53 protein-coding genes and 1 tRNA gene (1 of these 54 running past the window's edge) are annotated in these 57,671 nt (G+C 39.6%); 38 read left to right on the top strand and 16 right to left on the bottom strand.

Annotation, left to right across the window (positions count from 1 at the left end; genetic code table 11):
- On the bottom strand, nucleotides 1–611 hold the 5' end (the start) of the coding sequence (locus tag ABMY35_RS17115) for a TonB-dependent receptor (protein ID WP_349287311.1). It extends 1,906 nt beyond the left edge of the window; 611 of the gene's 2,517 nt are visible here — the first part of the coding sequence; it begins with the start codon at nucleotides 609–611; its stop codon lies beyond the left edge, outside the window.
- 139 nt (nucleotides 612–750) lie between these two features.
- Here ABMY35_RS17115 and ABMY35_RS17110 point away from each other — a divergent pair, with 139 nt between their 5' ends.
- Nucleotides 751–1,275: a YaeQ family protein gene (locus ABMY35_RS17110; protein WP_349287310.1), complete on the top strand. Its 525-nt coding sequence runs from the start codon at nucleotides 751–753 to the stop codon at nucleotides 1,273–1,275.
- A gap of 2 nt (nucleotides 1,276–1,277) precedes the next feature.
- Here ABMY35_RS17110 and yfaE read toward each other — a convergent pair whose 3' ends face one another.
- From yfaE to ubiG, 5 genes are all read right to left on the bottom strand, one after another.
- Nucleotides 1,278–1,550: a class I ribonucleotide reductase maintenance protein YfaE gene (gene yfaE / locus ABMY35_RS17105; RefSeq protein WP_349287309.1), complete on the bottom strand. Its 273-nt coding sequence runs from the start codon at nucleotides 1,548–1,550 to the stop codon at nucleotides 1,278–1,280.
- The gene (gene nrdB, locus ABMY35_RS17100) at nucleotides 1,550–2,680 is read right to left on the bottom strand and encodes a class Ia ribonucleoside-diphosphate reductase subunit beta (RefSeq protein ID WP_349287308.1); all 1,131 of its coding nucleotides are present in this window, start codon (nucleotides 2,678–2,680) and stop codon (nucleotides 1,550–1,552) included. Before nrdB ends, yfaE begins: the two co-directional genes overlap by 1 nt.
- A gap of 60 nt (nucleotides 2,681–2,740) precedes the next feature.
- The gene (nrdA, locus tag ABMY35_RS17095; RefSeq protein ID WP_349287307.1) at nucleotides 2,741–5,026 is read right to left on the bottom strand and encodes a class 1a ribonucleoside-diphosphate reductase subunit alpha; all 2,286 of its coding nucleotides are present in this window, start codon (nucleotides 5,024–5,026) and stop codon (nucleotides 2,741–2,743) included.
- Nucleotides 5,027–5,383: 357 nt separating this feature from the next.
- Entirely contained in the window at nucleotides 5,384–6,028 is a 645-nt protein-coding gene (locus ABMY35_RS17090; RefSeq protein ID WP_349287306.1) for an HAD-IA family hydrolase, read from the bottom strand.
- On the bottom strand, nucleotides 6,028–6,738 hold the full coding sequence (ubiG, locus tag ABMY35_RS17085; RefSeq protein WP_349287305.1) for a bifunctional 2-polyprenyl-6-hydroxyphenol methylase/3-demethylubiquinol 3-O-methyltransferase UbiG: 711 nt from the start codon (nucleotides 6,736–6,738) through the stop codon (nucleotides 6,028–6,030). The genes ABMY35_RS17090 and ubiG overlap by 1 nt, the downstream gene beginning before the upstream one ends.
- Before the next feature lie 178 nt (nucleotides 6,739–6,916).
- Between ubiG and gyrA the strand changes: the two genes are divergently transcribed.
- The 9 genes from gyrA to pyrF all read left to right on the top strand — a co-directional run bounded on the left by gyrA (nucleotide 6,917) and on the right by pyrF (nucleotide 17,197).
- Nucleotides 6,917–9,601, top strand: coding sequence for a DNA gyrase subunit A (gyrA, locus tag ABMY35_RS17080; RefSeq protein WP_349287304.1), 2,685 nt, complete (start codon nucleotides 6,917–6,919; stop codon nucleotides 9,599–9,601).
- A 105-nt stretch (nucleotides 9,602–9,706) separates the two neighbouring features.
- The gene (gene serC / locus ABMY35_RS17075) at nucleotides 9,707–10,786 is read left to right on the top strand and encodes a 3-phosphoserine/phosphohydroxythreonine transaminase (protein ID WP_349287303.1); all 1,080 of its coding nucleotides are present in this window, start codon (nucleotides 9,707–9,709) and stop codon (nucleotides 10,784–10,786) included.
- Complete coding sequence (gene aroA, locus ABMY35_RS17070) at nucleotides 10,786–12,066, top strand: 3-phosphoshikimate 1-carboxyvinyltransferase (RefSeq protein WP_349287302.1); 1,281 nt, start codon at nucleotides 10,786–10,788, stop codon at nucleotides 12,064–12,066. The genes serC and aroA overlap by 1 nt, the downstream gene beginning before the upstream one ends.
- 154 nt (nucleotides 12,067–12,220) lie before the next feature.
- Nucleotides 12,221–12,934, top strand: a complete 714-nt coding sequence (cmk, locus tag ABMY35_RS17065; protein ID WP_349287301.1) for a (d)CMP kinase — start codon at nucleotides 12,221–12,223, stop codon at nucleotides 12,932–12,934.
- 92 nt (nucleotides 12,935–13,026) lie between these two features.
- Complete coding sequence (gene rpsA / locus ABMY35_RS17060; protein WP_349287300.1) at nucleotides 13,027–14,694, top strand: 30S ribosomal protein S1; 1,668 nt, start codon at nucleotides 13,027–13,029, stop codon at nucleotides 14,692–14,694.
- A 58-nt stretch (nucleotides 14,695–14,752) separates the two neighbouring features.
- A complete protein-coding gene (gene ihfB, locus ABMY35_RS17055) occupies nucleotides 14,753–15,043 on the top strand; it encodes an integration host factor subunit beta (protein WP_138482285.1) in 291 nt (96 codons plus the stop codon).
- A gap of 14 nt (nucleotides 15,044–15,057) precedes the next feature.
- Nucleotides 15,058–15,324: a LapA family protein gene (locus ABMY35_RS17050; RefSeq protein WP_349287299.1), complete on the top strand. Its 267-nt coding sequence runs from the start codon at nucleotides 15,058–15,060 to the stop codon at nucleotides 15,322–15,324.
- Nucleotides 15,324–16,460 carry a lipopolysaccharide assembly protein LapB gene (locus ABMY35_RS17045; RefSeq protein WP_349287298.1) on the top strand — a complete coding sequence of 379 codons (1,137 nt, stop codon included), beginning with the start codon at nucleotides 15,324–15,326 and terminating at the stop codon, nucleotides 16,458–16,460. Before ABMY35_RS17050 ends, ABMY35_RS17045 begins: the two co-directional genes overlap by 1 nt.
- Nucleotides 16,461–16,492: 32 nt before the next feature.
- Nucleotides 16,493–17,197 carry an orotidine-5'-phosphate decarboxylase gene (gene pyrF, locus ABMY35_RS17040; protein ID WP_349287297.1) on the top strand — a complete coding sequence of 235 codons (705 nt, stop codon included), beginning with the start codon at nucleotides 16,493–16,495 and terminating at the stop codon, nucleotides 17,195–17,197.
- 106 nt (nucleotides 17,198–17,303) lie between these two features.
- On the opposite strand, the gene ABMY35_RS17035 is transcribed toward pyrF, so the two are convergent.
- Both ABMY35_RS17035 and ABMY35_RS17030 read right to left on the bottom strand, forming a co-directional pair.
- Nucleotides 17,304–18,140 (bottom strand): S1-like domain-containing RNA-binding protein, encoded by an 837-nt coding sequence (locus ABMY35_RS17035; protein ID WP_349287404.1) that lies wholly within the window; start codon nucleotides 18,138–18,140, stop codon nucleotides 17,304–17,306.
- Nucleotides 18,137–19,462 (bottom strand): DEAD/DEAH box helicase, encoded by a 1,326-nt coding sequence (locus ABMY35_RS17030; protein WP_349287296.1) that lies wholly within the window; start codon nucleotides 19,460–19,462, stop codon nucleotides 18,137–18,139. The genes ABMY35_RS17035 and ABMY35_RS17030 overlap by 4 nt, the downstream gene beginning before the upstream one ends.
- A gap of 198 nt (nucleotides 19,463–19,660) precedes the next feature.
- Between ABMY35_RS17030 and ABMY35_RS17025 the strand changes: the two genes are divergently transcribed.
- The 5 genes from ABMY35_RS17025 (at nucleotide 19,661) to ABMY35_RS17005 (ending at nucleotide 22,414) form a co-directional block, all read left to right on the top strand.
- Nucleotides 19,661–20,650, top strand: coding sequence for a rhodanese-related sulfurtransferase (locus tag ABMY35_RS17025; RefSeq protein ID WP_138568562.1), 990 nt, complete (start codon nucleotides 19,661–19,663; stop codon nucleotides 20,648–20,650).
- Nucleotides 20,651–20,763: 113 nt separating this feature from the next.
- Complete coding sequence (locus tag ABMY35_RS17020) at nucleotides 20,764–21,135, top strand: hypothetical protein (protein WP_349287295.1); 372 nt, start codon at nucleotides 20,764–20,766, stop codon at nucleotides 21,133–21,135.
- A gap of 84 nt (nucleotides 21,136–21,219) precedes the next feature.
- Nucleotides 21,220–21,310, top strand: a tRNA-Ser gene (locus tag ABMY35_RS17015).
- 49 nt (nucleotides 21,311–21,359) lie between these two features.
- Complete coding sequence (locus ABMY35_RS17010; protein ID WP_349287294.1) at nucleotides 21,360–21,731, top strand: hypothetical protein; 372 nt, start codon at nucleotides 21,360–21,362, stop codon at nucleotides 21,729–21,731.
- A gap of 65 nt (nucleotides 21,732–21,796) precedes the next feature.
- Nucleotides 21,797–22,414 (top strand): FKBP-type peptidyl-prolyl cis-trans isomerase, encoded by a 618-nt coding sequence (locus ABMY35_RS17005; RefSeq protein ID WP_058029735.1) that lies wholly within the window; start codon nucleotides 21,797–21,799, stop codon nucleotides 22,412–22,414.
- A 160-nt stretch (nucleotides 22,415–22,574) separates the two neighbouring features.
- Here the strand turns inward: ABMY35_RS17005 and asnS are convergent, their stop codons facing one another.
- Nucleotides 22,575–23,972 carry an asparagine--tRNA ligase gene (asnS, locus tag ABMY35_RS17000; protein ID WP_349287293.1) on the bottom strand — a complete coding sequence of 466 codons (1,398 nt, stop codon included), beginning with the start codon at nucleotides 23,970–23,972 and terminating at the stop codon, nucleotides 22,575–22,577.
- Nucleotides 23,973–24,202: 230 nt separating this feature from the next.
- On the opposite strand from asnS, the gene ABMY35_RS16995 reads away from it, so the two are divergent.
- Complete coding sequence (locus ABMY35_RS16995) at nucleotides 24,203–24,637, top strand: ATP-binding protein (RefSeq protein WP_349287292.1); 435 nt, start codon at nucleotides 24,203–24,205, stop codon at nucleotides 24,635–24,637.
- An 89-nt stretch (nucleotides 24,638–24,726) separates the two neighbouring features.
- On the opposite strand, the gene ald is transcribed toward ABMY35_RS16995, so the two are convergent.
- Nucleotides 24,727–25,848, bottom strand: a complete 1,122-nt coding sequence (gene ald, locus ABMY35_RS16990; protein WP_349287291.1) for an alanine dehydrogenase — start codon at nucleotides 25,846–25,848, stop codon at nucleotides 24,727–24,729.
- Nucleotides 25,849–25,992: 144 nt separating this feature from the next.
- On the opposite strand from ald, the gene lrp reads away from it, so the two are divergent.
- The 7 genes from lrp (at nucleotide 25,993) to rmf (ending at nucleotide 33,553) form a co-directional block, all read left to right on the top strand.
- Entirely contained in the window at nucleotides 25,993–26,472 is a 480-nt protein-coding gene (gene lrp / locus ABMY35_RS16985) for a leucine-responsive transcriptional regulator Lrp (RefSeq protein ID WP_130254308.1), read from the top strand.
- Nucleotides 26,473–26,632: 160 nt separating this feature from the next.
- Nucleotides 26,633–29,236 (top strand): DNA translocase FtsK 4TM domain-containing protein, encoded by a 2,604-nt coding sequence (locus tag ABMY35_RS16980; RefSeq protein WP_349287290.1) that lies wholly within the window; start codon nucleotides 26,633–26,635, stop codon nucleotides 29,234–29,236.
- A complete protein-coding gene (lolA, locus tag ABMY35_RS16975; protein WP_349287289.1) occupies nucleotides 29,237–29,869 on the top strand; it encodes an outer membrane lipoprotein chaperone LolA in 633 nt (210 codons plus the stop codon).
- Between the two features lie 5 nt (nucleotides 29,870–29,874).
- Nucleotides 29,875–31,212, top strand: coding sequence for a replication-associated recombination protein A (locus ABMY35_RS16970; protein WP_349287288.1), 1,338 nt, complete (start codon nucleotides 29,875–29,877; stop codon nucleotides 31,210–31,212).
- Nucleotides 31,205–31,585 (top strand): fluoride efflux transporter CrcB, encoded by a 381-nt coding sequence (gene crcB / locus ABMY35_RS16965; RefSeq protein WP_058029743.1) that lies wholly within the window; start codon nucleotides 31,205–31,207, stop codon nucleotides 31,583–31,585. Before ABMY35_RS16970 ends, crcB begins: the two co-directional genes overlap by 8 nt.
- Nucleotides 31,586–31,592: 7 nt before the next feature.
- Nucleotides 31,593–32,894: a serine--tRNA ligase gene (gene serS / locus ABMY35_RS16960; RefSeq protein WP_349287287.1), complete on the top strand. Its 1,302-nt coding sequence runs from the start codon at nucleotides 31,593–31,595 to the stop codon at nucleotides 32,892–32,894.
- A gap of 488 nt (nucleotides 32,895–33,382) precedes the next feature.
- Entirely contained in the window at nucleotides 33,383–33,553 is a 171-nt protein-coding gene (gene rmf, locus ABMY35_RS16955) for a ribosome modulation factor (RefSeq protein ID WP_130254303.1), read from the top strand.
- Between the two features lie 74 nt (nucleotides 33,554–33,627).
- On the opposite strand, the gene fabA is transcribed toward rmf, so the two are convergent.
- Nucleotides 33,628–34,143, bottom strand: coding sequence for a 3-hydroxyacyl-[acyl-carrier-protein] dehydratase FabA (fabA, locus tag ABMY35_RS16950; RefSeq protein WP_349287286.1), 516 nt, complete (start codon nucleotides 34,141–34,143; stop codon nucleotides 33,628–33,630).
- 201 nt (nucleotides 34,144–34,344) lie between these two features.
- Between fabA and ABMY35_RS16945 the strand changes: the two genes are divergently transcribed.
- From ABMY35_RS16945 to ABMY35_RS16935, 3 genes are read left to right on the top strand one after another with little or no spacing between them, the layout of a single operon-like run.
- A complete protein-coding gene (locus ABMY35_RS16945) occupies nucleotides 34,345–35,202 on the top strand; it encodes a 6-carboxytetrahydropterin synthase (protein ID WP_349287285.1) in 858 nt (285 codons plus the stop codon).
- A complete protein-coding gene (locus ABMY35_RS16940) occupies nucleotides 35,195–36,013 on the top strand; it encodes a M23 family metallopeptidase (RefSeq protein ID WP_349287284.1) in 819 nt (272 codons plus the stop codon). Before ABMY35_RS16945 ends, ABMY35_RS16940 begins: the two co-directional genes overlap by 8 nt.
- A gap of 8 nt (nucleotides 36,014–36,021) precedes the next feature.
- On the top strand, nucleotides 36,022–36,453 hold the full coding sequence (locus ABMY35_RS16935) for an acyl-CoA thioesterase (protein ID WP_349287283.1): 432 nt from the start codon (nucleotides 36,022–36,024) through the stop codon (nucleotides 36,451–36,453).
- A 28-nt stretch (nucleotides 36,454–36,481) separates the two neighbouring features.
- On the opposite strand, the gene ABMY35_RS16930 is transcribed toward ABMY35_RS16935, so the two are convergent.
- The 3 genes from ABMY35_RS16930 to bioA form a co-directional block, all read right to left on the bottom strand.
- Nucleotides 36,482–37,321 carry an HDOD domain-containing protein gene (locus tag ABMY35_RS16930; RefSeq protein WP_349287282.1) on the bottom strand — a complete coding sequence of 280 codons (840 nt, stop codon included), beginning with the start codon at nucleotides 37,319–37,321 and terminating at the stop codon, nucleotides 36,482–36,484.
- A gap of 125 nt (nucleotides 37,322–37,446) precedes the next feature.
- The gene (locus ABMY35_RS16925; RefSeq protein WP_138634427.1) at nucleotides 37,447–38,784 is read right to left on the bottom strand and encodes a lysine 2,3-aminomutase; all 1,338 of its coding nucleotides are present in this window, start codon (nucleotides 38,782–38,784) and stop codon (nucleotides 37,447–37,449) included.
- A gap of 119 nt (nucleotides 38,785–38,903) precedes the next feature.
- A complete protein-coding gene (gene bioA, locus ABMY35_RS16920) occupies nucleotides 38,904–40,199 on the bottom strand; it encodes an adenosylmethionine--8-amino-7-oxononanoate transaminase (RefSeq protein WP_349287281.1) in 1,296 nt (431 codons plus the stop codon).
- A 121-nt stretch (nucleotides 40,200–40,320) separates the two neighbouring features.
- Here bioA and bioB point away from each other — a divergent pair, with 121 nt between their 5' ends.
- Genes bioB through bioD form a run of 4 tightly spaced genes read left to right on the top strand, consistent with a single transcriptional unit; the run spans nucleotide 40,321 to nucleotide 43,948 of the window.
- Complete coding sequence (gene bioB / locus ABMY35_RS16915; RefSeq protein WP_349287280.1) at nucleotides 40,321–41,355, top strand: biotin synthase BioB; 1,035 nt, start codon at nucleotides 40,321–40,323, stop codon at nucleotides 41,353–41,355.
- A gap of 3 nt (nucleotides 41,356–41,358) precedes the next feature.
- Nucleotides 41,359–42,507, top strand: coding sequence for an 8-amino-7-oxononanoate synthase (locus tag ABMY35_RS16910; RefSeq protein ID WP_349287279.1), 1,149 nt, complete (start codon nucleotides 41,359–41,361; stop codon nucleotides 42,505–42,507).
- On the top strand, nucleotides 42,504–43,265 hold the full coding sequence (locus ABMY35_RS16905) for a methyltransferase domain-containing protein (RefSeq protein WP_349287278.1): 762 nt from the start codon (nucleotides 42,504–42,506) through the stop codon (nucleotides 43,263–43,265). The genes ABMY35_RS16910 and ABMY35_RS16905 overlap by 4 nt, the downstream gene beginning before the upstream one ends.
- Nucleotides 43,265–43,948, top strand: coding sequence for a dethiobiotin synthase (gene bioD, locus ABMY35_RS16900; protein WP_349287277.1), 684 nt, complete (start codon nucleotides 43,265–43,267; stop codon nucleotides 43,946–43,948). The genes ABMY35_RS16905 and bioD overlap by 1 nt, the downstream gene beginning before the upstream one ends.
- Before the next feature lie 107 nt (nucleotides 43,949–44,055).
- Here bioD and ABMY35_RS16895 read toward each other — a convergent pair whose 3' ends face one another.
- Together ABMY35_RS16895 and ABMY35_RS16890 are read right to left on the bottom strand one after the other, a co-directional pair.
- Complete coding sequence (locus ABMY35_RS16895) at nucleotides 44,056–45,558, bottom strand: ATP-binding protein (protein ID WP_349287276.1); 1,503 nt, start codon at nucleotides 45,556–45,558, stop codon at nucleotides 44,056–44,058.
- Nucleotides 45,555–46,097, bottom strand: a complete 543-nt coding sequence (locus ABMY35_RS16890) for a heme NO-binding domain-containing protein (protein ID WP_349287275.1) — start codon at nucleotides 46,095–46,097, stop codon at nucleotides 45,555–45,557. Before ABMY35_RS16890 ends, ABMY35_RS16895 begins: the two co-directional genes overlap by 4 nt.
- A 109-nt stretch (nucleotides 46,098–46,206) precedes the next feature.
- Between ABMY35_RS16890 and ABMY35_RS16885 the strand changes: the two genes are divergently transcribed.
- From ABMY35_RS16885 to ABMY35_RS16850, 8 genes are all read left to right on the top strand, one after another.
- The gene (locus ABMY35_RS16885; protein WP_349287274.1) at nucleotides 46,207–47,493 is read left to right on the top strand and encodes an HD domain-containing phosphohydrolase; all 1,287 of its coding nucleotides are present in this window, start codon (nucleotides 46,207–46,209) and stop codon (nucleotides 47,491–47,493) included.
- 91 nt (nucleotides 47,494–47,584) lie between these two features.
- Nucleotides 47,585–49,177 carry an ABC-F family ATPase gene (locus ABMY35_RS16880; protein WP_349287403.1) on the top strand — a complete coding sequence of 531 codons (1,593 nt, stop codon included), beginning with the start codon at nucleotides 47,585–47,587 and terminating at the stop codon, nucleotides 49,175–49,177.
- A 136-nt stretch (nucleotides 49,178–49,313) separates the two neighbouring features.
- Nucleotides 49,314–49,796 carry a 5-(carboxyamino)imidazole ribonucleotide mutase gene (purE, locus tag ABMY35_RS16875; RefSeq protein WP_130254288.1) on the top strand — a complete coding sequence of 161 codons (483 nt, stop codon included), beginning with the start codon at nucleotides 49,314–49,316 and terminating at the stop codon, nucleotides 49,794–49,796.
- Between the two features lies 1 nt (nucleotide 49,797).
- Nucleotides 49,798–50,937 (top strand): 5-(carboxyamino)imidazole ribonucleotide synthase, encoded by a 1,140-nt coding sequence (locus ABMY35_RS16870; protein WP_349287273.1) that lies wholly within the window; start codon nucleotides 49,798–49,800, stop codon nucleotides 50,935–50,937.
- Between the two features lie 76 nt (nucleotides 50,938–51,013).
- Nucleotides 51,014–51,946: a putative sulfate exporter family transporter gene (locus tag ABMY35_RS16865; protein ID WP_349287272.1), complete on the top strand. Its 933-nt coding sequence runs from the start codon at nucleotides 51,014–51,016 to the stop codon at nucleotides 51,944–51,946.
- Nucleotides 51,947–52,219: 273 nt separating this feature from the next.
- A complete protein-coding gene (locus ABMY35_RS16860) occupies nucleotides 52,220–54,700 on the top strand; it encodes a prolyl oligopeptidase family serine peptidase (protein ID WP_349287271.1) in 2,481 nt (826 codons plus the stop codon).
- A 273-nt stretch (nucleotides 54,701–54,973) separates the two neighbouring features.
- Nucleotides 54,974–55,939, top strand: coding sequence for an acyl-CoA desaturase (locus ABMY35_RS16855; RefSeq protein WP_349287270.1), 966 nt, complete (start codon nucleotides 54,974–54,976; stop codon nucleotides 55,937–55,939).
- Between the two features lie 1,008 nt (nucleotides 55,940–56,947).
- The gene (locus ABMY35_RS16850) at nucleotides 56,948–57,445 is read left to right on the top strand and encodes a hypothetical protein (protein WP_349287269.1); all 498 of its coding nucleotides are present in this window, start codon (nucleotides 56,948–56,950) and stop codon (nucleotides 57,443–57,445) included.
- The last annotated feature ends 226 nt before the right edge of the window (nucleotides 57,446–57,671 follow it).

Here is a 57,671-nt window from a genome sequence, read left to right as displayed (position 1 = left end):
CCGCGTAATACTTCTATTTGTTCGGCAGATAAGCTCTCATTAGTTGTTGTGTGATCAGGGCCAATACGAGAAGCGTCACTGCTATCTAAACCATTTTGCGTAATTTTTACTCTTGGACCATCTAAGCCACGAATAATTGGGCTAGAAGATACAGGCCCAAAGTAGCTAGCATTAATACCTGGTTGACCTTTAAGTGTCTCGCCTAGAGTTGGCTTAGCTTGCTTTTTCAATTCATCGCCAGATAAAACTGAAACAGGTGATGCCATCTCTAAATTATTTTTATGAAGGGCAGAGGCATAAACAATGATACTCTCAACTGAACTCGGTTCTAAAGACACTACCACGTTGCCTTGATCAGCTTTGATATCAATTCGCTGGTCGATGTAGTTGTTTTTAGTGATGTGTAGTTGACTATCAGCATCAGTATTAATGCTAAATTTTCCAAACCTGTCAGTGATAACAGATTGTTTTTTACCATGCAGGTGAACTTTAGCACCTGATATAGGTTTTTTGTTTGAGTCAATCACTTTCCCCGTGATTTGTGCGGCATATGCATTGCCTGCAGACAAAGCTGTCAGAATTGCAGTCGCAATTATAGAGTGTTTTTTCATCTTAGTAATTCATATTTAGTCTCAGTTATGGTTATGGTATAACAACACTGTGTCTTCAATCAACGAATGTTATACTGTAGCTTTGTTGAATTATCGCATTTTTGGCCTAAAGTTTGTTTATAAGGGATAGGAGTATCTGATGAGCAAGCCTTTTGTCTTTAAAGCAAGGTTAAAAGTGGCGGATCTTTTTCACCATGCAAATCATATAGAAGTGTTTACAGCTGCTGTTGCAAAAAGAGAAACTTTAGAGCACTTCTTACTTAGGATACTAGGGTTTTCTGCACTTTCTTATAATCAACGTACTTTTTTGAATCAAAAGTCAGATAAATCTTACCCGGATGTTTGGTGTGAAAACGATGAACAAAAGATTGTCTTAGCTTTATATGTGTCAGAGTTAGACATAAGCGAAATTAACCGACTGTGTAAACTTTACGATAGACTTTTGATTTTAACTATCGAAGGTGAGCGCTGGTATGATGAAATATCACCACAATTAATACAACATCACAATATTAGTATTTTCACCCTTAAAGCAAGCTTTTTAGAAGATCTAAAAACAAACTTAACCAATAGTATGCACTGGGATATTTTAATTGAACAGAATTCGATGAGTGTGAGTGATAAGTCAGGTTACTACCAAACAGAAGTAAAACAACTTTGTTAATACTAGAGTAATGTGATTGAAATATCAGTTAAAGGTTTAGAGCAACACATTAATACTTCACCATCTCTTACAAATGCTAACGGCTCTTGGTTGTAAATCACTTCACCTGAATTAAGTTTGGCTCTGCACGCACCACAAAAGCCTTCTCTACATTGATAAGTAACTTCAATGTTTGCTTTTTCAAGTGCATCTAATATGGAAGAGCACTGAGCCGCAAATGTAAGCGGCTCAGAATGTTCTTCAATAGATATTTTAGAACTGGGTTTCGAATTCATTATAAATCGAAATCACCGAAGTCAGATGCATCGACTTGAGAGTCGATTTGGCCAACTAGGTAAGAGCTGATCTCAGCTTCTTGTGGTGCAACTTGTACGTTGTCTGATACTAACCAGGCGTTGATCCAAGGGATTGGGTTGCTCTTAGTTTCAAAGATAGGCTTTAAACCAACAGCTGACATACGAGTGTTCGTAATGTATTCAACATATTGGCAAAGAATGTCTTTGTTTAAACCAATCATAGAACCGTCTTTAAACAGATATTCAGCCCATTCTTTTTCTTGCTGTGCAGCTTCTTCAAACATACGGTTTGCTTCGGCTTCACATTGCGCAGCTACAATAGACATCTCAGGATCGTCTTTACCTTCTTGCATAATATTTAGAATATGCTGAGTACCAGAAAGGTGAAGGGCTTCGTCACGGGCGATAAGCTTGATGATCTTTGCGTTACCTTCCATCAGTTCACGCTCTGCAAAAGCAAATGAGCAGGCGAAGCTGACATAGAAGCGAATAGCTTCTAAAATGTTTACAGACATGATGCAAAGATAAAGTAGCTTCTTAAGCTCAAATAAGTTAATACGAACTTCTTCACCATTAATTACATGCTTACCTTCACCATAAAGGTTATAAATTGATACCTTTTCGATTAGTTCGTCGTAATATTTTGTAACCGCATCAGCACGCTCATTAATTTTGTCGTTGCTTACGATGTCATCAAAGATAAGTTCAGGTGACTGCGTTACGTTACGAATAATATGTGTATATGAACGGCTGTGAATTGTTTCACTAAACGCCCAAGTTTCAATCCAAGTTTCAAGCTCTGGGATTGAAACGATAGGTAATAATGCAACGTTTGGCGAACGGCCTTGAACACTATCTAGCAATGTTTGATATTTCAAGTTGCTTAAGAAAATATGCTTTTCATGTTCAGGCAACGCTTGGAAATCTAAGCGGTCCTTAGACACATCAACTTCTTCTGGACGCCAGAAAAACGAAAGCTGCTTTTCAATTAACTTTTCAAAAATAGGGTATTTCTGCTGGTCATAACGTGACACGTTTACAGTTTGACCAAAAAACATTGGCTCTTTTAACTGGTCGTTATGATTTCTGCTAAATGTAGAATAAGACATATTTAATAATACTCGATAACGCAAAAAAGTGAGTAAGAACACTGCTTACTCACGTCTTAATTAAATTTTACACGCGCCGCCTTCGCAGCCATCATCTTCAATTTCTGGTTTTAATTCGTCTTGAGAGTCTGACGCACCATCACGTGTATTGTGATAATAAAGTGTCTTAACACCTAACTTATATGCAGTAAGCAGGTCTTTAAGAAGCAACTTCATTGGTACTTTACCACCTTCAAAGCGAGTTGGATCATAATTCGTGTTAGCAGAAATAGTTTGGTCAATAAACTTCTGCATGATACCTACAAGACCAAGATAACCGTCATTCGAAGGGATGTCCCAAAGTAGCTCATATTGTTCTTTTAGCTTTTCATATTCAGGCACTACTTGCTTCAATATACCATCTTTACTTGCTTTAACACTGATATGGCCGCGAGGAGGCTCAATACCATTTGTCGCATTTGATATCTGTGATGAAGTCTCTGATGGCATCAGTGCAGATACTGTCGAGTTACGCATACCGTGCTCTTGAATGCTTGCGCGTAGCGAATCCCAATCAAGGTGAAGCGCTTCGTTACAAATGTTATCTAGATCACGCTTGTAAGTATCAATCGGCATAATACCTTTTGAATACGTTGTCTCATTGAACTTAGGACATGTACCACGCTCTTTAGCAAGCTCATTTGAAGCTTTCATTAGATAGTATTGGATCGCTTCGAATGTGCGGTGTGTTAGGTTATTCGCACTGCCATCAGAGTATTTAACGCCATTTTTCGCAAGGTAATAAGCATAGTTAATTACACCAATACCTAGCGTACGACGACCCATGGTTGCTGTGTGTGCAGCAGGAACCGGGTAGTCTTGGAAATCTAATAAATTATCAAGTGCACGAACAGCAAGCTCAGCTAATTCTTCAAGTTCATCTAGAGAGTCGATTGCACCAAGGTTAAATGCTGATAGCGTACACAGCGCGATTTCACCTTCTGGGTCATTAATGTGTGAAAGCGGCTTTGTCGGCAGCGCAATTTCAAGACATAAGTTAGACTGACGGATAGGTGCAACCTTTGAATCAAATGGGCTATGCGTATTACAGTGGTCAACGTTTTGTAAGTAAACGCGGCCTGTACTCGCACGTTCTTGCGCAAACATAGAGAATAGCTCAATCGCTTTAATGCGCTTTTTACGAATAGAATCATCTTGCTCGTACTGTGTATATAATCGCTCGAACTCTTCTTGATCTTCGAAGAATGCATCGTAAAGACCCGGCACATCAGACGGGCTGAACAGCGTAATGTAGTCGTCTTTGATAAGGCGAGCGTACATTGTTTTGTTGAATTGCACACCGTAATCTAGGTGACGAACACGGTTTTCTTCAACACCACGGTTGTTTTTAAGTACCAGTAGGTTTTCTACTTCTAAATGCCAAAGCGGGTAGAATAGGGTAGCTGCACCACCGCGTACACCACCTTGAGAACAGCTTTTAACAGCCGTTTGGAAGTGCTTATAAAACGGAATACAACCTGTGTGATAAGCTTCACCGTTACGAATTGGGCTGCCTAACGCGCGAATACGACCCGCATTAATACCAATACCAGCACGTTGGCTGACATATTTAACGATTGCTGATGAAGTCGCATTGATTGAATCTAAGCTATCACCCGTTTCAATTAATACACAAGAGCTGAATTGTCGTGTTGGTGTACGAACACCTGCCATGATAGGTGTCGGTAATGAAATTTTAAATAAAGAAACCGCATCATAGAAACGTTTGATGTAATCAAGGCGAGTTTCTTTCGGGTAATCAGAGAATAAACTTGCAGCAACAAGAATGTATAAAAACTGAGCACTTTCATAGATTTCGCCAGTTACACGGTTTTGTACAAGGTACTTACCTTCTAACTGCTTCACCGCTGCATAGCTAAAGTTTAAGTCGCGGCTATGGTCTAAGTAGTTATCAAGTTCATCAATTTCTTGCTCGGTATAATCAATCAGAAGGTGTTGATCATAACGCTTTTGTTCTACCAGCTTTGTAATGTGGTCGTATAAACGTGGTGGCTCAAATTGGCCATATGCTTTTTTACGTAAGTGGAAAATAGCTAAACGTGCAGCAAGATACTGGTAATCCGGAGAGTCTTTATCGATCAAATCAGCAGCAGCTTTAATGATAGTTTCATGAATATCTTCAGTACGGATCCCATCATAAAATTGAATGTGTGACTTTAATTCAACCTGAGAAACTGAAACATTATCTAAGCCTTCTGCAGCCCAAGTAATGACGCGGTGAATTTTATCGAGATCGAGCGGCTCTTTGCGGCCGTTTCTTTTACTGACAGATAACTGTTGGTTCATAGCTGTGCCTGTAATCCTTCGGATTGAATATTTTAAAAATAATTGGCGAAAAAAAGCTCAGGTTTTGACCACTATATATGGTGGTTCTTCTGATTGGGATCACAAGATAGTGGGGTTCAATTTAATTTGCAATAGCAAGGTAAATGCACAAATGTGGATAAGTTTGGGATAAATAAAAAGTGTTAGTAACTATTAACCTTTTGAGGTTTGACGCAAGTAACCTCAGAAGGAAATCAATAAAAATGATGCGATTTTTAAAGAAAATAAAAAAATATTTATTGTGTTTTCTTAATGAGCAGCTTGTGGTGATGAAAGAGCCAAAACACTAGATGTAGTGTTTTGGCGTAAATATGAGCACTAGATATGGTCTAACACTAAAAGGGGGCTAGTTAAATTTAGATCTGCTTGCCAACTATACGCATCTTCAAGGCTTGGTATGTATCCCCATAAAGCACAAGCAGAAGTCATACCAGCCGCTTTTGCTGCTTGAATATCTCGTTGTGCATCACCGACATAAAGACAATCGGATGAACTAATGCCTAATTGTTCCGCTGCATATAATAATGGTTTAGGTGAGGGCTTAGCTTCATCTAATGTGTCTCCACAAACAATAACTTCAATTTCTTTAAGTGCTGAAATTTGTCCAACAAGAGGTAAAGTCAGGAATGTGGGCTTATTTGTCATGATTGCGACTTTTATACCAGCATTAATTAAAGATTGGATTAATTTTGGTACACCGTCAAAGCAATCCGTATGCACAGCAATATTGGCTTCATAATGATCAAGTACATCTTGTCTTAAGCGAGCTAAATTAAATTCAGCGAGCCGACTACCAAAGCCAACATCTAAGAGTGCTTTTACGCCATCAGAAATAGCAGGGCTATATACTTCTCGAGAAACAGCAGCAAGCCCATTTATTTCGAGAACATGGTTTAAAGCCGCCCCCAAGTCGTCAGTGGTGTCGAGTAGGGTGCCATCTAAATCGAATATGACAGCCTTCATTAATCAAGTTTCTCGAAATGTAGTAAGTAATTCACACTGACATCATCAGTCAAGGTGAATGTTTTATTGATTGGGTTGTAATTGATCCCCGCACTGGCGCGAACTTTAAGACCAGCTTTTTCAGCCCAGCCGATTAAAACAGAAGGGCGAATAAACTTATCGTGCTCATGTGTACCCTCAGGTACCATTTTTAGAATTTTTTCTGCACCGACGATTGCAAGTAAATACGCTTTAATCGTTTTGTTTAGCGTAGAAAAGAACACACTTGCGCCAGGCCTTGCCATTTGTGCAGCAGCTTGGATAATAGATTCTGGATCTGGGACGTGCTCAAGCATTTCCATACACGTTACTACATCAAATTGCTCAGTATTGTTTGCTGCAAATTCCTCAGCGGGTACTTTTATATAGTCAACTTTTACACCCACTTCTAAAGCATGCAGTTTGGCAACATTGAGTGGCTCTTGGCCTAAGTCTATACCGGTCGCTTTGGCACCCAGTTTCGCCATGCTTTCAGTTAAAATACCGCCACCACAGCCGATATCGACAACTTGTTTATCAAATAAACCATTAGATTTGTCATTAATAAAATCGAGACGTAACGGATTAATATCATGAAGGGGTTTAAATTCTCCTTCTGTATCCCACCACCTTTCTGCGATGCTCTCAAATTTCGCAATTTCTTGTGGATCTACATTCTGATGCTCGGTCATAAAAAACTTCCTCGTGAATCTGAGCGCATTTAAATTGGATTATTTCAAAATCACACGGATTTTGCGCCTGTAATAATTATAAATCTGTGTTAGCATGGGCGTTGATATTAATAATAACTTAATCTCTAGGGCACTTGATAGTGCTAATGGAGATAGACTCTGAAGGAAAGTGCAATCAATGACTGATCTCGCCAATGAAATCCTCCCAGTCAATATCGAAGACGAGTTAAAAAATTCATACCTAGATTACGCGATGAGTGTAATCGTAGGTCGTGCATTACCAGACGTACGTGATGGTCTAAAGCCTGTTCACCGTCGTGTATTATTTGCCATGAATGAGCTTCGTAACGACTGGAATAAGCCTTATAAGAAGTCGGCTCGTGTTGTCGGTGATGTTATCGGTAAATACCACCCGCATGGTGACAGTGCTGTATACGACACGATTGTTCGTATGGCTCAGCCTTTCTCTCTACGTTATATGCTGGTTGACGGTCAAGGTAACTTCGGCTCTGTTGACGGTGACTCAGCTGCTGCGATGCGTTATACCGAAGTACGTATGGCGAAAATGTCGCATGAACTACTTGCTGATCTAGAAAAAGAAACCGTTGACTATGTACCTAACTACGATGGTACAGAGCAAATCCCTGATGTACTACCAACCAAAGTGCCTAACTTATTAGTAAATGGTTCTTCAGGTATTGCTGTAGGTATGGCAACAAACATTCCACCTCATAACTTAACTGAGGTGATCAATGGCTGTTTAGCGCTTATTCAAAACCCTGATTTAACGATTGAAGAGTTAATCGAATATATCCCAGGCCCAGATTTCCCAACTGCCGCGATTATTAACGGCAAGAAGGGCATCGAACAAGCATACAAAACGGGTCGTGGTAAGATTTACATTCGTGCACGTGCTGAAATTGAAGTGGATGAAAAAACTGGTCGTGAAACGATCATCGTTCATGAAATTCCTTATCAAGTTAACAAAGCGCGCTTAATCGAAAAAATCGCTGAGCTTGTAAAAGATAAGAAAATCGAGGGCATTAGTGCGCTTCGTGACGAGTCTGACAAAGACGGTATGCGTATCGTTATTGAGGTTAAGCGTGGTGAAGTGGGTGAAGTGCTATTAAATAACCTTTACGCACAGACACAAATGCAAACTGTATTTGGTATGAATATGGTTGCACTTGATAATAACCAACCTAAGTGTTTCAACTTAAAAGAAATGCTTGATGCGTTTATTATCCACCGACGTGAAGTTGTTACTCGTCGTACGGTATTCGATTTACGCAAAGCGCGTGATCGAGCGCATACACTTGAAGGTCTCGCAATTGCACTTGCGAATATCGACCCAATTATTGAGTTAATTCGAAAGTCTCCAACGCCATCGGAAGCGAAACAAGCGCTTGTTTCTCGTCCTTGGGAGTTAGGCACTGTTAAAGCTATGCTTGAAAAAGCAGGTGAAGACAATGTAGCACGTCCGGATTGGTTAGCAGCTGAACTAGGTATCCGTGACGGCCAGTACTATTTATCTGAGCAACAAGCTCAAGCTATTCTTGACTTACGCTTACACAAGCTAACAGGTCTTGAACATGAGAAGATCCTTGGTGAATATCAAGAGCTACTAGACCTAATTGCTGAACTTCTTTATATCCTTTCTTCACCAGAAAGATTAATGGAAGTTATCCGTGATGAATTAGTTGAAATCAAAGAGCAATATGGTGATGAACGTCGTACTGAGATCAGTGCTGCTGCTCACGATATTAGCCTTGAAGATCTGATCAACGAAGAAGATGTTGTTGTAACACTTTCTCACGAAGGCTATGTAAAGTATCAGCCATTATCTGATTACGAAGCACAGCGCCGTGGTGGTAAAGGTAAAGCTGCAACTAAGATGAAAGATGAAGACTTCATCGAGCGCTTGTTAGTTGCAAATACACACGACACCATTTTGTGTTTCTCAACAGCCGGTAGAATGTACTGGTTGAAAGTGTACCAATTACCACTGGCATCACGTCAGGCACGCGGTAAGCCAATTGTTAACTTGTTGCCACTAGAAGCGGATGAACGTATCACAACCATTTTACCGGTTCGTGAATATGAAGATGATAAGTATGTATTAATGGCAACGGCAAACGGTACTGTTAAAAAGACACCTTTAACAGCGTATAGCCGTCAACGTGCAAGCGGTATTATTGCAATTAACCTTAATGAAGGTGACAGCCTAATCGGTGCTGATATCACAGATGGCAGTAACGACATTATGCTATTCACAGATCACGGTAAGGTAGTGCGATTCAACGAAAAGCTTCGTGATTCAGAAACAGGTGAAGTTAAAATAGATCCTGAGACTGGTGAAGAAATGCTTGCTTTACGTCCTATGGGCCGTACAGCTACTGGTGTGCGTGGTATTAAGATGCCTGAGGGTGTCAAAGTTGTATCGCTGATCGTGCCTAAGAATGACGGTGCAATCTTGACCGTTACTGAGAATGGTTATGGTAAACGTACACCTCTAGAAGACTACCCAGCGAAGAGCCGTGCAACACAAGGTGTTGTATCAATTAAGGTATCGGAGCGTAACGGTAACGTAGTCGGTGCTGTGCAAGTTGAAGATAACCATGAAATCATGATTATCTCAAACCGCGGCACGCTTGTACGTACCCGTGTCAACGAAGTTTCTACTGTTGGCCGTAACACACAAGGTGTTATTTTGATAAGAACTATTGACGAAGAACAAGTAGTTGGTTTACAACGTATCGAGGAAATCGAAGTTGATGAATTACCTGAAGACGGTTCTGAAGCAGTAGTGCAAGATAACCCAGAAGGTACACAAGAGAGTAGTGAAGAAACTCCAAGTGAATAAATCTTAAAAAGCGGCTTCGGCCGCTTTTTTTAACTCTAAAAAGCGTGAAGTTATTTATAACGATAACTCAATGCGTTCACAAATATACAGTTTAGGAATGAGGAAATGACGGTATATAACTTTTGTGCTGGTCCGGCAATGTTGCCACCAGAAGTAATGAAAAAAGCACAACAAGAATTTTTAAATTGGCAGAACCTAGGTGTATCTGTCATGGAAGTGAGCCACAGAGCTCAGCCTTACCTAGAAATGGTAAAAGAGTGCGAAGCAAGCCTTCGTCGTTTAATGAACATTTCACATGAATTTGAAGTTTTATTTATGCATGGCGGTGGCCGTGGCCAATTTGCTGCAGTGCCTTTAAACCTTCACTTAGATGATGCACCTGGTGTGTATGTTGAGAATGGTATTTGGTCTAGTGGCGCGACGACAGAAGGCGCTAAGTTCACCGAAGTAGAAGGCATTAATATTCGTACAGATGTTGATGGTCAATTCGATATTCAGCCTGTTGCACAGTGGAAGTTACCTGAAAAAGCGTCGTTTATTCATTATTGTCCTAACGAAACAATCGATGGTATTGAGATATACGATGTGCCTAAGCACGATGCACCCATCGTGGCAGATATGTCTTCAATGATCTTGTCACGTGAAATCAATGTAGATGATTTTGATTTAATTTATGCGGGTGCTCAGAAAAATATCGGCCCTTCAGGCTTATGTATTGTTATCGTGCGTAAAACCTTGTTAGAGCGAGAAGGTTTACCTCGTCCAGCTATCCTTGATTATGCGATTGAAGCAAAACAAGGCAGTATGTATAACACGCCGCCAACTTTTGCATGGTATTTAGCAAATGAAGTATTTCAATATCTAGAGTCAATCGGTGGTGTTAAAGCAATGGAAGCGCACAATAAGAAGAAAGCAGCGATCCTATATGACTATATTGATAGCTCAGACTTCTATTCTAATAAAGTTGCTAAACATTGTCGCTCACTGATGAATGTCCCATTTTGGCTTAAAGATGACACTTTAAACGATAAGTTTTTATCTGAAGCCGAAGCCGCAGGGTTACTTGCACTTGAAGGTCATAGATTTGTTGGTGGTATGCGTGCAAGTATTTATAACGCTATGCCAGTAGAAGGTATAGAAGCTTTAGTCGCGTTTATGGATAAATTTGCACAGGAAAATAGTTAATGGAACAACTTACCTTAAAGCCAATTAAAAAGGTAAGTGGTTCAGTTACCTTACCTGGCTCAAAAAGCCTATCAAACCGAATCTTGCTGCTTGCAGCACTTGCTGATGGTGTGACGAAAGTCACTAACTTGCTTGATAGCGATGACATCAGGCACATGCTAAAAGCGCTTGGGCAGTTAGGTGTTAAGGTGGAGCTTAACGAAGACAAGACCATCGCTACTGTTCATGGTGTTTCAGGTAAATTCAAAACGCCAAATGAACCACTATTTTTAGGTAATGCTGGTACTGCATATCGCCCTTTGACAGCTGTTTTAGCCGCTATTGAAGGCAATTATGAGCTTATTGGCGAGCCTAGAATGGAAGAGCGCCCGATAGGTCATTTAGTTGATGCATTAGATTCTATTGATGCAGATATTACTTACCTTAAAAATAAAGATTATCCACCATTAAAAATCCTTGGTAAAAAGCTAGTAGGTGGATATGTAGAAATTGATGGCAGTATTTCAAGTCAATTTTTGACAGCGATTTTAATGGCTGCTCCTCTATTCGATGGCGATTTAAATATCAAGATCATTGGTGAATTAGTTTCGAAACCTTATATCGATATTACAATTGGTGTGATGGCAAAATTTGGTGTGCAAGTAGAAAATGACAACTATCAGCATTTTGTTGTTAAAGCTGGTCAAGACTATCAGTCACCAAATAGCATTATGGTAGAAGGAGATGCATCATCTGCGTCTTACTTTATTGCAGCTGCAGCCATCAATGGTGGTGAAATAGAAATCAATGGCGTCGGCAAGGCAAGTGTACAGGGCGATATTGTTTTTGCAAAAGTTATGGAGCAAGTTGGCGCGAAGATCGATTGGTATGATGAAAAGCTTGTTGTACGTAAAGGCGAGTTAAATGGCGTTGATATCAATGCCAATGCAATTCCTGATGCTGCTATGACATTAGCGACAGTGGCACTGTTTGCTAAAGGCAAAACGGCTATTAGAGATATATACAACTGGCGTGTAAAAGAAACAGATCGTCTACATGCGATGGCAACTGAATTAAAAAAATTAGGTGCTGAAGTTGTTGAAGGTAATGACTTTATTGAAGTTACACCACCTGAAACATTGAATTTAGTTGATGTTGATACTTATGATGATCATCGAATTGCCATGTGTTTTTCAATGGTCGCAGTGGGCGGCCAAGAAGTAATCATTAATGATCCAAAATGTACGGCTAAAACCTTCCCAACATACTTTGATGTACTTGCTTCATTGAGCTCTCATTAATCTCCCAAGATCTTGAAAAAGCAGGGTTATAACATTATAACCCTGTACCTCAATTATATTATTTAACAAAAAGTTACAGCTAAAACAGGATCTATTCATAAAACATGATGTATAATGCCGCGGAATTTTTTGGTGAGCATTTCAGGAGGTTTAAATGCAGGCTGCAATGCCAGTTATCACCGTTGACGGTCCAAGTGGTTCAGGTAAAGGAACTGTTTGTCGTTTACTAGCTGAAAAATTGAATTGGGAAGTGCTAGATAGTGGAGCTATTTACCGTGTTTTAGCCCTTGCTGCAATTCATCACCACATAGAATTAGACAACGAAGAAGCATTAGTGCCTCTTGCTGCTAATCTTGATGTGCAATTTCCAATAGACCGTGAAACCAAATCATGTAAAGTGATCTTAGAAGGCGAAGACGTTAGTTTAACGATCCGAAATGAAGAAGTGGGCGCTGCTGCATCAAAAGTTGCTGCGTTACCACGAGTTCGTGAAGCTTTGTTGCGTCGCCAGCGCGCATTTAGAACCGAAGCAGGTTTGATTGCAGATGGTCGTGATATGGGCACAGTTGTATTTCCAAATGCAGAAGTTAAGATTTACCTTACAGCAAGCGCTGAAGAGCGTGCTCAACGTCGTTTTGACGAGTTGAATGGTCGTGGGTTAAATGTTACACTAAGTGGTCTTCTTGCTGATATTCAAGCGAGAGATGACAGAGATATGAATCGAAAAGTAGCGCCGCTAGTGCCTGCTGAAGACGCCATTGTAATTGATACGACAACATTAAACGCTGAACAAGTGTTCAATGAAGTTCAAAACATTCTTGAACAAGCCGTCATTAATGGTAAGTTAAAACAATCTCTTATAGCATAGATTTTTAATGTACTGACAGGAAGTCGGTGCTTGTTAAACTACCCCATGCGGCATGGTTGCCAATTGGATTATTAAATATTTAGAGACGTATAATGTCAGAAAATTTTGCGCAGTTATTTGAAGAAAGCCTAAAGGGTTTTGAAGCAGAACAAGGTTCAATCGTTAAGGGTACTGTTATCTCAATCGAGAACAACATCGTTCTTGTTGACGCTGGCCTTAAATCTGAAAGTGCAATCCCTGCTGAGCAATTCAAAAATGCTGCTGGTGAACTAGAAGTTGCTGTTGGTGATGAAGTAGACGTAGCACTAGATGCTATCGAAGATGGTTTCGGTGAAACTATCCTTTCTCGTGAGAAAGCTAAGCGTCACGAAGCTTGGATCCGTCTTGAAAAAGCATGTGAAGAGCAAGAGACTGTTACTGGTATCATCAACGGTAAAGTTAAAGGCGGTTTCACTGTTGAAGTTGATTCAATCCGTGCATTCCTACCTGGTTCACTTGTTGATGTTCGTCCAGTACGTGACACAACTCACCTTGAAGGTAAAGAGTTAGAGTTCAAAGTAATCAAGCTTGATCAGAAGCGTAACAACGTTGTTGTTTCTCGTCGTGCAGTTATCGAGTCTGAAAACTCACAAGAGCGTGATGAACTACTTGCTAACCTTGTTGAAGGTCAAGAAGTTAAAGGTATCGTTAAGAACCTTACTGACTACGGTGCATTCGTAGACCTTGGTGGTGTTGATGGTCTTCTACACATCACTGACATGGCTTGGAAGCGCGTTAAGCACCCAAGTGAAATCGTTAACGTTGGTGACGAAATCGCAGTTAAAGTACTTAAGTTTGACAAAGAGAAGACTCGTGTTTCTCTAGGTCTTAAGCAGCTTGGCGAAGATCCATGGGCAGCTATCGCTGGCCGTTACCCTGAAGGTGCTAAGCTTTCAGGTCGTGTTACTAACCTAACTGACTACGGTTGTTTCGTTGAAATCGAAGAAGGTGTTGAAGGTCTAGTTCACGTTTCAGAAATGGATTGGACTAACAAAAACATCCACCCTTCAAAAGTTGTTTCACTAGGTGACACTGTTGAAGTTATGGTTCTTGAAATCGACGAAGAGCGTCGTCGTATTTCTCTTGGTCTTAAGCAGTGTATTGCTAACCCATGGCAAGAATTTGCTCGTCTTCAAAACAAAGGCGACCAAGTTACAGGTAAGATCAAATCAATCACTGACTTCGGTATCTTCATCGGTCTTGAAGGTGGTATCGACGGTCTTGTACACCTATCTGACATCTCTTGGAACACTCCAGGTGAAGAAGCGGTACGTGAGTACAAGAAAGGCGACGAAATCACTGCAATCGTACTTCAAGTTGACCCAGAGCGTGAGCGTATCTCACTAGGCGTTAAGCAAATTGAAGCTGATCCTTTCAATAACTACCTAGACGCAAACAAAAAAGGTGCTATTGTTAAAGGTAAAGTGACTGAAGTTGACGCGAAAGGTGCAACTGTTGAGCTTATCGAAGGTGTTGAAGGTTACATCCGTGTAGCTGACATCGCTCAAGAGCGTGTTGAAGATGCAACTACTGTTGTTTCTGCAGGCAACGAAATTGAAGCTAAATTTGTAGGTGTTGATCGTAAGAACCGTACTATCAGCCTTTCAGTTAAAGCTATGTTCGAAGCTGAAGAGAAAGAAGTTCTTGAGAAGCTTAAGAAAGAAGAGCCAGCATTCGAAAATGCAATGGCTGCAGCTTTCAAAAACGCTCAGAAAGACTAATTTCGAGTACAGATAGAAAGGGCACTTTTGCCCTTTCTTTTTATTTTGAGGAAAAATTATGACAAAGTCAGAATTGATAGAACAGTTAGCTGAACAACATATTCATATTCCAGTCAAGGACGTTGAAAATGCCGTTAAAGAGATTCTTGAACAAATGGCAGGGTCATTAGCAGAATCTGAACGAATTGAAATTCGTGGATTTGGTAGTTTTTCACTACATTACCGTGCCCCTCGTACAGGTCGTAACCCTAAAACTGGTGAAACAGTCGAATTAGATGGTAAACACGTCCCACACTTTAAGCCTGGTAAAGAGCTTAGAGACAGAGTAAACGCAAGTATTGCTGGTTAAGGGTAGGGTAGCAGTTGGTAAAGATCGCCAAAAAAGGATTGTTGTTAGTTCTAATAGTTTTAGCTTTTGTAATAGGTTCACAAAACCCTTCAGAAGTACAAGTAAACTATATATTAGCGAGTAGCACTTTACCTCTTGCCACTATTCTAGCAATCACATTTATTATTGGGTTGTTGATTGGTTGTTTAATCGGCACTGCTTCGGTTTCTAAACTAAAATGGCAGAATTACCGTTTAAATAAAAAAGATAAAGTAAACGCTGATCAGATAAATACTCAATAATGATAGAACTGCTGTTTTTACTTCTTCCTGTTGCTGCTGCTTACGGTTATGTAATGGGTAAGAATAGTGCTAAGAATCAAGCTCATGAATACAGCAGAAAAATAACGTCCGAATATAGTAAAGGCCTAAAATTCTTACTAGACCGTGAAGAAGATCAGGGTCTTGAACACCTAATTCAACTTCTTGAAGTTTCTGCCGACTCCGTCGAGCATTACCTAACTTTAGCCAGCTTATTTCGCAAACGAGGCGAAATAGATAGAGCAATCAAAATTCATGAACTCCTTCTTAATCAGCCAAACTTAGATGAACGCATCATGTCTGATTGCAGACTTGAGCTCGCGCAAGATTACATTATGGCTGGCTTATTAGACAGCGCTGAAGAGCACTTAATTATTCTAGTCAAGTCGAATAACACGCAAGCGCTAGAGCCAATTATTAATCTGTATTCACAAATGAGCGAATGGCAAAAAGGCGTGAATATGTTTGAAGCGCATAGTGACTTATTTAGTAAAAGAAGCCATTGTGCAGCAATCGCGAACTTTTATTGTGAAACCGCATTATCTAACCAAACGCCTAAATTAATGGAAAAAACGTTTGCACTTAATCATAAAACTATTCGCCCTATGTATGAACTTGGTTTTGATGCTTATAACAATGAAGATTATGTAAAGAGTATATATTATTGGCGAAAACTCATTTGTAGTTTTACTGATACAGCACCAATCTATATGGAACAGCTCGAGCATAGCTATAATGCACTTAATTTACAGTCCCAGTTTTATGAACTGATCAGCGAATTATTGCCTAAGGGCGGTATGCTGATAAAAATAAAACATTGCCAATCTTTATTGGAATTAAACAAAGCCAATGAAGCGATAGAATTTCTAACTGATAGTTTAAAACGTGAGCCATCAATTAGAGGTTTTAGTTACTTGTTAAAACTGCTGAGTAGTAAAAACCACAAACTACAAGATGTATTAAATGAGATAGATCATTTAGTTACATCCTACATAAATACTAAACCAGAGTATCAATGTCGTCACTGTGGTTTTACAAGCCATAAATTATATTGGCTTTGCCCTTCTTGTAAGCATTGGGAAACTATACGACCAAATAAAGGTGTTGATGGTTTTTAAGGCTTACTTAACTTTATTCGATTAGGATTATTATGTCTCAACACGATTCTAAAAAAGTATTAATTGCGCTTGATTACGATAATGAACAAGCAGCATTAGACTTTGTTAAGCAACTTTCTCCTCAAACGTGTCGCCTTAAAGTCGGTAAAGAAATGTTCACCTATTTCGGCCCTCAGTTTGTTAAACAATTAGTTGACTTAGGTTTTGATGTATTCTTAGACCTAAAATTCCATGATATTCCTAATACAGTTGCTAAAGCTGTAACAGCCGCTGCTGAGCTAGGTGTGTGGATGGTTAACGTCCATGCAAGTGGTGGTCTAGAAATGATGCAAAAGGCAAAAGAAGCCTTAGCTAAATATGAAAATGGTCCATTACTGATTGCGGTGACTGTTCTAACAAGTATGGATCAGGCACAACTTTCACGTCTAGGTGTTGATAAAACGCCACAAGAGCAAGTTTTATACCTTGCCAAGCTTGCTAAAGAAGCTGGTCTTGATGGTGTCGTATGTTCAGCTCAAGAAGCTGAAAGTTTAAAAACTGAATTAGGCGTTGATTTCAAATTAGTGACACCAGGCATTCGTCCTGTTGGCGCAGATGTTGGCGACCAAAAGCGCATTATGACACCAAAGAAAGCGGTCGAAGCAGGAAGTGATTATTTAGTAATTGGTAGACCAATTACTAAAGCCGAAGATCCTGTTAAAGCGTTAGAAGCCATTAATTTGGAAATTAACGCTTAAATTGACTGACGAAACGATAAAAGGCAGCGCAAGCTGCCTTTTTCTTAAAATTTTTGTTTATACCAATCCGTTTAACTAAATGATTAAGTGTTATTACGAATTCGTATTACTGTTTTTTCAAAGAAATAGACTTGGCTTCGATATCAATTAAGCCTTGTTTAAATAAGCCACCGATGGCTTTTTTAAAGTTTGCTTTACTTGATCCAAAACGTTTCTTAATTTCTTCAGGATCTGATTTATCGCCAAGGGGAATAAAACCCTCTGAGTTTTTAAGTTCAGACAAAATCTGCTCACCAAGATCCTTAAACTTTTGAACGCCTTGCTTTTCAAGTACGACATCTATTTTGCCATCTTCTCTAACTTGCTTGATAAACCCTTTCAATTTCTGACCGATAAACAGTCTTTTGAAAATAGTATTAAAAAACACCACACCTGTATGTCTGTCATTAATGATAACTTTAAAGCCAATATCTGTTTTAGAAGCGACGATTAAATCGACTTCTTCGTTTGGTTGATATGACGGTGTTTCTTTGTCTAAAAATTTCTTTAAGTTACTCGATGCACAAATTCGTTTACTCGCATTATCTAAATATAATTTAACAAGATAGCTATAGCCTTCACGCATTTTTGGTTTTTGTTCATTGTAAGGAGACAAAATATCTTTATCGATACCAATATCTAAGAAAGCACCAATCTTATTTATTTCTTTAACTCGTAATAAAGCGAAATCGCCAACTTGAGCAATTACATCTTGAGTCGTAGCAGTAGGGTGACCTAAATTATCTTGGTAGATGAAAACCTGAACGCTATCACCTTCTTCTAAATACTCTGGTACTTCAGACTTTTTCAGAAAAACTTCGCCTAGTTGACCGCCGTCTAAATAAGCCCCTTCAGCGCAAAGCTCAGTGATTTGTAAATGTTGTTTTGTGCCTAACATAATTATTCCTCAGTTGGCTTGGGCTTACGTCTTAATGGTGCTGCACCATCTACGTCAAATGGCGCAGGGATAGGCTTTTTATTTTTCTTAATCGGTTTTTTATAAGGTTTTTTCTTAACCTTTTTAACCGTATCTTTTGATTTAGGGTTAATTTTTTTGGCTGGTTTTGGTGGTCTTAGACCTTTAAATTTACCTTCTAACCCTTCAATGACTTTAAAATCAGGGATTTCGTGTAAATATGACTTAATGGCTAGGTAACTCTTCCAATCTTTAGGACCTACAAATGATACTGCAACACCTTTAAAGCCGGCACGCCCGGTACGACCGATTCGGTGGACATATTCTTCGGCTTGTTTAGGGAGATCGAAGTTAATTACGTGTGTAACGCTTAATAAGTCAAGACCACGTGATGCAACGTCTGTGGTCACTAATACTTTAAATAAGCCACGACTAAAAGAGTCCATGATGTCTAAGCGTTTGGCTTGCGTTAAATCACCCGCCAGACCTACTGCAGAGATATCCATTTCTTTAAGCAGTTCACTAATGCGCTGCGTATCGTTTCTTGTGGCTGTAAAAATGATGCATTGACCAACAGATTCATCAGTCACTAAATGTTTGAGAAGTGCTTCTTTGTGATCAAGATGATCAGCAAAATATAGCGCTTGCTCAATGTCGTCGTGTTTCTGTTGGGCATCACTCAAAATGATGCGTTTTGGTGCTTTTAAGAGCTGACGAGAAGTGACTTCAACCTGTGCATGATCTAAAGTCGCTGAAAATAGCAATGTTTGTCTTAGACGATGATCAGCAGATTGGTTGATTAAGTTTAATTGTTCTTCGAAACCTAAATCTAACATGCGATCAGCTTCATCGAAAATAAGCAGTTCTAAACCATTTAATTGTACTGTGTTTTGAGAAATATGATCAGCTAAGCGACCAGGGGTAGCTACAACAATGTGTGGATACTTACGAAGTGCTTTAACTTGGTCGTTAAAGTTCTCACCGCCAAGGATTTTCACTAAAGAAATATTAGTGCTTGCAATTAACAGTCGGCATTGATTAAAAACTTGTGTTGCGAGTTCACGTGTAGGTGCAATGATAAGCGCTCTTGGATCGCGCTTACTTAGTGCTTTTTGTTTTATTATTCTGTGCACTGCAGGCAGTAAAAAAGCTAATGTCTTACCAGAGCCTGTTTTAGATTGTGCAAATACATCGTGACCTGCGATTGCAGTTGGAACGGCTTGAGCCTGAATTTCAGTGGGTGAAACTATCCCTTGGTGCGAGAGTTGTTGAGCCAAGCGGCTATCAATACCTAATTCGGTAAATTGCAAAGTTACTACTCCAAATAAAGTTTAAGCAGCAATTATATCAAACAGAGTTCTGCAACACAGGGATATTTTAGCTTTATTAGTGCATTTTTTTGTTAAATCCGTACAATACCGCCTCCGGCGCCGGATTTACGATCCGGTAGTTAGCTATTAGTCGTGCTTAATAACTAATAGCCTTATTCAAAGCTAATTAGGAATATTATGTCTGCTCAATATGTTGTATGTGCACTTTATAAATTCGTTTCATTACCAAACTTCAAAGAAATTCGTCAGCCTCTTTTAGAGGTTATGGAAGCAAATGAAGTACGTGGTACTTTGCTTCTTGCTGCTGAAGGTATTAACGGTACTGTTGCTGCAAAACGTGAAGGTATTGATACATTACTTGCTTGGTTAGATGCGCAACCAGGTTTAGATAATATTGTTTCTAAAGAGTCTTACGACGAAACGTGTCCGTTCTATAGAACAAAAGTAAAACTTAAAAAAGAAATCGTGACTATGGGTGTGGAAGGTATCGACCCGTTAAAAGTGGTTGGTTCTTACGTTAAGCCACAAGATTGGAACGCGCTTATTTCGGACCCAGATGTTGTGGTTGTTGATACACGAAATGATTACGAAATTGAAATCGGTACGTTCAAACATGCTATTGACCCAAACACTAAGACTTTCCGTGAATTTCCTGAGTGGGCAGAGAAAAACTTAGACCCTGCTAAAAATAAAAAAGTAGCGATGTTCTGTACAGGCGGCATTCGTTGTGAAAAGTCGACTGCTTATATGAAAGAGCAGGGCTTTGATGAAGTTTATCACTTAGAAGGCGGCATTCTTAAGTACCTTGAAGAAGTACCAAAAGAAGAATCTTTATGGGAAGGTGAGTGTTTTGTATTCGATAACCGTGTAGCCGTCGATCATGACTTACAAAAAGGTCAATACGATCAGTGTCATGCTTGTCGTATGCCAATCACCGAAGAAGAAAAACAAAAGCCTGAATATGAAGAGGGTGTTTCTTGTCATCACTGTATTGATAATGTAACTGAAGAGCAGCGTGCACGCTTCGCTGAGCGTCAAAAACAAATGAAATTGGCGCAAGAGCGTGGCGAAGGCCATATAGGCCATGAAGCTCAAGAAGCTTTATTACAGCGCAAGCAAGCAAAACAGCAGCAAAAAGAAGCGCAACGAAAAGCTTTAAAATCATAATTAAGAAAGCGCTCAATTGAGCGCTTTTTTGTTGCCCGAGACGGTTGTTTTATAGCCAGTATATTTGTTAGTCTTATATAGTTATTAATAATAATAAAAACATGTGACACTTTATGGGCAATCTATTTTTAAAAGAAAAAGAGAATTGGTGGGTTTGGTTAATGTGGTCCGCAATAGGGGCTGCTCTTTCTTACTATTCATCTTATGTCACGGAACAAGTTCAATATTTATTTCTTCCAGCATCATTTTTACTTTTAGTGCTTACTTGGTGGATGAATTATAGTAAACGCTATGAATTTTCAAGAGCTTTTAAAGTGTTACTTTTTGTTGGGAGCATTTCATTTGCTCCCCTTTTATATACACAAAATTATACATTAGATGAGATCACAAAATTATTTGTTGATTCAGCATTTGTACTCATAAGCTTAACTTGCGTGAGTTTAATGGGCGCATTCATAGCAAAACGACCTAAACAGTATTATTAGTAATCAAACAATTCAATATTGGTTCTTTTTTTAAAATAGTACTTTACAAGGTTTATAAAACTCTCTATTATTCGCGCCAACAACGGAGAGATGGCTGAGTGGTTGAAAGCACCGGTCTTGAAAACCGGCATACGTTAATAGCGTATCTAGGGTTCAAATCCCTATCTCTCCGCCACCTCATTCCCAAAACCGCCTTTAGGCGGTTTTTTTCGTTTGGAGGAAGTATGAAACTTGATTTGGTAAAGCGTTTTTCACTTTGGATCATTTTTAGTTTTTTCTATGTCAGTGGCTTGGAAATGGCATTGCAATTATCAATCGATGCACAACAAGACCCTAACCTTCTTAACACCGTTCTCTACACATTTCTGTTTAATCTATTAGTTGGTCACTTAATTGTGAAGTACGAAAAAGTATGGCCAATATTCTGCGCAATAATAGTTGGTGCTTTTGGTATCATTGGCTTTGGCTATTTTTTTACAGAGCAACTCATCGACTACAGCAAAGAGTTAAAACTTGCCTTAGTTTTAAGCTTACCGTTTGCGACATTTGTTGTGATAGAACTAAAAAAGTTAATGGATAAGCAGCAAGCAGAGTAACCTTTATCTCAATCTGCAGTGTGTTACACTGCAACATTCTTTAAATTAAAAAAGCGAAAATTTACATGTCTGATTTATTTAATACAGGTGCAGAAAAAGCAAGCTACGGTATCGGTCTTCAAATGGGCGAGCAGCTTAAAGCTAACCCTTTCGACGGTCTTAACCTTCACTCAGTGTTTGAAGGTATGAAAGATGCGTATGCTGGTGAAGCACTTCGTGTTGAAATCCCTGAAATTCAAGCTGCATTTGAAGCAATCAATGCAGAAATTCAAAAGCGTCGCGAAGAAGAAGCTAAAGTATTAGCTGCTGAAGGTACGGCTTTCCTAGAAGACAACGCTAAGCGTGCAGAAGTAACTGTTACTGAGTCAGGCCTACAGTACGAAGTACTAGCAACAGGTGAAGGTGACAAGCCAGCTGCAGATTCAACTGTACGCGTTCACTACCACGGTACATTAATTAACGGTACAGTTTTCGACAGCTCTGTTGAGCGTGGTCAACCTGCTGAGTTCCCAGTAAATGGTGTTATCAAAGGTTGGACTGAAGCACTTCAACTAATGGCGCCAGGTGCTAAGTTCCGTCTTTATATCCCACATGACCTAGCATACGGTGAGCGTGGTGCTGGTGCATCAATAGCACCTTTCTCAACTCTAATCTTTGATGTTGAGTTATTAGAAGTTCTTTAATTAAGAATTTACTATTTGATTTCAATGCCACAAAAGTGAGTTGAACTAGCAATATAAAGTCCTCGTTCTGAACGGGGATTTTTTTTGCATGAGATTATTCATCATCTTTTCGTAACACAAAAAAAGCGCCAATTTGGCGCTTTTTATGAGCTAATGCAGATTAATAGTTTGCATTGCCTTTAGTACGAGGGAAGGCGATTACATCACGAACATTGCCCATGCCTGTAACATAAGCAACTAGACGCTCAAAACCTAGACCAAAGCCAGAGTGAGGCACTGTGCCGTATTTACGTAAGTCGCGGTACCAGCTGTAGTCTTCTTTGTGAAGATCCATCTCTTCTAAACGTGCATCTAGTACATCTAAACGTTCTTCACGCTGAGAGCCACCGATGATCTCACCAATACCTGGTGCTACTACGTCCATAGCTGCTACTGTTTTGCCATCTTCATTCTGGCGCATGTAGAATGCTTTAATGTCACGAGGGTAGTTTTTAATTACTACAGGTGCTTTAAAGTGCTCTTCTGCAAGATAACGTTCGTGCTCAGATTGTAAATCTACACCCCATTCAACTGGGAACTCAAATTTCTTACCACAGCTCTCAAGAATTGTGATTGCATCAGTATAATCAACTTGTGCGAAATCTTTTTCAACAAACTCTTCTAAACGAGAGATCGCTGTCTTTTCGATACGTTGTGCGAAAAATTCCATATCGTCACGACGCTCATCAAGTACTGCTTTAAATACATACTTAAGCATATCTTCAGCAAGGCTCGCGATGTCTTCTAAGTCAGCAAATGCAACTTCTGGCTCTACCATCCAGAACTCAGCAAGGTGTCGAGACGTATTTGAGTTTTCGGCACGGAAAGTTGGGCCAAATGTGTATATCTTTGACATCGCGCTGGCGTATGTTTCACCATTTAACTGACCAGATACTGTTAAGAAAGCTTCTTTACCGAAGAAATCTTCAGCGTAGTCAATGTCACCCTTATCCGTAAGCGGTAGGTTCTGCATATCTAACGTTGATACACGGAACATTTCACCCGCACCTTCACAGTCACTCGCTGTGATGATTGGTGTACTGATCCACATGTAACCACGTTCGTGGAAAAAACGGTGAATGGCTTGTGATAAACAGTTGCGAACACGTGTCACAGCACCAATTACGTTTGTACGAGGACGTAAGTGCGCATGTTCACGTAAGAATTCGATACTATGGCGCTTTGCAGCCATAGGGTAGGTATCTGGGTTTTCAACTAAACCGATAACTTCAACTGTATCAGCTTGAATTTCGAAAGCTTGACCCTGACCTTGAGACTCAACCAGTTTACCTGTAACACTAACTGAACAACCAGCAGTCAAATTGGTAACTTCATCATAATTATTGAGCGAATTCGGAACAACTGCTTGAATAGGGTTAAAACAAGAACCGTCGTGTACGGCTAAGAAAGAAATACCTGCTTTAGAATCGCGGCGTGTACGGATCCAACCTTTTACTGTTACTTGGCTGTCTACCGCAACGGTGCCTTTAAGTAGCTCCGTTATCGCTATGTGGCTCATCTTCACTCCAATGATTTAGTTACTCTAATAATTATTTAAACTGTCGTACCCTTTGGTACGAGGGCATTATCTTACCTGTGATGAGCAAATAAAAAAACCATTTATGACAACTCTTTTCAGGTCAATTGCACTAAATAACACTCTATATATAAGTATCATGACTAATTTGCATAAATATGGCATCATTGACGTATATTCAGTGATAAAAATAAGTAATTAGTTGAGAGGCAATGAAGCAAGTTTTTATTCTAAGAGGGCTCCCAGGTTCAGGCAAAAGCCATTATGCACAAAACTTAGTCGATGAACTCGTCGCAGGTGATGAAACACAATACACGATTTGTGCAACAGACGATTATTTTTATAACGAACAAGGTGAGTATCATTTCGATAAATTCAAGCTATCAGAATTTCATAATTTGAATCTTGCTCGTTATATCAATGCCCTTGCTGAGGGTATCCCACTTGTGATTGTTGATAACACTAATATTAAAAAATGGGAGTTTGTAGCATATGCACAAGCAGCCCATGCGTTAGGTTATCAAGTTAAAGAAGTGGTGGTGGGTGAGATCAAAGATAAATCTTTGCAACATTTGTATGCTAAACGAAATACCCATGGTGTAGCTTTAAGAACCATCAGTAAAATGGCCTATATGTTTGAGTGGTAATACTTGGTTAAATATTTAGATTTAACTTCTGTAATTAAATAAAATAAAAAAACCCGCTTAAAGCGGGTTTTTTTCATTCTACTTATAGATTAAGCATTCTCTAGTGCAGTACGACCATCTACGAATTCCATGTTGAAGCCTTCAGCAACTTCTTTACATGTAATTTGACCGTTGATCACGTTTAAGCCATTCATGAAGTGATCGTCTTCAAGAAGTGCAGCTTTATAGCCTTTGTTCGCAAGCTTGATGATATACGGTAACGTTGCATTGTTTAGTGCAAACGTTGAAGTGCGTGGAACAGCACCAGGCATGTTAGCAACACAATAGTGAACAACGTCATCAACGATGTATGTTGGTTCAGCGTGTGTAGTTGCTTTAGAAGTTTCAATACAACCACCTTGGTCGATTGCAACGTCAACGATTGCAGAACCAGGTTTCATGTTCTTGATGTGTTCAGCAGTTACTAGTTTTGGCGCTGCAGCGCCAGGGATAAGTACACCACCGATTACAAGATCAGCTTCAAGTACGTGCTTTTCAAGTGCGTCAGCAGTAGAGTAAACAGCTTTAACACGGTTGCCGAATTGTGCGTCTACACGACGAAGAACGTCAACGTTACGGTCAAGAACAACAACATCAGCACCCATGCCAACAGCCATTTGCGCTGCATTGTTACCAACCATACCAGCACCAATAACAACTACTTTAGCAGGCTCAACACCAGGTACACCACCTAAAAGCATACCACGACCTGCATTTGATTTCTCAAGTGCCTGAGCGCCAGCTTGAATTGACATACGGCCAGCAACTTCAGACATTGGCGCTAGAAGTGGTAAGCCACCACGAGCGTCAGTAACAGTTTCGTATGCGATACAGATAGACTTGCTCTTAACAAGGTCTTCAGTTTGTGGAAGATCTGGTGCAAGGTGAAGGTAAGTGAATAGGATTTGACCTTCACGTAACATAGCGCGCTCAACTGCTTGAGGCTCTTTTACTTTAACAATCATGTCTGCTTTTGCAAAAACATCAGCAGCTGTTGGTAAGATTTCTGCACCAACTGCAATGTAATCTTCGTCAGTAAAACCAATGCCAATACCAGCATTTGTTTCAACAACAACTTGGTGGCCGTGGTTAATTAATTCACGAACACTTGCTGGAACCATACCAACACGGTATTCATGGTTTTTTATTTCTTTAGGTACACCGATAAGCATAATAATCGCCTCATATATAAGAACGGGATGAAATTTTCGACTATTATATTGGTCATTAGCTAGTATGTCCTACCTTTTTTGGTGTATCTTGTAGATATAAATTCTAAAAAGCATCGTATGGCAGATTAAAACTCTGAAAAGCACATGTACCAACAGTTAGATCGAATAGACAGAAACATTTTAGTAGAACTTCAGAAAGATGGCAGACTTTCAAATGTAGAGTTAGCAAGGAGAATTGGACTTAGTGCAACGCCCTGTTTAGAGCGAGTAAAAAAGCTAGAGAGAGAAGGCTATATAAAGGGGTATAAAGCAGTTGTTGACCCGGCTAAGTTAGGCCAGGGGCTGTTAGTTTATGTAGAAGTAACGGTAAATAAGAATAGCCCTGATGTATTCGATAAGTTTAATCAAGCAGTAAGGCAGCATGATGAAATAATAGAATGTCACTTAGTGTCTGGTAATTTTGACTTTTTACTCAAAACACGAGTAACAGATATGTCTGAGTATCGAGGTGTTTTGGGCGACATACTGCTGCAATTACCAAATATAAGTGAAAGTCGCACTTATGTTGTTATGGAAGAGGTAAAAGGGGAGCTCGGAGAAGTAATAAAACCCTGTGAAGCTTAGTTATTTCTTGGTATTGTAATAGTTATTACAAAAGCGTGCTTAAGCGCTTATTCAGATAAAAAAGATTTTAATATCCAAAAGTTTAGATTTACCAAAAAAGCATCAACAACTGCACTCAAAAAAAATCTAAACCAAGGCAAATTAGGGGTAAACGCACTTTATGCGTCTTAATGGAATTCAAAGGCTACTTGAAACTGGTCTGATCGTCAGCACTTTCACGGCAATATTTACTTTATGTGCCTTGATAAGCTTTGACCCATCTGATCCTGCTTGGTCTCAAACAGGTGAATATCTTGAAGTAAAAAATATTACAGGTACAGCTGGTGCGTGGGTTGCTGATATTTTATTAGTCAGTTTTGGTTGGATGGCGTTTTTAGTGCCTGCAGCCATTCAACTAGCTGGCTATTTGTTGTTTAAGAAACCACACAAGTTATTTCACCTTGATTATGTCACTTTAGCGTTAAGGCTGATTGGGTTAGTTTTGTTTGTATCTTCAGCAAGTGCCATAAGCAGCATCAACTTTGATGATATCTATCATGTGTCTTCAGGCGGATTTATTGGTGACGTCGTTCGTGATGCGATGATCCCAGCATTTAAATTCACGGGCACTTCAATTATTTTATTATGCTTTTTCTTTGCTGGTTTAACCTTAATGACAGGGGTGTCATGGGTTGAGTTTGTTGACTACATCGGTGAAAAGGTTATTCAAGCTTGTCGTGTATTATTCAAAAAGTTCCAAGACTTCCAATCAAACAAGCGAGCACAGCCTGTCGTTAGACAAGAAACTGAAGTTCAGTTAGATGAAATGACAACTCTTGAAGATATATCAGATAAAACCGAAATCACTCATGCTGAATCTGAAATTACTTCTCAACAATCGCTAGAACAAAAACCAATTGCGAAATTAAAAGATAGACTATTTGCTAAGCAAACTGATTCAGAAACAATTCAAGAGACTGAAAGCAAAGTAATAAAAAGTGAACCTATTGTTGAGAGTTCAAGTTTGGATAACTCTCGAGCTGATGTATTTGATGAATTAGATGATATTCTAGAGCAAGAAATCAACTTTTCAGCGATTGATGATGACGACTTTGATGCCTCTAGCGCGTTACAAGGCTTAGACGATGCACCTGTTCTAGCTCAAGAGCCAGAAACCCGAGTTCAGTCTCCAGCAAGACCACTAAAACCAAAACCTGAAAAACCAGTTTTTGTGCCAGAGCCAACAGCGAAAGAAAAGTTTGAAGAATTGCTGAATGCTGAGCCGCCAAAGGATCCTCTTCCATCACTCGATTTATTAGATAGGCCTGATAAACAGAAAAACCCTATATCAAAAGAAGAATTGGATGCCGTTTCTCGTCTTGTAGAAGTGAAGCTACTGGATTTTAATATTCAAGCGAGTGTAGTAGGGGTGTACCCAGGTCCCGTTGTCACGCGATTTGAGCTCGATTTAGCACCGGGTATTAAAGTTGCGAAAATCACCGGTCTAGCAAAAGATTTAGCGCGTTCATTATCAGCTGTCAGTGTTCGTGTTGTAGAAGTGATCCCTGGTAAAACCTATGTTGGCCTTGAACTACCAAACAAACACAGAGAAATTGTACGCCTTTCAGAAGTAATTAACGCCCCTAAATTTGAACAAAACCCATCACCATTGACCATGGTTTTAGGTAAAGACATTGCCGGTCAGCCTGTAGTGGCAGATTTGGGCAAAATGCCACACCTATTAGTTGCGGGTACAACGGGTTCAGGTAAATCTGTTGGCGTAAATGTCATGATTTTGAGCTTGCTCTACAAGTCTCCGCCAGAAGATGTGCGTATGATCATGATAGACCCGAAAATGCTAGAGCTTTCTGTTTATGAAGGTATTCCACACTTACTATGCGAAGTTGTCACAGACATGAAAGAAGCGTCAAATGCACTGCGATGGTGTGTCGGCGAAATGGAACGACGTTACAAACTCATGTCAGCACTTGGTGTCCGTAACTTAAAAGGCTATAACCAAAAAGTGCTTGCGGCCAAAGAAGCGGGTCAACCAATATTAGATCCGCTGTTTAAGGACACAGATGGCATGGCGAATGAGCCCGAAGAGCTTGATAAACTGCCTAGTATCGTTGTTGTGATTGACGAGTTTGCCGACATGATGATGATTGTAGGCAAGAAAGTTGAAGAGTTGATTGCTCGCATAGCACAAAAAGCACGTGCTGCAGGTATTCACTTAGTACTAGCAACACAAAGACCGTCTGTTGATGTTATTACGGGTCTTATTAAAGCGAATATTCCAACTCGTATGGCTTTCCAAGTATCAAGTAAAATTGACTCTCGTACGATCTTAGATCAGCAAGGGGCGGAAAACTTACTTGGCATGGGTGACATGCTGTATTTACCGCCTGGCACCAGCGTACCAATTCGTGTTCATGGCGCGTTTGTTGACGACCACGAAGTACATGCTGTTGTAAATGACTGGAAAGCCCGTGGTAAGCCAAATTATATCGAAGAAATCTTATGTGGTGATGCCACTGAAGATATTTTATTACCGGGTGAAACACCTGAAGGTGGCGACGACGAATCTGATCCACTTTATGACGAAGCCGTTAACTTTGTCATTGAATCTGGCAAGGTGTCTGTTTCGAGTGTGCAGCGTAAGCTTCGTGTCGGTTATAACCGAGCTGCTCGTTTAGTTGAACAAATGGAAGCGTCAGGTGTCGTAAGTTCACCAGGACACAATGGTGCTCGAGAAGTATTAGTCCCTAAAGGGGGAGTAAATTAAATGATGAAAAAAACACTATTATCAAGTTTAATCGGTTTGTCTTCACTGTTTTTGTCACAAGCCGCATTTGCAGATGCTGCAATTGAACTTAAAGCTAAGCTCTCTGAAATGACGACGTTTAAAGCGAGTTTTAATCAAAAAGTAACGGATGAGCAAGGTGAAGTATTACAAACTGGCTCGGGTAACTTAGCGCTAGCACAGCCTTTAAAAATTCATTGGCAACAACAAGAGCCTGACTCAACTATGTTGGTTTCTGATGGACATCGTGCTTATTATTACGATGAATTTGCAGAGCAAGTGACCATTATGGCCAGTCTTAATCTGATCGAAACAACGCCTTTTGTTTTATTAACTACAAATGCTAAAACACAATGGGAAAAGTATCAGGTTTCTAAGACTAAAGATAATTACAAAATTATCCCTAAATCGACAACCGACTCTCAAGTGGAGTCGTTAGAATTACAGTTTAATACTGACAAACAACTTTCAAAAATATTGGTGGTGGATTTATCAGGTCAATCAACTGAGTTTAAATTTTCAGACATCAAATTGAACGATACTTTAAATAGTGACCTGTTTAATTTTACCATTCCTGAACATGTTGTAATTGACGACCAAACACAAAGTGAATAGTTTTTGTGAGTAATTTAGGATTTGATTTTGGCAACGATGTAAAGCCATTGGCCGCAAGAATGCGGCCAACACGGTTAGAAGACTACATAGGCCAATCACATATATTAGCCGCTGATAAACCCTTATATAAAGCCATACTTTCCGGCAGAGCACATAGTCTAATCGTTTGGGGGCCGCCAGGCGTTGGCAAAACTACCATTGCTGAAATAATTGCTAACCATGCCAATGCGCGCATTCAGCACTTATCTGCCGTTACTTCAGGTGTAAAAGAAATCCGTGAAGCAGTGCTAGAAGCTAAACAAAACCTCAGTATGGGACAAAGAACTTTATTATTCGTTGACGAAGTTCATAGATTTAATAAGTCTCAACAAGATGCTTTTTTACCTCACATTGAAGATGGCACTTTTATTTTCATTGGTGCCACCACTGAAAACCCAAGTTTCGCCTTGAATAACGCGATTCTATCGCGGGCACGTGTTTACACTTTAAAAGCTTTAACCGATGAAGAACTTGTTCAGGTATTAAAACGCGCTATTACTAAAGATGAGACACTTTCAAGGCTTCAAATAACCATTTCAGATGCGCAATTTATGCAAATTGCACGAGTCAGTAGTGGCGATGCGCGTAAAGCTTTGAACCTACTCGAACAAGCTATTGAACTATCTGATCAAGATGGCCAAATGGTTATTACTTCTGATGTACTTAGTCAGCTTTTACCTTCTCATTTTGCAAAATATGATAAAGGGGGAGATTTATTCTACGATCTGATCTCAGCGTTTCATAAATCAGTTAGGGGGAGCGATCCAGATGCTGCGCTTTATTGGTATTGTAGAATCCTAGCCGGTGGTGGCGACCCACTCTATGTTGCAAGACGCCTTTTAGCCATCGCAACCGAAGATATTGGCAATGCCGATCCAAGAGCGATGCAAGTAGCATTAAATGCGTGGGATATTTTTCAACGTGTGGGGCCAAGTGAAGGCGAGAGAGCCATTGCACAGGCGACTATCTATTTAGCCAGTGCTGCAAAAAGTAACGCAGTTTATATGGCATTTAATCAAGCTAAACAAGATGCAGCAACCGACCCAGATTATCAAGTACCTGTTCATCTACGCAACGCACCGACAAAGCTCATGAAAGAGCTAGGTTATGGTGATGAATATCGATATGCCCATAATGAAGAAGGGGCATTTGCCGCAGGAGAAAACTACTTTCCTGAAGAAATCAAAGATAGGCAATATTATGTGCCCTCTGAACGCGGCTTAGAAAAGCAGATCAAAGATAAGCTTGAATATTTAAAGTCATTAAATCAAATGAGTGTGAACAAAAGATATTCAAATGATTAAAATGTACCTCTCAATTGCGCTTGGAGGCGCACTTGGTGCGTGTTTAAGGTTTTTTATTAGTGATACAATGCTTAAACTGCTGGGTAGGGGATTCCCATTTGGCACTTTGACCGTTAATATAATCGGTTCATTATTATTGGGAGTTGTATTTGGCTTACTTGAAAAACAAGTACTCGCGGTAAGCCCTTATAAGTCACTTATTGTGATTGGTTTCTTAGGTGCATTAACAACTTTCTCTACATTCTCAATGGACTCTTTGTTACTACTTCAACAAGGGCAAATTGTGAAGATGATTCTCAATATCACCTTAAATGTGGTGTTATGTATTTTTATGGCTTGGTTAGGCCTTAACTTAGTCATGCAAAAAGGTTAAAAGCAAAATGTTAGATTCAAAATATTTACGTCAGGATATTGCTGAAGCAGCAGCTCGACTAGCTAAACGTGGCTTTGAGCTTGATGTTGATGCGATTAATGCTTTAGAAGAGCAACGCAAAGCGCTTCAAACAAAAACACAAGAATTACAAAGCGAAAGAAATAGCCGCTCCAAAGCAATTGGTCAAGCTAAAGCAAAAGGCGAAGATATTCAGCCACTACTAGACGCTGTTGCTAATTTAGGTGACCAACTTACAGCGGCTAAGAACGAACAAGACGAAATTTTAGCTAAGCTAAATAATATCGCTTTAACTTTACCTAACTTACCGGCTGAAGACGTGCCTGCAGGCAGCGATGAAAGTGAAAACGTTGAAATCATCAAGTGGGGCGAACCTAAACAGTACGATTTTGAAGTTAAAGATCACGTAGATTTAGGTGAAGCGCTTGATAAAGGCTTAGACTTTGAAGCGGGTGTTAAACTAACTGGCTCTCGCTTCACTGTAATGCGTGGTGGTGTTGCGCGTATGCACCGTGCACTAGTTCAATTCATGCTTGATACACACGCTGATAAGCATGGCTACACTGAAATGTACGTACCTTACCTTGTAAACAAAGACAGCTTGCTAGGTACAGGCCAGTTACCTAAGTTCGCAGGTGATTTATTCCACACTAAAGGTTTAATCAACGACGATGGTGAAGAGCAAGAAGGTTTTAGCTTAATTCCAACAGCTGAAGTTCCGCTTACAAACTGTGCACGTGATGAAATCTTTGATGAAAAAGAACTTCCAATCAAAATGACTGCACACACGCCTTGTTTCAGAAGTGAAGCGGGTAGTTACGGCCGTGATACACGTGGTTTAATTCGTCAACACCAGTTTGATAAAGTAGAACTTGTTCAACTTGTAAAACCAGAAGACTCAATGGCAGCGCTTGAAGAGCTAACTGGTCACGCTGAATATATTTTACAAGCATTAGAGCTACCGTACAGAAAAGTTGTGTTATGTACTGGTGATATGGGCTTTGGTGCAACAAAAACATACGATCTAGAAGTATGGTTACCGGCTCAAGACACGTACCGTGAAATTTCATCTTGCTCAAACATGTGGGATTTCCAAGCACGACGTATGCAAGCACGTTTTCGCCGTCAAGGTGAAAAGAAGCCTGAGCTACTTCACACATTAAATGGTTCTGGTCTAGCTGTTGGCCGTACGTTAGTAGCAATTTTAGAAAACTATCAACAAGCAGATGGTTCAATCGTGGTACCAAAAGTATTACGTCAATACATGGGCGGTTTAGAAGCCATTAAATAAGACTTCTGTACAAATGATTAAGGTCGCTTTTAGCGGCCTTTTTTGTGTCTGTAAGATCCTAATAAATATGCACTTTATTTAGTCAAAGAATTACAGTGAAATGACAATGCGAATTTTCATTGATTTTAGATTCTTAATCCATATATATAGATTTATCAAATTCAAATTTTATATATTATCTTTTGCTTGTCTAAATTATTCTTTTTTTCTTAGGGTTAATTTTAATTATGTAAATTATATTGCAGCTATATGAAGAATATGTTTTATTAGGTTTCAAGGGTTGGCCAATCCTGCTTTTATGAAGCGTTAAAGTCATTTCTTTAATTGTCTTCGTGTTCTCGTATTTACAAAATTAGACTTTATAAAACATGCATCATTTTAATTTGAGCGTAAAGGCTAACAACATTTGAATTTTACGCTTTTATTAACTATTCATTAAATGTTGCAATGTTTTGCAGTGTTAATAAACAAAAGGTGAGGATTTACCTATGAAGAGACAAAAGCGTGATCGATTAGAAAGAGCACATTCCCAAGGATACAAAGCAGGTTTAGCAGGACGCTCAAAAGAACTTTGTCCATATCAACAATTAGAATCTAGATCAGAATGGTTAGGCGGGTGGCGAGAAGCCGTAGACGACCGCAATATGTTTAAAACTTAATTTATAGAGAATTTAATACAACAAAGCCCTCAACTGAGGGCTTTGTTGTTAGAGCAACTATTTAGAAAATCTAATTAGAATGCGCTTGTATCTTGGAAAAGACCTACTTTAAGATCTTTTGCTTCATAGATTACGCGACCATCTACTTCAACAGTACCGTCAGCAAGACCCATGAATAATTTACGCTTAATTACACGCTTCATATCTACACGGTAAGTTACTTTTTTAGCCGTTGGTAAGATTTGACCTGTAAATTTAACTTCGCCTACACCTAGTGCACGACCAAGCCCTGGGCCGCCAGACCAACCTAAGAAAAAGCCAACGATCTGCCACATTGCGTCTAGACCAAGACAACCAGGCATTACTGGGTCGCCTTTAAAATGACAATCGAAGAACCAAAGGCTAGGGTCAATGTCTAACTCTGCAATAATTTGACCTTTGCCAAATTCACCACCGTTATCGTTGATCTCAATGATGCGATCCATCATTAGCATGTTGTCACTTGGTAAACGGCAGTTGCCTTCACCAAACATTTCACCACGACCACATAGGATCAATTCTTCTTTTGTGTAGCTGTTCTTTGGTTCCATAGTATTAATACTTTTTCTTCAAAATAAAAATTCAGGCTACTTTAGCTTACAGATGTACGCCAAACAACTCTGAACAGTTGATTATTGTTAATATTTTAAACATTTAAGCATTTTTATATGACAACTTGCATCAACTTGGGCGATTTTTAGAATACATTTCTTTATAATGATTCTTGTTAACTTAGTTCATTTTGGATCGACATGATTTTATTCGTAGACGCTTTAACTGTGATTGATTTTTCTTACTTTTGTAATAAAAGAGGGCCGGTAGGTGAAAGTTGGATTGCTGACTTAACACTTCATGGAGACTTGAATGATGAGTCTATGGTTTTAGATTTTGCACTGGTAAAAAAACAGATTAAACGGATTATCGATGACACAATCGACCATAAGCTTGCAATACCTGCAGGTTTGAATGGTACATACAGCATTGAAAACGAACAAGTGAAGTTAGATGCACAATTCGGTGACGAACAGCACATTGCGATGTATGCACCAGAACAAGCTATTTGCTTAATTGATGCTGAAACAGTGAACGAACAATCAGTGATAGCGTTCTTGAAGCAACAAATTATGCCTAAGATGCCTGAAAACGTTAAAGACATTGATATTGAACTTCGCCCAGAGCAGACGTCTAGTTTTTATTACCACTATAGCCATGGCTTGAAAAAGCATGATGGTAACTGCCAGCGTATTGTTCACGGCCACCGCTCGTTGATTGGTATTAGCCTCGATAACATTCCTATGCCACGTCTCCAAAAAGAATGGTCACGTAAATGGGAAGATATTTACCTTGGATCTGAAGAAGACTTAATCGCCAACTCAGAACTAAAACATATTAAAGCCTTTGACAATGATTATGCCTTTGCATACACGTCTACACAGGGCTATTTCGAATTAGCAATCAGTAAAGCGCGTTGTGATCTTTTACCTTGTGATACAACAGTAGAGTGCATTGCTGATTACTTAGCAACAGAAATTAAAAAAACGCACCCTGACAATGCCGTAAAAGTAAAAGCATTTGAGGGCGTAGGCAAAGGAGCCATTGCATATGCTTAAAGCCGCATTGTTCGCTTTAGTTGGTTTGACTGCCAGTGTTAGTTCAATGGCACTGGAACTTAAAGGCAGTTTAACGCAAGGCGGTATGATCATTGGTAAGCTAGACAAGCCTAACTCTGTGTATTTTAATGGCAAAGCATTAAAAATAACTAAAGACGGTGAGTTTGTTTTCGGTTTCGGTCGAGATGCAGATACAAAACATACGCTAACTTGGGTTGACCAAGCAGGAAAGCAACATAAACAAGACATTGTGATCACGAAGCGCGAATATAAAATCGATCGTATAACGGGTGTTGAAAAGAAGTACGTTTCACCACCTGACTCTGTACTTGCTCGTATCAAAGATGACGCAAAGCGTGTGCGAGCTGCGCGAGCTGGTGAGTCTAACTTTACTTATTTCAAAGACACCGTTTTACGTCCAGCCAAAGGCCGCATTTCAGGTGTTTATGGCAGTCAGCGCTTCTTTAATGGCAAACCAAGAAACCCACATTTTGGTTTAGACATTGCCAATAAAACGGGCACGCCAGTTTGGGCGCCGCTTGCGGGTAAAGTCGTGATGGCTGATCCTGATCTATATTATAGCGGCGGTACTGTGATCATCGACCATGGTCATGGCATTACTTCAACCTATATCCACCTTAATAAAATACACGTAAACGTGGGTGATAAGGTTAAAGTCGGTGACCATTTTGCTGATATAGGTGCCACAGGCCGTGTAACTGGCCCGCATTTAGATTGGCGTTTCAACTGGTTCAATGAACGTCTTGACCCAGCACTATTAATGACAGATAAACTAGCAAATACGAAGTAGTAACTTAAATGAATGATATTGAAAAACAAGCCTTGATTGAGCAACGCATTAAAGAGTCTATTACGTCTGTAACTAAGACTGTTTTTCCTGGACGCACAAATCACCACAATACTTTATTTGGTGGTGATGCGCTGGCTTGGATGGATGAAGTTGCATTTATCGCCGCAACACGTTTTTGTCGAAAGCCTTTAGTTACTATTTCTTCAGATAGAGTAGATTTTAAAGAAGCTATTCCGGCGGGCACTTTCGCTGAATTAGTAGCGACTGTATCTCATGTTGGTAATACCAGTTTAAAAGTGGATGTTAATATCTTCTTAGAGCGTATGCATAAAGATGATAAACACTTAGCTATTTCTGGTAGCTTTACCTTTGTTGCTGTTGATGATAATCACAGACCTACACCAGTTGTATGTGAAAATATGCTTAAAGGTTTTAAATAGCATTTATGTAATGAGGGCTTTGTTGCCCTCATATCTCATCTGTAATTTCTTCGATAATACTAAATAACTGCTCTTCTTCCATGTCTAGATGATCTATCACGTCATCCATGATGTTTCTCCATTCAGTATTTACTTCGCTTGGTTTGTCTTTTAAAAAAGCACAGTGTCTCGAAAGTTTGAGAATACACAGTAAATCTAACCCAATTTTGTCTAACTCTTCTGATTGAAATAAGCCATCGATGTCATGTTGGTAGTAAATAATGTTAATCATGACTTTTGGTAAGCGCCATTGCTGCGCTAGTAAAGCACCAATGGTCGCATGATTAGTTTGGTATTTATCAAACTGTAATTTAGCTGCGTCATCCCAATTGTTTTCGCCTGCAAAAGACATCACTTCTTCAAAATCGTCAAAATGTTGATTTAAAATTGCCACACCGACGCCATGAAAAAGCGCAAGCATATAAGCGTGATTAGACAATGCAGGTTTTTCGAGTTTAACTGCAACTATACTGGCAATATGGGCTATATCGGTTTGCACATCCCAAAATTTAGCCATAGTTGGATCTGTACCAACAGCAGCTTTAACTGCGACGGCTTTAACTAAGGGGACTAATCTCTTCAAGCCTAAGATCATAATCGCTTGATCGATTGATTCTATTTCTTTTGCGCGTCGAAAAGCGCTTGAATTGACGACTTGAAGTATTGCTGCACAGATCCCAACATCTTCTTGTAGTATTTCAGATACACGAGAAATGTTTGGCTCTGTTTTTTTAGTTTCTTCAGAAAACTTTATGAGCGCTTCAGGCCTTGGTGGAATTGAAACACTTCTAAGAATTGCCTTTTCTTCATTGGTTAATGATATTGGCATACCATAACTCCAACCTAATTAACTATTTAAATCATAGTTTATGGTTCAGAAAAGTGGTATTGAATTGACGGGTAGGAGTGGAAAAAGAATTGCGTAGTTAACTACGCAATTCATATTTAACTTATTTACATAGCTTCGTATTCTTCTTGCCAGAAGAACTTTTCTTCACCGAAAGCAGGAACTAGTCCATCTAGCCAAGTTGCTTCTTCATCGTATTTTGCGAAGAATGGACGCTGAACCCACTCAGGGTTGCGCGCTTGGATAAAGCGAAGTACAAATACTTTTTCACCAGCAATTTCAGTAACACCTGACACTTCAACTTTACCAGGACCAGCACTCATAGAAGGGCCACGTACTGTTCTACTCACACCAGAAACTTGTTTGTAAGCATCACGGAAAATTTCCCACGTTTTATAAAGTGGTAATTCGAAGTAGCGCTTAGCACCAGTATCACGCTCAATGAACATATAGTAAGGGATCATGCCCATTTGAGTTTGTTCTTTCCACATCTCAGCCCACATATCTGAATCAACGTTTAAGTTGTTTAATAGTGGAGCTTGTGTACGGATCTGTGCGCCTGTTTTACGAATAAGCTTTATAGCTTCACGGCTAATATCTGTACGTAATTCTTGCTTATGGTTAACGTGCGCCATAATTGAAACATGTTTGCCTGCATCTACAAGCTCCTTTAATAAAGCTAATAGGTCTTGCGCATCTGGATCTGTAACGTAACGGAATGGCCAGAATGTTAAAGACTTAGTACCAATACGAATAGTCTTGATGTGATCAAAGCGCGGCTCTTTAAGTGCCTCTAGGTACTTACGTAACTTTACAGTACGCATAACCATAGGGTCGCCGCCTGTCATTAGTAGGTCGGTTACTTCAGTGTGTGATGCAAGGTAATTGTGCAGTAATTCTTCATCGTTATTGTTAAAACGCGTTGCTTTACCTACAAACTGCGCCCAACGGAAACAGAAAGTACAGTAAGAGTGGCAATATTGACCTTGAGCAGGGAAGAACAACACGGTTTCTTTGTATTTATGTTGGATACCTTCAACTTGCTCGCCTTCAAAAGTTGGTACATTCTTATCCATCTGTCCGGCAGGGTGCGGGTTCAACTTTTGACGAAGTTGTGTTGCCAATTCAAAAACTTCTTCTGGGGTATGTTCTCGTTTTAATAGCGCAGCCATCTGCTCATATGACTCATCATCAAGCATGCCACGCTGTGGGAAAGTTAATTGGAATACCGGATCATTCGGAACTTTATCCCAATCAATTAGCTCTTCAATCACGTAATTATTAACACGGAAAGGAAAAACATTGGCGACAACGCGCATCTCAAAGCGTAAATGCTCAGGAAGTTGATGCAGTTGTTCAATCTTATCTATCTGACGGTGTTGATAAACATTGAATTTAGGTGGTACATAAGCTTCTGCTGGCTGCAATTGGACGGTTTGCTGCATATGTTAGTTTACTCTACTTCTAATTACATAAAGCGCAGTAGTCTAACAAATTAATAGCTATGTTTCAGCGTTATTTGTATCAGTTCGAACAAATAACGCTAAGTTTTTGATTATGAGCTTTAGTATTTTTCTGTGCTGACAGCTTGGTAAATTGCAGAGCATAAAGCCATAATGTCGCTATCTGAGCTAATATAAGGTGGCATTATATATATGAGCTTGCCAAACGGTCTGATCCAAACCTTATGTTCTCTAATAAAATACTTTTGAATCTTAGCAACATCTACGGCACGATTTACTTGAACGACACCAATACCACCCAACACTCTTACATCTTCTACAGCTTCTAATTGCGAACATTGAGATAGGTAAGTATTCATTGTCTGTTCAATACGATCAATTTGTGAAAGCCAATCGTTTTCATATAACAGCTCTAAACTTGCATTAGCCGCAGAGCAGGCAAGGGGATTCCCCATAAACGTTGGTCCGTGCATTAATACGCCAGCTTCACCTTGACTGATCCCGACAGCGACGTCTTCTGTTGACAATGTCGCAGAAAGCGTCATCGCACCACCAGTCAATGCTTTACCAATACACATAATATCTGGGCTGATGTTTGCGTGTTCACAAGCAAACATTTTTCCTGTTCTACCAAAGCCGGTAGCAATTTCATCTAAAATGAGGAGTACACGATATTTATCACACAGTGCTCTGAGCTTTTTGAGATAAGACGGATGATAAAAGTTCATACCACCAGCGTTTTGTACAATGGGTTCGATAATAAAAGCGGCGACTTCATTGCTATGTTGTTCAAACGCATGTTCTAACGCTGCAAGTTCGGCTTTATTTTCGTTATCGTAAAAACCTGCTTTTGGTGCTTCGACAAAGATATGTTCAGGTAAGAAGCCCTGATACATACTGTGCATCGAATTTACTGGATCACAGACACTCATCGCAGCAAAGGTATCACCGTGATAGCCTTTTTTGGCGGTCATGAGCTTTGTTTTAGTGGTTTCACCTTTGCTTATCCAATATTGCAATGCCATTTTGATAGCAACTTCAACGCTTACAGAGCCGCTGTCGGCTAAAAACACTTTTTGTAAAGGCTCAGGACTTATTGCAACCAGCTTTTTACATAGCTCAACTGCTGGAGCATGTGTGATACCACCGAACATAACGTGACACATTGTTTGTGCTTGATTTTGTATTGCTGAGACTATTTTGGGGGGATTATAGCCATGAATAGCACTCCACCAAGAAGCCATGCCATCTATGAGCTCAGTGCCATCATCAAGATAAAGTTTGTTCTTATCAGTATGTGTAACACCATATACAGGTAACGGATCACCTATAGACGTATAGGGGTGCCAAATATGCTCTTTATCGAATTTGATATCTATAGGGTGATTATTGCTCACTTGTAAACCTTTAGCTTTGCTGTGACGTTGACAATACTACGACACTCAGTAGACTAAGCCAATCACCGTCAAATCAAACGCCTAATTAATAGACAGGCGAAGAATAAAAAGAGTACAGACTATGGCTACAGTTCGTCACGATTGGACTTACGAAGAAGTAAAAGCACTATTTAACATGCCGTTTAACGACTTGCTATTTAAAGCGGCAAGTATTCACCGTGAGAACTTTAACCCAAACGAAGTACAAATCTCGACCTTACTTTCAATTAAAACGGGTGCGTGCCCTGAAGACTGCAAATATTGCCCACAATCAGCGCACTATAAAACAGGCTTAGATCGTGAACGTCTAATGGAAGTAGAAAAAGTAGTAGAGCAAGCGAGATTAGCCCGATCGAAAGGCGCAACACGTTTCTGTATGGGCGCTGCATGGTCTGACCCAAAAGACAGAGATATGCCTTATATTTCTAAAATGGTTCGTGAAGTAAAGGAGCTTGGGCTAGAGACATGTATGACCTTGGGTATGCTTGATAATGAAAAAGCACACGCCCTTAGAGATGCAGGTCTTGATTACTATAATCATAACCTTGATACTTCGCCTGAATATTATCAGCAAATAATCACAACACGTACTTATCAAGACAGATTAGATACATTAGACAATGTTCGTGATGCAGGCATGAAAGTATGTTCAGGTGGTATTGTTGGCATGGGTGAGCAAGCGGGTGACCGTTATGGTTTATTAATGCAACTTGCAAACTTACCAAAACAACCTGAAAGCGTTCCGATTAACATGCTTGTAAAAGTTAAAGGCACACCACTTGAAGATGTTGAAGATCTAGACCATTTTGAATTTATTCGAACTATTGCTACTGCACGTATTATGATGCCGCACAGTTATGTGCGTCTGTCAGCTGGTAGAACTGCAATGAATGAGCAAATGCAATCAATGTGTTTCTTCGCTGGCGCTAACTCAATTTTCTACGGTGATAAGTTACTGACTACGGAAAACCCAGAAGCCGATGCTGATATGAACTTACTTAAAAAACTAGGTATGAACCCAGAGAAGCGTCAAGACTATTCTGATGAAGCATACGAAGCGTCTTTAAGTTCAAAAATTGCTGATAAAGCTACTTCAGAGCTATTTTACGAAGCATAGTGAATGGCTTTTGAATTTATACAAGTAGCGCTGCAACAAAGACGAGTTGAGTCTTTGTTGCGTGCTCGTAATCTGATTGCTGATTCAAGTGATGCACGCTTCTTAACAAATAAAGATGGTAAGCAATATTTAAATTTTGCCAGTAATGATTATCTTGGTTTAGGGTCTAAATTAGAGTTACAAGGTGGACTAACAGGTAGCCGCTCATCGGCACTTGTTACAGGATACCAGCGGTGCCATAAAGATTTTGAAACCTTACTGTGCAAACACCTTGGTTACGAGTCCGCTATACTGTTTAGTACAGGCTTTAGTGCAAACAGCAGTGTAATCAAGTCTCTTTTTTCGCAAAGCTCAGGCTCAAAAGCCGCGCTTGATTCTGCCATTTTCCAAGACAAACTTAACCATGCCAGCTTAATTGATGGGGCTTTGCAATCTGATGCCAAGCATATCCGTTTCAATCATAATGACATGGGGCATCTACGTCTGCGATTAGAAAAAAGTAAAGCTGCTAATAAGTTAATTATTAGTGAAGGCGTGTTTTCAATGGATGGAGACTGTGCGCCACTGCAGCAACTTGAAGAACTAAAGCAACAACATAATGCTTGGCTTATGTTAGATGATGCACACAGCTTTGGTGTATTGGGCGAACATGGCCTGGGAAGTGTTGGTCAAGGTTGCAAGCCTGAAATTCTGGTGATCACATTTGGTAAGGCAATGGCGTGTCAAGGCGCAGCTGTTTTAGCAAGTAAATCAGTCATCGACTTTTTACTTCAGTTTAATCGTGATTATATTTACTCGACGTCTATGTCTCCGCTCATGGTTCAAGCTGCAGAGCAGCAGTTTTTACGTGTACTTGACGCGAGTGATCAGAGACAGCACTTGTTTAATAATATTGCGTTATTCAAGCAGCTTTGTGCCGATGCAAACATTCCCGTAATGTCGTCAGAGACAGCGATACAGCCGGTTGTGTTAGGCAGCGCTGAAAATGCATTAAATGCGCAAGCTAAGCTTAAAGAGCAGGGGATTTGGCTAACAGCTATTCGTCCACCAACAGTGCCACATAATACTGCCCGACTCAGGATCACAATCACCGCAGCACATACTCATGATGATATTGAAAAGCTTGTAAAAGCTTTAAAGGTGTCAATATGATTGCAACACCCGATAAACTGTCAACGGCGAAGCAGTTTTCAAAAGCCGCAGGGCAATACAAGCAACATGCACATGTACAAAAGTTGGCTGCCGAATTGTTATTTTCAAGATTAAATAAACACGGCCATGTGATGCTCGATCTTGGTGCTGGTCCTTTATTGCATCAGCATAAACTTAAACATCATAGTGACTGTCTGGTTGCGATGGATCTGAGTTTGGGCATGTTGGCTGAAACACATCCAGAAAATAATGTAAGTCGTGTTTGTGCGGATATGGATAAACTGCCTTTTACAGACAACGTATTCGATGCTGTATTTTCAAATTTTGCAATCCAATGGAGCGCCGATCCTGAAGGTTTATTTAAATCACTTTATTCTGCGAGTAAAGCAGGCTCTCAAATTTTACTCTCGACGGTTTTAGATGGTTCATTGTCTGAAATAGCTCAGGCATGGAAAGCTGTGGACGATAAACAACACATTAATGATTTTTTGAATCTAACTCAGTTAATCAAAATTGCACAAAGTGTTGGATTCAAAGTGGTGTACTCAAATCAGCTCTGTCTTCAAGATCACTATGACAAACCAATCAATGCCATCAAATCAGTGAAAAATATAGGTGCAAATCATCTGACTGACTGTCAAAAAGAGCAAGGTCTGTTGGGCAAAGCGGCTTATAAAAATCTACTGTCAGCTTTTCCATTACGAGTCGGTAAAGCTGTTATTAGCTACCAAGTCGGTATTTTGGAGTTAACGAAATAATGAATTCATTTTTTATCACAGGGACCGATACTGAAGTCGGTAAAACCCATGTTACTTGTTTATTACTCAAGTTCTTGACTCAACATAAGCGCTCGGCGATTGGTTTTAAGCCTATTGCAGCCGGAGCTGAAGAAGCATTTGGCCAGTTAGTCAATGAAGACGCTTTAAACATTATGGAGTCCTCGAATGTCCATGCTAAATATGAGCAAATAAATCCAATTTGTTTTGAGCCGCCAATCGCGCCTCATATTGCAGCGCAACGTGCAAACAAAGTAATTACACAAATAGAACTTAATCATCATTATAAAGAGATTCTATCCGTCGGTGCCGAGTTTACTCTTGTAGAAGGTGCTGGTGGCTGGTATTTACCAATTAATGACACGGAATATTTGTCTGATTGGGTAAAAGCCCGAGAAATCCCAGTCATTTTAGTTGTTGGTATGAAGTTAGGCTGTTTGAATCATACGCTGCTTACAATTGAAGCGCTAAAAGCCCAAGGGGTGAAATGTGTGGGCTGGATTGCAAATGAAATTGACCCAGATATGTCAGAGTTTGATGCCAACCTTGAAAGCTTGAAAGCACGTATTGATGCGCCTTTACTTGCTGTCACGCCATTTGCAAAAAGCAAAGCAAAATTGAAAATTTATAAGGCACTAACCGATCTTTTTGCAATTAACTTGTAAGCGCGTGGTTTAAGGCAAGTTTAATTTTAATGTAAAAAGTGATATCTCAATAGATATCACTTTTTATTTTTGGTTTTTTATTTAATTACGAATAATCTGAATTTTAATTAGAAAAATTCGAAGAATGAGATCACAAATTCGGTGCCCTTATCCGGCTCACTCAATACTTCAACTTTTGCATTATGTTGCTGCAAAATACTGTATGAAATAGACAAACCTAAACCAGTCCCTTCACCGGGCGCTTTAGTAGTGAAAAAAGGAGTAAAAATCTCTTTTAGGTTTTCTCGAGAAATGCCTTTACCTTCATCTTTTACTCGAACAATGATTTTTGTACGCTCTCTATAACATCGTACGAACAAGGTACCACCCTCAGCCATAGCTTGTTTTGCGTTTACGAACAGATTAACAAAGACTTGTTGTAATTTACTTTCTATTCCTAAAATCGTGGCGCTTTCTAACAGGTCCGTTTCGATATGGTGTTTATATTTGAATTCATTGCTTACCATATTAAGAGATTTATTGATGACTTTAGTTACATCAATAGGCTCTAATTCATCGTTGTCCATCCGGGAGAAAGTACTCAAATCAGCCACAATGGCTTTGACTCGCTCTAAGCCTTCGACTGAAGATTTTAAAATTTCATCACTGTCTTTAAACAAAAATGGCAACTCATATTCTTCGTAATTTTTATTTAAAGTTGACAGCGAGGTATTCGAAGGCTCATCAGTAAGCGGCTGCAAAGCAGATTTAATATCTTTGATATAGTCAGCCATGGTATCGAGGTTACTTATTACAAAGCCTACCGGATTGTTAATTTCATGGGCAACACCTGCGGCTAAGTAACCTAATGATGCGAGCTTTTCTTGCCCAACCAGTTGCAATTGTGTTTGTTCTAAAACTTTGTTTGTTTCTTCAAGGTTCATAAGTTGCTGTTGAAGTTCCTCTTCAGCTCTCTTTCTTTCTATGGCGATAGAAAGCATGCTTCTTGAAGATTCAAGGGTTTGCAGCTTGGTGATATTGATATCTTGTTGGTCTTCGTAGAGTAAAACTGCAACACCAACCGTTTTTTTATCTTCGAGTGTGAGTGTATATAGCGGCACCATCACGCAAAATTGATAAAAGCCTACCGCTTCGTTACTTATGTCATTGGTGTCTATGAGTTGTGTTTCTTGTTCTTGCAGTAACAAATCGAATACCTTTTCTCTATCAAGTTGAGCAAGAAATGACTTTAACAGTTGCAAGTGCTCATTGATTTCAGATTCGGTACTAGATTGAGTATAGTATTGAAATTGACCGTAATTACATAGATTATCAAGCTCAATAAATAAATTATCTGGTTTTGATAAAAACGCACAGGTTCTTTCTAAGTAGTTTTCAACAATCTTATTTAGCGTTGGTTTGCTCCAGGTTTCAGCTAATAGGCCAGTTAAAAAAGACAGTTGAGTTTGTTGATTTTCGACTTCCATACGCGTTTCATCATTTAAAACTTCTTGTTCTAATAGCTCTCGAGTATAGTTTTCAAGCTGCATTTCGGCGAGCTTTCTAGCTGCTCGCTCTCTTTTTAATGCGCGTTCAAGTACGTCTATTTTGTTTTGTGCTTCTTCACTCATAGAAACCTTACTTCTATATGGCAGGCTTCATCACCGTCGTGTAAACATTGAGATTGAGAAATCGATACTTCTTCACCGAAATGTTTTGCAGCCCCTAAAATAAGGCCTTCTGACAAATGACATAGTTTTCGCTCTGAGCGATAAATCATAGTAAGGTGCTGGTCGTTTTGGTCTTTGTAATCAATCTCCGGTAAGTTTGAATCTGCGTAGAATTTTTTTACCTCGATGTGAATTAAATTGTCAACCATGTATAAAAACGCATGAAGTGATGGCGCTCGTTTTGCCTCACTGGGTGCCATAGGCATGAGTTTCTTAAATAAAAACTCACCAAACGTCCTAAGTAAATCTGGGGCTGGTACGTTTAATGCTTCACAATAATAGGTTACGATGCTGAACAATTCGCTGTCATCGTATTTAATAGAAGATGTGTAGATCCCTTGAGAGGGAAGGTCGAGTGTATTTAACATGGTGTCCCATGCTTCTAAGCCATGATTATTTTCTACAAACTCTTGTAGCGCGTTGAAAACACTGCCTTTCATATAAATCTCCACATTTCGCGTTATGAGGTTGATATATTTCTAAAATAGTGTCACTTTTTACATAACGCAATGTTTTAAAATCATTTGTAGAAACATAAGGTTTTATTGAATGTCTGATAAGTTGCCAATTTTAATTGTGGATGATGAGACACAAGTACTTAACGCTTTAAAACGCCTGTTTAGAAAGGAGTTTGAAGTGACTGTGTGTGATAAACCACTTGAAGCTGTAGAAGTTTTAAAACAGCAAGAGTTTGCGGTTATTATTTCAGACATGAAAATGCCATTGATGAGTGGTGCAGAGCTGCTTGCTCAGGCTTTTATTATTAATCCAAATACAGCTCGTATTCTTTTAACGGGCTACTCAGACATCGACTCAACTGCTTTAGCAATAAATGAAGGCAAGATTTCAAACTATGTCAGCAAGCCTTGGCGCAATGACGATTTAAAAGAAATTGTCATGCAGGCTTGTGAACAGTATCAATTGAAGCAGTCTGTAATTCGTTTGCAAAATGAGCTGGAAGAAAAAAATAAACAATTACAAAGTTACAACGATGAACTAGAAAGTAAAGTTCAGGCTCGAACTTCATCACTCTCTCAACTTACTGATAAACTAAAAAACGTTAATCAAAAGCAGCGCAAACTGTTTCATGACGTCATCGAGATGATCAACCTAATCATTGAAGACACAACAGGCAGTGATGATGGGCACATAAAGCGCGTAGCATCGCATTGCCGTTTAGTTGCCAAGCACCTAGGGTTAGAAAAGCCACTTATTACTCAAGCCTATTTAGCTGGACTGATGCATGAAATTGGCAAAGTGTCTTTACCAGATGAGCTTGTTAAGTGCACTGAAAATGAATTGACGAAAGAACAACTTATAGCAAAGCAGCAAAATGCCATCAAAGGTGCTGAAATCCTTCAAAAGCTGCCTAATTTGCAAATTATAGGCAAAGGTATTTTGCACCAATACGAGCACTATAATGGCACCGGGCTACCAGAGCATTTAATCGCAGACAACATACCGACTATCAGTCGTATTCTCACCATAGTAAATGATTATGACAAGTTATTAATTGGTCGTATTACTGGTGAGAAGATGCAGCAAGATCAAGCTATGCTAACCATGAAAACCTTGGAAACTGAGTTTTATGACCCACATATCCTAGATGTGTATTTCGAATTACTGTCTAGCGGCAAAGTATTTGAAAATCATGATATTGACGTATGTGTGGGAGTAAGTTGTTTAGAAACAGGTATGCACTTAACACAGGATTTATTGAACAAACAAGGTGCGGTGATTTTAACTGCTGGTACCGAAATCACACCAAGCATCATTGAAAAGTTACAAAAGTATCAAAAGGATTGGAATTATATTTTTAACGTGTTCGTACATTAGTTTCTATTCTTAGCCACTCTCTGGTGGCTCTCAAAAAACCTTTAGTTTAAAATAGTACAAGTTTTATTTTATATGCTATTTGGAGCTCGTTATTTTAAACGTATCTAATGTCACCATGCAGTTTGGTGCAAAACCACTTTTTGAAAACATTTCTGTTAAATTTGGTGATGGAAATCGCTACGGTCTAATCGGTGCCAATGGATGTGGTAAATCTACATTCATGAAGATATTAGGTTCTGAGCTTGAGCCTTCTGCGGGTAACGTGAGTGTAGCTCCAAATATTCGTTTAGCGAAGCTTAATCAGGATCAGTTTGCTTACGAGCAATACACAGTCATTGATACGGTTATTATGGGTCATAAAGAGCTGTGGGAAATTAAAGCTGAACGTGACCGTATCTATTCTTTACCAGAAATGAGTGAAGAAGATGGTATGAAAGTGGCCGATCTTGAAACGCAATTTGCAGAAATGGACGGTTACTCGGCTGAAGCAAAAGCAGGTGAGTTACTTTTAGGTGTTGGTATTGGTACTGAACAACATTATGGCTTAATGTCAGAAGTTGCACCGGGCTTCAAGTTACGTGTTCTTCTTGCTCAGGTGCTGTTTGCAGATCCTGATATCATGCTACTAGATGAACCAACCAACAACTTGGACATTTATACAATCAAATGGTTAGAAGAAGTCCTTAACCAGCGTGATTGCACCATGTTAATTATTTCCCACGACCGTCACTTCTTAAACTCTGTTTGTACGCATATGGCTGACATCGACTACGGTGAATTACGTGTCTATCCAGGCAACTATGACGAGTATATGTTCGCTGCGACTCAAGCACGTGAAAAGCTATTAAATGAGAATGCTAAGAAGAAAGCGCAAATTGCAGAACTTCAACAATTCGTATCTCGTTTCTCGGCAAATGCTTCAAAAGCAAAACAAGCCACATCTCGTGCAAAACAGATTGATAAAATTCAACTTGATGAAGTTAAAGCATCGTCTCGTCAATCGCCTTTCATTCGTTTTGAACAAAGTAAACAGCTTTTCAGAAATGCGCTTGAAATTACCAATGTGTCACAGGGTTATGACAGCACTTTATTCTCAGGCTTAGAAGGCTTAGTTGAAGTGGGTGAGCGTATCGCTATCATAGGTGAGAATGGTGTGGGTAAATCAACGTTACTACACACTTTAGCGGGTCGTTTAGCGCCTAAAACAGGTGAGTTTAAATGGTCTGAGAATTCGAACATTGGTTACTATGCACAAGACCATGCTGATGAGTTTGAAAAAGACCAAACTGTATTTCAGTGGATGGAGCAATGGCAACAAGAAGGTGACGACGAGCAAGTGGTTCGTGGTTTCTTAGGCCGTATGCTGTTTTCACAAAATGACATCAAAAAGTCAGTAAAAGTTCTATCAGGTGGAGAGCAAGGTCGTATGTTGTTTGGCAAGTTAATGATGCACAAACATAATATTTTGTTGATGGACGAGCCTACAAACCACATGGACATGGAATCAATCGAAGCACTTAACTTAGCACTTGAGCAATATGAAGGTACCTTGTTGTTTGTGTCACATGACCGTCAGTTTGTATCATCACTTGCAACCCGTATTTGGGAAATTAAAGACGGTAAAGTTATCGACTTTAAAGGCACATATGACGAGTACCTTGCACAACAAGAGGCGGCTAACTAACCGCTTTATACAATGGTACTTTTCAATGGTATTACCTAACTAGATAGGTATAATACCCACATAGAAACTGCAGGCTTACCCCCAATAAGAGCCTGCAGTTTGTTTTTCTATCGTTCAAAACTTCTGAGGATTTATTATGACGGTTGGCATTATCATGGGCTCAAAATCAGACTGGCCTACTATGCAACATGCAGCAGACATGCTGGACAAGTTTGGCATCGACTATGAAACAAAAGTAGTTTCGGCTCACCGTACACCTCAACTTCTGGCTGATTACGCGTCAAGCGCAGCTGATCGTGGTATCAAAATTATCATTGCTGGTGCTGGTGGTGCTGCACACCTTCCAGGTATGGCGGCAGCTTTCACAAGCTTACCAGTTCTGGGTGTACCAGTTAAATCAAAAACACTAAACGGTGTTGACTCATTGCTTTCAATTTGCCAGATGCCAAAAGGTGTAGCGGTTGGTACATTGGCAATTGGTGATGCGGGTGCGGCTAACGCGGGCTTACTTGCTGCTCAGATTTTAGGTTGTCAACAACCAGAAATCTTTGCAAAAGTTGAAGCTTTCCGTAAAGAACAAACAGAAACAATTTTAGCTAACCCAAATCCTGCTGAGTAATATGAACGTTTTAGTCCTTGGCGCAGGGCAACTTGCGCGAATGATGAGCTTGTCATCTAAGAACTTAGACATTCATGTTACAGCTTACGATGTTGGCTCTGAAAAAGTCATCGATCCTGTTACGTTTTTAACAGTTGATCAGTCATTACAACAAGCCATTGATTCTGCAGACGCTATTACTGCTGAGTTTGAGCATATTCCTTTAGATATTCTAAAGTTATGTGATGAAAGTGGTAAGTTTTATCCAGGTACTGAAGCCATAGCAACGGGCGGAGATAGAGCGAAAGAAAAAGCGCTTCTAGATGCTGCAAAAGTTGCATGCGCACCTTATAAAATTATTACTGAAAAACAGCACTTGCTAGATTCAATTGATGAATTGGCAATTCCTTTGGTAATCAAAACTTGTCAAGCAGGTTATGACGGCAAAGGTCAGTGGCGTGTAAAATCTCTGGATGATGTTGAGCAAATTTGGGAAGAGATGTCCGAGTTTTTAGCGAAAGATGCATCTCATCAAATTATTGCAGAAAAAATGATCCCATTTGATCGCGAAGTTTCCATCATAGGTGTTCGTTCAAAAAATGGTGAAACAGCGATTTACCCACTGACTGAAAACCAACATACCAATGGGGTATTAACGCTTTCAATCGCGGGTAAAGAGAAAAATGCAATTCAAGCGCAAGCAGAGTCTGCGTTTACCGCTATCGCCAATGCACTAGAGTATGTCGGCGTATTAGCCATTGAGTTTTTCGATGTCGATGGCACTTTATTGGTCAATGAAATTGCACCACGTGTACATAACTCAGGTCATTGGACTCAACAGGGGTGTCATGTCAGCCAATTCGAAAACCATATGCGTGCCGTTACAGGCCTACCACTCGGTTCAACGGTTTTGAATCGCCCAACTGCGATGATCAACGTACTAGGGCAAGCTGCTATTCCAAAAGCAGTTTTGGCTGTTGCTGACACAACCAGTCACTGGTACGGCAAATCTGCAAAACCAGGCCGTAAGGTGGGTCATATTAACGTTTCAGCTGATAGCTTATCTGAACTTGGTGATAAACTGGCTGACTTGGCAAAAGTGCTGCCAGAGCAAGATTATCCTGGTGTTCAGGCAACTGCTGAGCAGTTAAAAGCACTGTAGTAAAAAAGTCGAGTTTAACTCGGCTTTTTTGACTCAAGTTATTGGAATTCAATAAACTAATTAAGGCATTTGCAAAGTGACTAGTCAGTCTATTAAACAGTTTTCGTTTATTGGGTTATTTGTACTTTGCCTTACTGGGTTTATTGGCCCTGCATTTTCTCTTATTCTCGGTCTCGCTTTCACTCTGATTTTTACAAACCCGTACATGTCTTTAAGCACTCAAGCCAGTAAATGGTTATTAAAATTAGCTGTGATAGGACTAGGATTTAATGTCGATTTTAATGATGTACTTGAAGTCGGGCGAAGTTCATTTGTTCTAACGATTGTGAGTATTACTGCGATAATAGGGCTTGGTGAAATATTAGGTCAGCTCTTTAAGGTAAATAAAAACACCAGTGTATTATTGTCTTTTGGTACTGCCATCTGTGGTGGTAGCGCAATTGCAGCAATGGCGCCAGTGATCAAGGCAAAACAGCATGAGATTGCGGTGTCATTGGCCATCGTATTTTTATTAAATGGTTTAGCTTTGTTGATTTTTCCTGCAATCGGGCATTACTTTGAGTTAACCCAAGAACAATTTGCGATCTGGGCAGCCCTCGCGATCCATGATACGAGCAGTGTGGTTGCGACTGCTTCAACATACGGTCCAATCGCAGTTGGTATTGCAACGACAATCAAGCTCACTCGCGCAATGTGGATCATTCCTTACACTGCATTAGCTGGCGTATTTTGGAAAAGCGAAGAAAAGGCGAGTATTCCACTTTTTATTGTCGGTTTTTTATTGGCTGCATTTATTAATACGTACTTCCCTGAATATTCGACTTTTTGGCAATTGGGCTATGCAGGAGCAAAACATGTACTCTATGCCTGTTTATTTTTGGTCGGATCAAGTGTGTCTCTGGCTATGTTAAAACAAACAGGTTGGCGCCCTATGGCAATGGCTACTTTACTTTGGGTCATTGTCAGTTCAGTCATTTTACTCCTGATAATCGATGGGGTGATAAATTAATATAAATTTCTTGGAACTTTTCAAATATGGACTAGTCTTAGGTAATGAGGCGCGGATAGGCCTCATTTCATAATCGTTGTTCATCAACGACTATGTGAGCGCAGAGAGTATTTGGCCAGCATCCTATGCTGGCCTTTTTTATGTTCAGAAACCTCAAGGTTTTACTCTAAAAATTTCGCACTTCCTTAATTATTGTTATTTTATCTAAAATTATTCGTATTCTATCGCCGCATTTGCTTAAATTGACCTAGTCTAACAAGTTGAAGAATAACTATGATCAAACACTCTCTAATTTCAGCTGCGGTCGCAGCGAGCCTGTTCTTAACCGGTTGTCAAACAACCACATCTACTGACGCTGTAAAGGCTGAGCCTACTTCAAACTTCGCACCTGTTGTGGCAACGCCTTTAGATTTTGGTGGTGAGAACATCACATTAAAGCAAGCCATGGCACACCCTGATTGGTTGGGTCGTCAACCTGAGCGCGCATTTTGGGCTTCAGATAGCCAAACTGTGATTTTCAACCGCAAGCAAGCGGGTAATGAATTACGCGATACGTTTGCTGTTACAGCTGGTAAAGCGCCTACGCAAGTTGTGTTAAACCAACTTCATACGGTTGGTACTAAAAACGCAGTCTATTCACAATACGGTGCAGTGCAAGCCTATACGTTTGAAGGCAATGTATTTGTTAAGAACATCAAAACGGGCGCAATCAAACAGCTAACACAAAATTCTGATAGAGCACGCTCTTTACAGTTTTTAAATTCTGGTGAATTAGCTTATCGCACAGGTAATAGCTTCTTTAGCGTTGATATTAATTCAGGTCTTACTAAAGAGCTTGTGAAATTACATCTAGCTGACAAACCTAAAGGCACGCAAGAGCCATCAACATACATTGCCAAAGAGCAACACAAGCTGATTGATTTTGTAAAGCTAACACATAAAAACGCACTAGATAAAGAACAGCGCAAAGAGCAATTAAATGCTGAAAATGACACAATTGCGTCTAACCAATTTTATCTAGGTAAAGGTAACCGCCTTGTCGAAGCAAGCCTTTCTCCAGAAGGCGATAAACTTATCGCCGTTGTGACAAAGAGCACACCATGGCGCGCTGATACTGACATTATGCCTAATTATGTGTCACAAAACGGTGACATTGAAGCAGTACCTGCTCGTCGTCGCGTAGCTGATTCGAAACCATCTAGCTCAGATGTGATTTTCATTGATATCGCATCTAAAGCACAAACAACTTTAAGTTATGAAACGCTACCGGGATTTGATGAAGATGTTTTAGCAGCTGAGAAAGCAGAGAACGCAAAAGCCGAAGGCAGAACATACGAATCAAAACGTGAGCCTCGTCATATTAACTTGATGATGGACTGGGGTTGGGATCAAAGTGCGGTACAGTGGAACTCGTCAGGCTCTCAAGTTGCGGTAATGCTTGAAGCATGGGATAACAAAGACCGTTGGATAGCAACCGTTGACTTTGACAATAGCGAGTTCAAATCACAACATCGTTTACACGACGATGCATGGGTGAACTATACGTACAATGACTTTGGCTGGATGAACAATTCAGATACTTTGTATTACTTGTCTGAAGAAACAGGTTATAGCCATATTTATACTAAACCTGTAAATGGCAAAGCAAAGCAACTTACAAAAGGTCAATTTGTTGTATCACACCTAACGCTAAGCAAAGATGATTCACAAATCTATTTTAAAGCGAATGTTAAGCACCCAGGTATTTACGAAGTTTATCGCGTGAATACACAAACTACTGAAAAAGTGGCGCTGACTGACTTAGATGGTATGACGGATTATGAATTGAGCCAAGATGAGCAAAAATTATTGCTTAATCACTCAAAGATCATGATGCCTAATGAACTATATGTTGCAGATGCAAAGCCAAACGCAGAAGTAACGCGTCTAACAAATACTGTTTCTGACGAGTTCTTAAATAAGAAATTAATCGCACCAAAAATCGTTGCTGTGCCTTCGAGTCATACTGATCAACCAATCTATGCAAAAGTCTATTACCCGGCTGACTACGTAGAAGGTGAGACTGGCAAAACACGTAAAGCCGTTATCTTCAATCACGGTGCGGGATACTTACAAAACTCACATATGGGTTGGTCTGGTTACTTCCGTGAGTTTATGTTCCATTCACTGTTAGCAAGCGAAGGCTATGTGGTTATGGATATGGACTATAGAGCGTCTAAAGGTTACGGCCGTGATTGGCGTACAGCCATTTACCGTCAAATGGGCACACCTGAAATTCAAGATTTAGAAGACGGTGTTAAGTGGATGTCTGAAAATGTAAATGTTGATACTGGCGCAGTAGGTACCTATGGTGGTTCTTACGGTGGCTTTATGACATTCATGGCACTACTTACAAAGCCTGAACTATTCCAAGCGGGTGCTGCACTTCGACCAGTTTCTGATTGGGCATACTACAATACCCCATACACGTCTAACATTCTTAACCACCCAGATGTAGACCCAATTGCTTATCGCCGCAGTTCTCCAATCTACTTTGCTGAAGGTTTAGAGAAACCATTACTTATCAACGCGCCAATGGTTGATGATAATGTTTTCTTCCAGGATGTTGTTCGACTCGTTCAACGCTTTATTGAGCTTGAAAAAGAAAACTTCGAGACAGCGATTTACCCAGTAGAGCCGCATGGGTTTAGACAGCCAACGGGTTGGTTAGACGAATACCGTCGTATTTATAAGCTGTTTCAAGAGCATCTTTAAAACATAAAATGAATAGTAAGGGCCTTTATAGGCCCTTTTTTATGGAATTAAAAATATTACTGTTTATCTATACAGTCATTTGATTTTGTCCAATAACATTATTACAGCGCGTTTTGTCCAATTTTAACAGGTGAACAAAATTGGACACTATAAACTCATGTTTACAATGAACTTTTCTTGTGTGAATATTGGGACACGTAATATAGCCCGTTTTGTCGGTATTTATACAGGCAGTTTGGGAGAGAATAAGCTGTTAGCAGCCTCAGGATAGTCATGCTTAATACGGAAAGAGTAAATTCAAATGATGAAATGAGTGCTTTTAACGGCACAGTAAAATGGAATCCAATTAAATCTATTTGGTTTTTAACCCACCTTTTTTCGGCGATTTTAATCGCTCCGTTTGTAGTATCTTTTTCCGCTATTTTTGTATTCCTAATTCTCACAGGAATCACATTGTGTTTTGGGCACTCCCTTGGTATGCATCGTTTACTCATTCATCGATCATATGAATGTCCAAAATGGATGGAATACTTATTTGTATATCTGGGAGTATTAGTTGGGATGGCTGGTCCAATAGGCATGATGATTCAACATGATCTTCGTGATTGGGCGCAAAGACAAGCTAAATGTCATGACTACTTGTTACATGGTTCTAAAATACTAAAAGACGGTTGGTGGCAATTAAACTGTGATCTCCAACTAATAAATCCACCTGAATTCAATATAGAAAAATCAGTCTCAATAAATAAGTTTTATCTATTCATAGAAAAAACGTGGATGCTACAGCAACTAGTTTTGGCGATTCCTTTATACTTTATTGGTGGAGTCTCTTGGTTAGTTTGGGGAGTTTCTGTCCGAATAGTTATATCTGTAGGTGGCCATTGGCTAATTGGTTATTTCGCCCATAATAAAGGTGATAAAACTTGGGAGGTGGAGGGTGCTGCCGTGCAAGGTCACAATATTAGAATTGCTGGTTTCTTATCAATGGGTGAAGCATGGCATAACAATCACCATGCCTATCCCGGTTCTGCCATGTTAGGTTTGTACAATGATGAACCTGATCCTGGTTGGTGGGTTTTAAACGCTTTACACAATCTCAGAATAGTAAAAAATATTAAACTACCAAAGCAACTTCCTGTTCGCTCTGAGTTAGTCTCTGTTTCTGATAATATTGATAAACGCGTTGAAAGAGTTCCAGAAGACTGCGAAATCGCAAAGTTTATAAGAAAAGGCAGCTAACAAACGCTTAAACAAGGACGCAAAACAGCAGGCTTGCGCTCCTTCGTCGCTAATTTTAGCCTGCTTATTTTCCGCCTGTTAAGGCGGGCGTTATATACCTATGGATGCATTGAAGAAACTTCAAGAAAGAAATAACAAACATTCGAATCATAAAAGAAATTCTATTTGGAGCGTCGTTTGGGGGCTGTGTCTATTGAGCTCACTATTTGTGAGTTCTGGATTAGAGTTTTATCATTCATTTAAAGGTTTAACTTTCGAGGCTCTACATCCAGCAGTTGTTCTTTTGGCAATCTTTGGTTTTGGGTTCCCTTTGGCATTCATGGGTGATTTAATTTTACTAAATCGTCCGGCTAAACTTCTGTTGTTAGTAATAGCCGAATGTTGGTTTATTTGGTTTTGGGTTGTAACACCATTATCGTGGCTAGCTTTTCTTCCGTTAGTTCCAACATATATTTGGGTCAAGATTCAACTGTCAAAAAATAAGCTATAAACATAGCCGGTATATAACAAGTTAATTAAACAATGGACGCAAAACAGCAGGCTTGCGCTCATTCTTCGCTTAGTTTAGCCTGCTATTTTACGCCGTTTATTAAGGCGTTATAACTACGAGAGAAATTGTGAGATATAAATTATTTTTTTCGATCTTATTCACTATTTCTTCCCAAGTAGTTTTTAATTACTTAAGCTCTGCCGAACTGTTAAACATGATACTGATGGTTTACTACATGCCTGTTAGCTTTGTGTTTTACTTGGTTTCATTTCCATTTGTAGCTGGTTCGGGTCTTGAGAATGAGGGTAGTTTTGTGTTCATCGTGGTTAGTGCTTTCTTCCAGTTCTTTTGGAATATGCTAATTTTTGAATTCATAGGTAATAAAGTAATGGAGTGGCGTAGTTATAACAAGCCACTCAAGCGGGACTAAAAACAGTTGGCTAGTCTCACTTCGTTCGCTATTTTAGCCAACTATTTGTTAGCCCCTTAGTGGAGCGTTATAACACTATGAGGAACGGATGCGTAATTTAATATTATCCCTGATTGTATTTACTGTTGCTGGATGTAATTCGACATCAAATGTTTCAAAAGTGCAGGTAAAACCCAAAAACTCTAAATGCGACTTAATTGCTGAGGCTGTAGGGCCTATGGTTGCTACTAAATGGGCACTTAAGGAAACAAATAAAACTCAAAAAGATAAAGAGCTAGGTGATTGGAGAATGCTTGGCTTAGTGCATCATGACGCATTTGAAAAAGCTGGGTTTAGTCTCGATGAAACTAAAGCAATAGCTAAAGAAGTGTATGAAATCGATATATCCGATCAAATGGAGTATGACATCCTTTCTTATCGTTATTTTTATAAGGCACAATGTCAACTACAAGCGAAGAACATTAAACCTTTACCACTAGCTGATACTTATAAAACTCTGGATCAATGTTGGTACCCTGATAAAAACAAAGGTTTAAATGAAGAGGTTTGTTTCAAACAAGTTTTATCCGGTGAAATCGTGTTATAACAAGGCCGTTAAACAAAGGACACAAAACAGCAGGCTTGTGCTCCTTCGTCGCCAATTTTAGCCTGCTACTTTGTGCCGTTTACGGCAAGCGTTATGTTTAGGACTTACCCAAAAAAAGTAGACACCATCTATAGTTAGATAGAGGTGATTTATGAGTCAAAAAAAGCAAAAGCAATCCTACACTGAAGAGTTCCGAAGAGAAGCTGTACGTAGAGCAGATCAAAAA

This window comes from Pseudoalteromonas sp. BZB3 (assembly GCF_040104455.1).
Classification (GTDB): Bacteria; Pseudomonadota; Gammaproteobacteria; order Enterobacterales; family Alteromonadaceae; genus Pseudoalteromonas.
The sequence above is the reverse complement of the archived record's forward strand: the minus strand, read 5'-3'. Positions and strand labels throughout refer to the sequence as shown.

Excerpts from the sequence above, each read along its gene's own strand:
- ABMY35_RS17110 (WP_349287310.1), top strand. The coding sequence starts at position 751 with ATGAGCAAGCCTTTTGTCTTTAAAGCAAGGTTAAAAGTGGCGGATCTT.
- yfaE (WP_349287309.1), bottom strand. The coding sequence starts at position 1,550 with ATGAATTCGAAACCCAGTTCTAAAATATCTATTGAAGAACATTCTGAG.
- nrdB (WP_349287308.1), bottom strand. The coding sequence starts at position 2,680 with ATGTCTTATTCTACATTTAGCAGAAATCATAACGACCAGTTAAAAGAG.
- nrdA (WP_349287307.1), bottom strand. The coding sequence starts at position 5,026 with ATGAACCAACAGTTATCTGTCAGTAAAAGAAACGGCCGCAAAGAGCCG.
- ABMY35_RS17090 (WP_349287306.1), bottom strand. The coding sequence starts at position 6,028 with ATGAAGGCTGTCATATTCGATTTAGATGGCACCCTACTCGACACCACT.
- ubiG (WP_349287305.1), bottom strand. The coding sequence starts at position 6,738 with ATGACCGAGCATCAGAATGTAGATCCACAAGAAATTGCGAAATTTGAG.
- gyrA (WP_349287304.1), top strand. The coding sequence starts at position 6,917 with ATGACTGATCTCGCCAATGAAATCCTCCCAGTCAATATCGAAGACGAG.
- serC (WP_349287303.1), top strand. The coding sequence starts at position 9,707 with ATGACGGTATATAACTTTTGTGCTGGTCCGGCAATGTTGCCACCAGAA.
- aroA (WP_349287302.1), top strand. The coding sequence starts at position 10,786 with ATGGAACAACTTACCTTAAAGCCAATTAAAAAGGTAAGTGGTTCAGTT.
- cmk (WP_349287301.1), top strand. The coding sequence starts at position 12,221 with ATGCAGGCTGCAATGCCAGTTATCACCGTTGACGGTCCAAGTGGTTCA.
- rpsA (WP_349287300.1), top strand. The coding sequence starts at position 13,027 with ATGTCAGAAAATTTTGCGCAGTTATTTGAAGAAAGCCTAAAGGGTTTT.
- ihfB (WP_138482285.1), top strand. The coding sequence starts at position 14,753 with ATGACAAAGTCAGAATTGATAGAACAGTTAGCTGAACAACATATTCAT.
- ABMY35_RS17045 (WP_349287298.1), top strand. The coding sequence starts at position 15,324 with ATGATAGAACTGCTGTTTTTACTTCTTCCTGTTGCTGCTGCTTACGGT.
- pyrF (WP_349287297.1), top strand. The coding sequence starts at position 16,493 with ATGTCTCAACACGATTCTAAAAAAGTATTAATTGCGCTTGATTACGAT.
- ABMY35_RS17025 (WP_138568562.1), top strand. The coding sequence starts at position 19,661 with ATGTCTGCTCAATATGTTGTATGTGCACTTTATAAATTCGTTTCATTA.
- ABMY35_RS17020 (WP_349287295.1), top strand. The coding sequence starts at position 20,764 with ATGGGCAATCTATTTTTAAAAGAAAAAGAGAATTGGTGGGTTTGGTTA.
- ABMY35_RS17010 (WP_349287294.1), top strand. The coding sequence starts at position 21,360 with ATGAAACTTGATTTGGTAAAGCGTTTTTCACTTTGGATCATTTTTAGT.
- ABMY35_RS17005 (WP_058029735.1), top strand. The coding sequence starts at position 21,797 with ATGTCTGATTTATTTAATACAGGTGCAGAAAAAGCAAGCTACGGTATC.
- asnS (WP_349287293.1), bottom strand. The coding sequence starts at position 23,972 with ATGAGCCACATAGCGATAACGGAGCTACTTAAAGGCACCGTTGCGGTA.
- ABMY35_RS16995 (WP_349287292.1), top strand. The coding sequence starts at position 24,203 with ATGAAGCAAGTTTTTATTCTAAGAGGGCTCCCAGGTTCAGGCAAAAGC.
- ald (WP_349287291.1), bottom strand. The coding sequence starts at position 25,848 with ATGCTTATCGGTGTACCTAAAGAAATAAAAAACCATGAATACCGTGTT.
- lrp (WP_130254308.1), top strand. The coding sequence starts at position 25,993 with ATGTACCAACAGTTAGATCGAATAGACAGAAACATTTTAGTAGAACTT.
- ABMY35_RS16980 (WP_349287290.1), top strand. The coding sequence starts at position 26,633 with ATGCGTCTTAATGGAATTCAAAGGCTACTTGAAACTGGTCTGATCGTC.
- lolA (WP_349287289.1), top strand. The coding sequence starts at position 29,237 with ATGATGAAAAAAACACTATTATCAAGTTTAATCGGTTTGTCTTCACTG.
- crcB (WP_058029743.1), top strand. The coding sequence starts at position 31,205 with ATGATTAAAATGTACCTCTCAATTGCGCTTGGAGGCGCACTTGGTGCG.
- serS (WP_349287287.1), top strand. The coding sequence starts at position 31,593 with ATGTTAGATTCAAAATATTTACGTCAGGATATTGCTGAAGCAGCAGCT.
- rmf (WP_130254303.1), top strand. The coding sequence starts at position 33,383 with ATGAAGAGACAAAAGCGTGATCGATTAGAAAGAGCACATTCCCAAGGA.
- fabA (WP_349287286.1), bottom strand. The coding sequence starts at position 34,143 with ATGGAACCAAAGAACAGCTACACAAAAGAAGAATTGATCCTATGTGGT.
- ABMY35_RS16945 (WP_349287285.1), top strand. The coding sequence starts at position 34,345 with ATGATTTTATTCGTAGACGCTTTAACTGTGATTGATTTTTCTTACTTT.
- ABMY35_RS16940 (WP_349287284.1), top strand. The coding sequence starts at position 35,195 with ATGCTTAAAGCCGCATTGTTCGCTTTAGTTGGTTTGACTGCCAGTGTT.
- ABMY35_RS16935 (WP_349287283.1), top strand. The coding sequence starts at position 36,022 with ATGAATGATATTGAAAAACAAGCCTTGATTGAGCAACGCATTAAAGAG.
- ABMY35_RS16930 (WP_349287282.1), bottom strand. The coding sequence starts at position 37,321 with ATGCCAATATCATTAACCAATGAAGAAAAGGCAATTCTTAGAAGTGTT.
- ABMY35_RS16925 (WP_138634427.1), bottom strand. The coding sequence starts at position 38,784 with ATGCAGCAAACCGTCCAATTGCAGCCAGCAGAAGCTTATGTACCACCT.
- bioB (WP_349287280.1), top strand. The coding sequence starts at position 40,321 with ATGGCTACAGTTCGTCACGATTGGACTTACGAAGAAGTAAAAGCACTA.
- ABMY35_RS16910 (WP_349287279.1), top strand. The coding sequence starts at position 41,359 with ATGGCTTTTGAATTTATACAAGTAGCGCTGCAACAAAGACGAGTTGAG.
- ABMY35_RS16905 (WP_349287278.1), top strand. The coding sequence starts at position 42,504 with ATGATTGCAACACCCGATAAACTGTCAACGGCGAAGCAGTTTTCAAAA.
- bioD (WP_349287277.1), top strand. The coding sequence starts at position 43,265 with ATGAATTCATTTTTTATCACAGGGACCGATACTGAAGTCGGTAAAACC.
- ABMY35_RS16895 (WP_349287276.1), bottom strand. The coding sequence starts at position 45,558 with ATGAGTGAAGAAGCACAAAACAAAATAGACGTACTTGAACGCGCATTA.
- ABMY35_RS16890 (WP_349287275.1), bottom strand. The coding sequence starts at position 46,097 with ATGAAAGGCAGTGTTTTCAACGCGCTACAAGAGTTTGTAGAAAATAAT.
- ABMY35_RS16885 (WP_349287274.1), top strand. The coding sequence starts at position 46,207 with ATGTCTGATAAGTTGCCAATTTTAATTGTGGATGATGAGACACAAGTA.
- purE (WP_130254288.1), top strand. The coding sequence starts at position 49,314 with ATGACGGTTGGCATTATCATGGGCTCAAAATCAGACTGGCCTACTATG.
- ABMY35_RS16870 (WP_349287273.1), top strand. The coding sequence starts at position 49,798 with ATGAACGTTTTAGTCCTTGGCGCAGGGCAACTTGCGCGAATGATGAGC.
- ABMY35_RS16860 (WP_349287271.1), top strand. The coding sequence starts at position 52,220 with ATGATCAAACACTCTCTAATTTCAGCTGCGGTCGCAGCGAGCCTGTTC.
- ABMY35_RS16855 (WP_349287270.1), top strand. The coding sequence starts at position 54,974 with ATGCTTAATACGGAAAGAGTAAATTCAAATGATGAAATGAGTGCTTTT.
- ABMY35_RS16850 (WP_349287269.1), top strand. The coding sequence starts at position 56,948 with ATGCGTAATTTAATATTATCCCTGATTGTATTTACTGTTGCTGGATGT.